At 55.9% G+C, this 57671-nt stretch carries 45 protein-coding genes (2 of these 45 cut by a window edge); 40 read left to right on the plus strand and 5 right to left on the minus strand.

Translation table 11 applies throughout. From position 1 onward, the window contains the following. Positions 1-1666 carry the 3' portion of a leucine--tRNA ligase gene (gene leuS, locus SK3146_RS31175; RefSeq protein WP_249862442.1) on the plus strand. 785 nt of this gene lie to the left of the window's left edge, so only the last 1666 of its 2451 coding nucleotides appear in the window; its start codon lies off the left edge, out of view; the stop codon is at positions 1664-1666. A 99-nt stretch (positions 1667-1765) separates the two neighbouring features. On the opposite strand, the gene comER is transcribed toward leuS, so the two are convergent. Further along, positions 1766-2599, minus strand: a complete 834-nt coding sequence (gene comER, locus SK3146_RS31180; protein WP_249862443.1) for a late competence protein ComER — start codon at positions 2597-2599, stop codon at positions 1766-1768. A 140-nt stretch (positions 2600-2739) separates the two neighbouring features. Between comER and SK3146_RS31185 the strand changes: the two genes are divergently transcribed. The 5 genes from SK3146_RS31185 (at position 2740) to SK3146_RS31205 (ending at position 8929) form a co-directional block, all read left to right on the plus strand. Then, entirely contained in the window at positions 2740-3294 is a 555-nt protein-coding gene (locus SK3146_RS31185) for a ComEA family DNA-binding protein (protein ID WP_249862444.1), read from the plus strand. Between the two features lie 90 nt (positions 3295-3384). Continuing rightward, positions 3385-4677 (plus strand): homocysteine synthase, encoded by a 1293-nt coding sequence (locus tag SK3146_RS31190; RefSeq protein ID WP_249862445.1) that lies wholly within the window; start codon positions 3385-3387, stop codon positions 4675-4677. A 19-nt stretch (positions 4678-4696) separates the two neighbouring features. Next, positions 4697-5209 carry a deoxycytidylate deaminase gene (locus tag SK3146_RS31195; protein ID WP_249862446.1) on the plus strand — a complete coding sequence of 171 codons (513 nt, stop codon included), beginning with the start codon at positions 4697-4699 and terminating at the stop codon, positions 5207-5209. 79 nt (positions 5210-5288) lie between these two features. After that, positions 5289-7907, plus strand: coding sequence for a DNA internalization-related competence protein ComEC/Rec2 (locus SK3146_RS31200; protein ID WP_249862447.1), 2619 nt, complete (start codon positions 5289-5291; stop codon positions 7905-7907). Positions 7908-7999: 92 nt separating this feature from the next. Continuing rightward, positions 8000-8929, plus strand: coding sequence for an EamA family transporter (locus tag SK3146_RS31205; RefSeq protein WP_249862448.1), 930 nt, complete (start codon positions 8000-8002; stop codon positions 8927-8929). A gap of 225 nt (positions 8930-9154) precedes the next feature. Here the strand turns inward: SK3146_RS31205 and SK3146_RS31210 are convergent, their stop codons facing one another. Beyond that, positions 9155-10297 (minus strand): DUF2264 domain-containing protein, encoded by a 1143-nt coding sequence (locus SK3146_RS31210; RefSeq protein ID WP_249862449.1) that lies wholly within the window; start codon positions 10295-10297, stop codon positions 9155-9157. A gap of 279 nt (positions 10298-10576) precedes the next feature. Between SK3146_RS31210 and SK3146_RS31215 the strand changes: the two genes are divergently transcribed. The 6 genes from SK3146_RS31215 (at position 10577) to holA (ending at position 15647) form a co-directional block, all read left to right on the plus strand. Beyond that, positions 10577-11140 (plus strand): TetR/AcrR family transcriptional regulator, encoded by a 564-nt coding sequence (locus SK3146_RS31215; RefSeq protein WP_249862450.1) that lies wholly within the window; start codon positions 10577-10579, stop codon positions 11138-11140. Positions 11141-11182: 42 nt separating this feature from the next. Beyond that, the gene (locus tag SK3146_RS31220) at positions 11183-11542 is read left to right on the plus strand and encodes a DMT family transporter (protein ID WP_249862451.1); all 360 of its coding nucleotides are present in this window, start codon (positions 11183-11185) and stop codon (positions 11540-11542) included. After that, positions 11539-11853, plus strand: a complete 315-nt coding sequence (locus SK3146_RS31225; RefSeq protein WP_249862452.1) for a DMT family transporter — start codon at positions 11539-11541, stop codon at positions 11851-11853. The genes SK3146_RS31220 and SK3146_RS31225 overlap by 4 nt, the downstream gene beginning before the upstream one ends. Before the next feature lie 414 nt (positions 11854-12267). Continuing rightward, positions 12268-12825 (plus strand): RNA polymerase sigma factor, encoded by a 558-nt coding sequence (locus SK3146_RS31230; RefSeq protein WP_249862453.1) that lies wholly within the window; start codon positions 12268-12270, stop codon positions 12823-12825. A 124-nt stretch (positions 12826-12949) separates the two neighbouring features. Continuing rightward, positions 12950-14383 (plus strand): anti-sigma factor family protein, encoded by a 1434-nt coding sequence (locus tag SK3146_RS31235; RefSeq protein ID WP_249862454.1) that lies wholly within the window; start codon positions 12950-12952, stop codon positions 14381-14383. A gap of 244 nt (positions 14384-14627) precedes the next feature. Further along, on the plus strand, positions 14628-15647 hold the full coding sequence (gene holA, locus SK3146_RS31240; RefSeq protein ID WP_249862455.1) for a DNA polymerase III subunit delta: 1020 nt from the start codon (positions 14628-14630) through the stop codon (positions 15645-15647). A gap of 54 nt (positions 15648-15701) precedes the next feature. Here the strand turns inward: holA and rpsT are convergent, their stop codons facing one another. Further along, positions 15702-15974 carry a 30S ribosomal protein S20 gene (gene rpsT / locus SK3146_RS31245; protein WP_249862456.1) on the minus strand — a complete coding sequence of 91 codons (273 nt, stop codon included), beginning with the start codon at positions 15972-15974 and terminating at the stop codon, positions 15702-15704. A gap of 192 nt (positions 15975-16166) precedes the next feature. On the opposite strand from rpsT, the gene gpr reads away from it, so the two are divergent. The 14 genes from gpr to SK3146_RS31315 all read left to right on the plus strand — a co-directional run bounded on the left by gpr (position 16167) and on the right by SK3146_RS31315 (position 30655). Further along, positions 16167-17159, plus strand: a complete 993-nt coding sequence (gpr, locus tag SK3146_RS31250) for a GPR endopeptidase (protein WP_249862457.1) — start codon at positions 16167-16169, stop codon at positions 17157-17159. 557 nt (positions 17160-17716) lie between these two features. Beyond that, positions 17717-18400, plus strand: a complete 684-nt coding sequence (locus SK3146_RS31255) for a hypothetical protein (RefSeq protein ID WP_249862458.1) — start codon at positions 17717-17719, stop codon at positions 18398-18400. After that, entirely contained in the window at positions 18310-18975 is a 666-nt protein-coding gene (spoIIP, locus tag SK3146_RS31260; protein WP_434006919.1) for a stage II sporulation protein P, read from the plus strand. Before SK3146_RS31255 ends, spoIIP begins: the two co-directional genes overlap by 91 nt. A gap of 40 nt (positions 18976-19015) precedes the next feature. After that, a complete protein-coding gene (locus tag SK3146_RS31265) occupies positions 19016-19411 on the plus strand; it encodes a hypothetical protein (protein ID WP_249862460.1) in 396 nt (131 codons plus the stop codon). Between the two features lie 95 nt (positions 19412-19506). After that, positions 19507-21318: a translation elongation factor 4 gene (gene lepA, locus SK3146_RS31270; RefSeq protein ID WP_249862461.1), complete on the plus strand. Its 1812-nt coding sequence runs from the start codon at positions 19507-19509 to the stop codon at positions 21316-21318. Between the two features lie 76 nt (positions 21319-21394). Continuing rightward, positions 21395-22549: a radical SAM family heme chaperone HemW gene (gene hemW / locus SK3146_RS31275; protein WP_249862462.1), complete on the plus strand. Its 1155-nt coding sequence runs from the start codon at positions 21395-21397 to the stop codon at positions 22547-22549. A gap of 217 nt (positions 22550-22766) precedes the next feature. Continuing rightward, positions 22767-23228, plus strand: coding sequence for an N-acetyltransferase (locus tag SK3146_RS31280; RefSeq protein ID WP_249862463.1), 462 nt, complete (start codon positions 22767-22769; stop codon positions 23226-23228). Between the two features lie 122 nt (positions 23229-23350). Further along, the gene (gene hrcA / locus SK3146_RS31285) at positions 23351-24376 is read left to right on the plus strand and encodes a heat-inducible transcriptional repressor HrcA (protein WP_249866498.1); all 1026 of its coding nucleotides are present in this window, start codon (positions 23351-23353) and stop codon (positions 24374-24376) included. Then, entirely contained in the window at positions 24373-25914 is a 1542-nt protein-coding gene (locus SK3146_RS31290; protein WP_249862464.1) for a TCP-1/cpn60 chaperonin family protein, read from the plus strand. Before hrcA ends, SK3146_RS31290 begins: the two co-directional genes overlap by 4 nt. A gap of 125 nt (positions 25915-26039) precedes the next feature. Next, positions 26040-26609, plus strand: a complete 570-nt coding sequence (grpE, locus tag SK3146_RS31295; protein ID WP_249862465.1) for a nucleotide exchange factor GrpE — start codon at positions 26040-26042, stop codon at positions 26607-26609. Positions 26610-26680: 71 nt separating this feature from the next. Then, on the plus strand, positions 26681-28525 hold the full coding sequence (gene dnaK, locus SK3146_RS31300) for a molecular chaperone DnaK (protein ID WP_249862466.1): 1845 nt from the start codon (positions 26681-26683) through the stop codon (positions 28523-28525). Positions 28526-28715: 190 nt separating this feature from the next. Further along, positions 28716-29837, plus strand: a complete 1122-nt coding sequence (dnaJ, locus tag SK3146_RS31305; RefSeq protein WP_249862467.1) for a molecular chaperone DnaJ — start codon at positions 28716-28718, stop codon at positions 29835-29837. 241 nt (positions 29838-30078) lie between these two features. Beyond that, positions 30079-30228 (plus strand): YfhD family protein, encoded by a 150-nt coding sequence (locus SK3146_RS31310; RefSeq protein ID WP_249862468.1) that lies wholly within the window; start codon positions 30079-30081, stop codon positions 30226-30228. 34 nt (positions 30229-30262) lie between these two features. After that, complete coding sequence (locus SK3146_RS31315) at positions 30263-30655, plus strand: hypothetical protein (RefSeq protein ID WP_249862469.1); 393 nt, start codon at positions 30263-30265, stop codon at positions 30653-30655. A 321-nt stretch (positions 30656-30976) separates the two neighbouring features. On the opposite strand, the gene SK3146_RS31320 is transcribed toward SK3146_RS31315, so the two are convergent. Then, complete coding sequence (locus SK3146_RS31320; protein WP_249862470.1) at positions 30977-32221, minus strand: IS110 family RNA-guided transposase; 1245 nt, start codon at positions 32219-32221, stop codon at positions 30977-30979. A 409-nt stretch (positions 32222-32630) separates the two neighbouring features. Here SK3146_RS31320 and SK3146_RS31325 point away from each other — a divergent pair, with 409 nt between their 5' ends. The 14 genes from SK3146_RS31325 (at position 32631) to SK3146_RS31390 (ending at position 56278) form a co-directional block, all read left to right on the plus strand. Continuing rightward, positions 32631-32858 carry a hypothetical protein gene (locus SK3146_RS31325; protein ID WP_249862471.1) on the plus strand — a complete coding sequence of 76 codons (228 nt, stop codon included), beginning with the start codon at positions 32631-32633 and terminating at the stop codon, positions 32856-32858. A gap of 220 nt (positions 32859-33078) precedes the next feature. Next, entirely contained in the window at positions 33079-34056 is a 978-nt protein-coding gene (gene prmA, locus SK3146_RS31330) for a 50S ribosomal protein L11 methyltransferase (protein ID WP_249862472.1), read from the plus strand. A gap of 9 nt (positions 34057-34065) precedes the next feature. Next, positions 34066-34761, plus strand: coding sequence for a site-2 protease family protein (locus SK3146_RS31335; RefSeq protein WP_249862473.1), 696 nt, complete (start codon positions 34066-34068; stop codon positions 34759-34761). Between the two features lie 135 nt (positions 34762-34896). Continuing rightward, the gene (locus SK3146_RS31340; RefSeq protein ID WP_249866499.1) at positions 34897-35703 is read left to right on the plus strand and encodes a 16S rRNA (uracil(1498)-N(3))-methyltransferase; all 807 of its coding nucleotides are present in this window, start codon (positions 34897-34899) and stop codon (positions 35701-35703) included. 5 nt (positions 35704-35708) lie between these two features. Beyond that, on the plus strand, positions 35709-37049 hold the full coding sequence (mtaB, locus tag SK3146_RS31345; RefSeq protein WP_249862474.1) for a tRNA (N(6)-L-threonylcarbamoyladenosine(37)-C(2))-methylthiotransferase MtaB: 1341 nt from the start codon (positions 35709-35711) through the stop codon (positions 37047-37049). Between the two features lie 124 nt (positions 37050-37173). Next, positions 37174-37602, plus strand: a complete 429-nt coding sequence (locus SK3146_RS31350; RefSeq protein ID WP_249862475.1) for an NUDIX hydrolase — start codon at positions 37174-37176, stop codon at positions 37600-37602. A gap of 105 nt (positions 37603-37707) precedes the next feature. Next, complete coding sequence (locus SK3146_RS31355; protein WP_434006920.1) at positions 37708-39072, plus strand: class I SAM-dependent rRNA methyltransferase; 1365 nt, start codon at positions 37708-37710, stop codon at positions 39070-39072. 201 nt (positions 39073-39273) lie between these two features. Then, positions 39274-39876 (plus strand): nitroreductase family protein, encoded by a 603-nt coding sequence (locus SK3146_RS31360; protein WP_249862477.1) that lies wholly within the window; start codon positions 39274-39276, stop codon positions 39874-39876. A gap of 34 nt (positions 39877-39910) precedes the next feature. Next, the gene (locus tag SK3146_RS31365; protein WP_249862478.1) at positions 39911-41008 is read left to right on the plus strand and encodes a rhamnogalacturonan acetylesterase; all 1098 of its coding nucleotides are present in this window, start codon (positions 39911-39913) and stop codon (positions 41006-41008) included. Positions 41009-41255: 247 nt separating this feature from the next. Beyond that, a complete protein-coding gene (addB, locus tag SK3146_RS31370; RefSeq protein ID WP_249862479.1) occupies positions 41256-44972 on the plus strand; it encodes a helicase-exonuclease AddAB subunit AddB in 3717 nt (1238 codons plus the stop codon). After that, positions 44953-49008, plus strand: coding sequence for a helicase-exonuclease AddAB subunit AddA (addA, locus tag SK3146_RS31375; RefSeq protein WP_249862480.1), 4056 nt, complete (start codon positions 44953-44955; stop codon positions 49006-49008). Before addB ends, addA begins: the two co-directional genes overlap by 20 nt. Before the next feature lie 25 nt (positions 49009-49033). Continuing rightward, positions 49034-50209 (plus strand): exonuclease SbcCD subunit D, encoded by a 1176-nt coding sequence (locus tag SK3146_RS31380; protein ID WP_249862481.1) that lies wholly within the window; start codon positions 49034-49036, stop codon positions 50207-50209. A 180-nt stretch (positions 50210-50389) separates the two neighbouring features. After that, positions 50390-53881 (plus strand): AAA family ATPase, encoded by a 3492-nt coding sequence (locus tag SK3146_RS31385; protein ID WP_249862482.1) that lies wholly within the window; start codon positions 50390-50392, stop codon positions 53879-53881. 237 nt (positions 53882-54118) lie between these two features. After that, a complete protein-coding gene (locus tag SK3146_RS31390; protein WP_249862483.1) occupies positions 54119-56278 on the plus strand; it encodes a stalk domain-containing protein in 2160 nt (719 codons plus the stop codon). Here the strand turns inward: SK3146_RS31390 and SK3146_RS31395 are convergent. Continuing rightward, positions 56268-57671 carry the 3' portion of an FAD-dependent oxidoreductase gene (locus SK3146_RS31395; protein WP_249862484.1) on the minus strand. The gene runs 552 nt beyond the window's last position, so 1404 of the gene's 1956 nt are visible here — the last part of the coding sequence; the start codon falls outside the window, past its right edge; it ends in the stop codon at positions 56268-56270. The genes SK3146_RS31390 and SK3146_RS31395 overlap by 11 nt on opposite strands.

The following is a 57671-nucleotide window of genomic DNA, read 5'->3' on the forward strand; positions in this document are numbered from 1 at the left end:
GGCGACATACTGCGTCATGGCTCCCGAGCATGAGCTGGTGGAGCGCATTACGACCGCGGAGCAAGCGAATGCGGTGAAGGAATATCAGGAGAAGGCGGCGCGCAAGAGCGATCTGGAGCGTACCGACCTGGCCAAAGAGAAGACCGGAGTATTCACGGGCGCTTATGCGATCAATCCGGTGAATGGCAAAAAAACGCCGATCTGGATCGCCGATTACGTGCTTGCAGGTTACGGTACCGGAGCGATTATGGCGGTGCCGGGTCATGACCAGCGCGACTGGGAATTCGCCAAGCAGTTCGGCCTGCCGATCATCGAGGTGGTCCAAGGCGGCGACGTGACGAAGGAAGCTTATGCCGGCGACGGCGAGCATGTCAATTCCGAGCAGCTGAACGGACTTAACAACGAGCAGGCGATTGCGGCTATGATCGAGTGGCTGGAACAAAGCGGCAAAGGACAGGGCAAAGTGACCTATCGTCTGCGCGATTGGCTGTTCAGCCGTCAGCGTTATTGGGGCGAGCCGATCCCGATTCTTCACCTGGAAGACGGAACGATGAAAACCGTGCCTGAGGATCAGCTTCCGCTGCTGCTGCCGGACGTTGAGCAAATCGCTCCTTCCGGAACGGGCGAGTCTCCGCTGGCCAACGTGACCGAATGGGTGGAGACCGTCGATCCGGAAACGGGCATGAAGGCACGCCGCGAAACGAACACGATGCCTCAGTGGGCGGGCAGCTGCTGGTATTACTTGCGCTTCATCGACCCGAAGAACGATAAGGAGCTGTGTTCGCCGGAGCTGCAGCAAAAATGGCTGCCTGTCGATCTGTACATCGGCGGCGCCGAGCATGCGGTGCTTCATCTGCTGTACGCTCGCTTCTGGCATAAGGTGCTGTACGATCTGGGCGTCGTATCGACGAAGGAGCCGTTCTATAAGCTGGTTAACCAAGGCATGATTCTAGGTGAAAACAACGAGAAAATGAGTAAATCCCGCGGCAACGTCATCAATCCGGATGAGATCGTGAACGAGTTCGGCGCCGACACGCTGCGCATGTACGAAATGTTTATGGGGCCGCTGGAGGCGACGAAACCGTGGAATGTGAACGGCGTAGAAGGCTCGTTCCGTTTCCTGAGCCGGATCTGGCGTCTGTTCATCGGAGAGAACGGACAGCTTTCGTCCAAAATCAGCGCGGATGAAACGCTGGGCAGCGACTCGTTCAAACGCACATGGCACCGTACGATCAAGAAGATTACGGAAGATTTCGATGCGCTTCGCTTCAATACGGCGATCAGCCAGCTGATGATTTTCGTCAATGAAGCTTACAAAACCGATCGTCTTCCTAAGCAAGCGATGGAGCATTTCACGCAAATGCTGTCCCCGATTGCACCTCACTTGGCTGAAGAGCTGTGGGAGAAGCTGGGCCATACCGAATCGATCACATATGCCGTTTGGCCGGAATACGACGAGGAGTGGACTGTCGATAACGAGATTGAAATCGTAGTGCAGGTGAACGGCAAAATCGTGGAACGCGTCATGGTATCCAAGGATGCGAACGAGGCGCAGATGCAGGAGCTTGCGACAGGGCTTTCCAAAGTGCAGGAAGCGATGAACGGCAAGACCATCCGTAAAGTGATTGCGGTAAAAGGTAAGCTGGTTAACATCGTCGTAGGGTAACTGGATTGGGGGACGCGGGCTTGGCGTCCAATACTAAAAAATAACCGCACTGCTTGAAAGCAGGCGGTTCATAGAGGGAAAAGCGTGAAAGCATCGCGTTTAATCGTCCTTGATATCTTTAAACAGGGCTTCCACCTTTTCCAGATCTTCTTCATATTTGGCATGAGTTGTGCGGACAAGGTTATTAAACATTCCGCACAACTCTTTTTCCATCATACGGAGTCCTTCGGCGGTGATGCCTCCGGGAACGGATACTTTTTTTTGCAGCGAAGCGGGAGTAAAGCCTCCTGTAGTCAGCAGCTTGCCTGTACCGAGCACCATCTCGCTTGCGAGCTGCGTCGCTTCGGCTTCGGAGATGCCCGTTTCTTCGACGGCGGCTTGAATAAATTTCTGTACGAAAAAGGCGAGGAAGGCCGGTCCGCAGCTCGATAGGTCCGAAGAAATCCGCGTGTGTTCCTCTGAAACCTGGATGGGGGCGCTAATATGGGACAGCAGATTTTCGAGCAGCTCCTTGTCTTCGAATTCCAGCCTGTCGCCGTAAATGCATAGAGTGGCTCCGCTGAACACATAGTTGGTTATGCTCGGAATTACTTTGGCTATTTTGCCCGGAAGCTGCTCCTCCAAATGGCGAACGAGAACGGGACTCGTAATGGAGACGATGATTTGCTCCTGCCGAATCGCCGGTTTGATATCATGGATGACGTTTTTATAATCGGTTGGCTTGACGCACAGAAATAAAATGCTGCAGTTTTGCGCTACCTCTATATTAGACCCGGCTGCCTCAAGGCCCGGGTAATCCGACGCCAAGCGCTCCACTTTGCTTATGGTTCGATTCGTCGCAATGATCCGATCCGGATTCAGAGCTCCGGACTGGATGAATGCTTCGATGAGTGTGCTTCCCATGCTGCCCGTGCCTATGAATCCAATTCTCATGACGATCCCCCCTGAAAAAGTGCAGCCTTCTTAATCCCTATTCGAGCTAACCGGAGAATATGACATGAAGAATAGGATTCCGCGGCGGATCGGGCAAGGCATGGCATAGTTAAGCCTAATGAAACGGAGGGAATTGACAATTGAATTCGGCTGCGAATAAGACGAAGACGGGAACGGTTCTTTTTCTGGTTTCGCTGACGCTTGCGCTGGCAGGATGGTTTGGGTATACGGCTTGGAAAGAGACGGCTCGCGAAGCTGCGTCTTGGCGTCTGGCTAACGAGGAGATGCGGGATTTGCTGGCGGCTCCGCAAGGCGGCGCAGACGAGCAGGCGGAGCCCGCGGCCAAGCGACCCGCAGCCTCGGCGGACTCAGGAGCACGGACGGCGGCGCCCTCCGAATCTTCGGGGACGGGCAAGCAGCCGGCTGCGCCAGCTCCGGAGACCGCAGGTTCCGCAGACGCCGCGGCGGGCGCAGCGTCCAAGCAGGCTTCGGACGGAGCGAAGATTAATTTGAACACGGCGACCGCACAGCAGCTTGATACGCTTCCCGGTATCGGCGAAAGCAAAGCCAAAGCGATCATCGCTTACCGCGATAAAATCGGCAGCTTTCGCTCGGTCGACCAGCTGCTTGAGGTCAAGGGGATCGGGGAGAAGCTTTTGGCCAAAATGCGCCCGTATGTTACCGTCGAATTTTAATCTATGAAACCTACTTTCGTTTTCTTACAATATATGAGAAAATAGTAGAGAGTACAGGTTCAAACTTCAATTGGGGAGGAATACCATCTAATGGCTAAAGAACGTAAGCTAGGCTTCGAGACATTGGCAGTGCATGCCGGACAGGAGATTGATCCGGCAACGCTGTCGCGCGCCGTACCGTTGTACCAAACGACATCCTACGGATTCCGCGATACGGAACATGCCGCCAACCTGTTTGCGCTTAAGGAATTCGGCAATATTTATACGCGTCTTATGAATCCGACAACCGACGTATTCGAGAAGAGAGTAGCCGCTTTGGAAGGCGCGCCTGCAGCGCTTGCAACCGCTTCCGGCCAGGCTGCCATTACATATTCGATTCTGAATATCGCCGGCTCCGGCGACGAGATCGTCTCGGCGGCAAGCCTCTATGGAGGCACCTACAATCTGTTCTCGACGACGCTGGCGAAGCTTGGCATCAAAGTCCATTTCGTCGATCCGTCCAATCCGGAAAATTTCCGCAAAGCCATTACGCCGAAGACGAAAGCGCTGTTCGCGGAAACGATCGGCAATCCGAAGGGCGACGTGCTGGATATTGAAGCGGTTGCGGCCATTGCCCATGAGAACGGCGTTCCGCTGATCGTCGACAATACGTTCCCGAGCCCTTACCTGTGCCGCCCGATTGAGCATGGCGCGGACATCGTCGTTCATTCGGCGACTAAATTTATCGGAGGCCACGGCACGTCCATCGGCGGGGTTATCGTCGACGGCGGCCGGTTTGACTGGAAGGCAAGCGGCAAGTTCCCGGGCTTGACCGAACCGGACCCGAGCTATCACGGCGTCGTCTACACCGATGCGGTAGGGCCGATCGCTTACGTGATTAAAGCGAGAGTACAGCTGCTGCGCGATATGGGAGCGGCCATCTCGCCGTTCAACTCCTTCCAGCTGATTCAAGGGCTGGAGACGCTGCATTTGCGTATGGAACGCCACAGCTCGAACGCGCAAGCGGTTGCGGAGTTTCTGGAAGGGCACGACGCGGTGGAGTGGGTCAGCTACGCCGGTCTGCCGAGCCATCCGTCTTACGAGCTCGCCCTGAAATATTTGCCTAAAGGCAAAGGCGCCATCATGACTTTCGGCATCAAAGGCGGCCTTGAAGCCGGCCGCAAAGTAATCGACAACGTGCAGTTGTTCTCTCACCTGGCTAACGTCGGTGACTCGAAATCGCTTATTATTCATCCTGCGAGCACGACGCACCAGCAGCTGTCCGAGCAGGAGCAGCTGGCTGCAGGGGTAACGCCGGGGATGATCCGCTTGTCGATCGGAACGGAATCGATCGAAGATATTTTATACGATCTGGGTCAGGCAATTGAAGCCAGCCAGAATTAATTAACGGAGATCAAATCACATGACGACTCGTAAAGATTGGGATACTTACTTCTTGGACATGGCGTATATGGCATCGACTCGATCCCAATGCAGCCGCAGACATGTCGGAGCGGTATTGGTGCAGGGGAAGAAGCTGCTCGGCGCCGCGTATAACGGCGCGCCCATGGGCGTACCGGATTGCTCTGAAGCCGGCTGCATGCTGGTGGAGGAATACGAGCTGGCGGAGAGCGGCGGCAAGGAGCAGGTCGTTAAGAAGCAGCGCTGCATACGTACGATCCATGCCGAGCAAAACTTGCTCTTGTTCACCGATCCGAAGGACCGGGAAGGCTCGGTCGTCTATGTGACGGATCAGCCTTGCTGGACCTGCGCCAATATGCTGGCTAACAGCGGCATTAGCGAAATCGTCTACCATCGCCCTTATCCTAAGGATTCAGATAAGGTTAAGGCGTTGATGGAGCAGAAAGGCATCATCTTCCGCAGGCTGGAAGCTTACGAGCCCCCGGCCGGGACGATGACGGAAGTTCAGCATTAAACGAAAGTTTTGAGGAAGAACCTCTATTCGCTTTAAGCGGAAGAGGTTCTTTTTTTGTCGTTTATTGGGGGGAGAGAAAATGATCAGAAACCGCCCTGTCGTGGCGATAACGCTGCTCTGGACGTTCGGATATACGATAGCCTATTCGTTGTCCGGCATATCGTGGCTTTCCTTATATACGACCTTGATAGCCGCTATTGCGGCCGTCGCTCTATGGATGCTGCCGATTCCGGGGAAGACGGCGGTATGCGGAGCGCTCGTCGTCGTTATGGCCGCCGGTTATTATGCGGATTACGACGGGCGCAACGTCAGCTCCTTGAATCCGCAGGCGATTTCGCAGGAGGCGGAAGCCTTTACGCTGGAAGGGGTCATAGCGGATCAGGTTGAGGTCGACGGGGACAAGGCGGCATTCACCGTTCAATCCGCCGATAGCCGGCGTGAGCGCTTCGCCGTATCGGTGAAGCTGCTGTCCCGGGATGAACAGGCGGCGGCCAAAACGTGGCAGCGGGCGGATCGCGTCATTTTGCAGGGAACGCTGCAAACCCCGGGCGAAGCGAGAAATTTTGACGGCTTCGACTACCGGCGATATTTGCGCTTTCAGCATATTCATTGGCAGGTAAGTGTGAAGGGGGCTGCTCAAGTTCAGACGGCATCACCCGATCATTGGAGCTGGCTGCAGCTGCTCCGCTGGATCGACTGGTTTCGTTCGATGCTGGGGGACGGAATGGAGAGATTGTTTCCGGCAGCGCAATCGGGATTTATGAAAGCGATGCTGATCGGATTGACGAACGATATCGATCCCGAGCAGTTTCAGCAATTTTCCCAGCTGGGCTTAACCCATATTATCGCTATATCGGGTTTGCATGTAGCCATATTTCTGGCATGCTTGCTCTGGACGATGCGCAAGCTTGGATTTACGCGGGAAACGTACCTGATTACGGCCATGATTGCGGTTCCGCTCTACGTTGCGGTGACCGGAGCGGCGCCGTCCATCATCCGGGCGGGCTTGATGGCTGTCATCGGCTTATATGCGACTTACCGTCAAACGTTAAAGGACGGTCTGCACACCGTCCTGCTCGTCGGACTCCTTATGCTGTTGTGGGAGCCGTATTATTTGATGAACGTCAGCTTCCAGCTCTCTTTTCTGGTTACGATCGGGCTTATCGTCGGCGTGCCGTACGCGAACAAGCTGATGCCGATCCGCTCGCGGGCATGGAGAGACGCGCTCTCGATAACGATTGTCGCCCAGATCGTTTCCTTCCCCGTCTCGATTTATTACTTCAATCAATTTTCCCTGCTGTCTCTGGCGGCGAACTTCGTGTTGGTGCCCGTCTTCAGCATGTTTACGATGCCTGGAGGGACGATCGCACTCTTCGTTAGCTTTGTCTGGATGCCGGCAGGCAAGGCGCTCGCTTGGATCGTGGCCCAAGTTAACGAATGGCTATTTTGGGTTGTGTCCGCGCTCAGCCGGTGGCAGCTCTTCCAGACGATCTGGCCCACTCCGGGCATCGTATGGATTATCGGCTACTACGCGGTATGGAGTCTGCTTGTATACAGCCTGCTTCTCCGCGGCGGGAACGGAGATTCAGGGAATAGCGCGGCAGAGAGCGGCCCGATGCTAAGCGCCAAGGGGACGCAGGCTAAAGCCGGACGGCTGTCGGCAAATCTCGCTGCCAAAGCAGGCTATTGCCGGCTTCCTCTCGCCGTATGCATGGTTTGCGGGATGCTTGCGTACGCGTACGAACCGGATCGCTGGGTGCAGGAAGGCCAGGTTCATTTCATCGACGTAGGTCAAGGTGACAGTATTTTTATCCGTTCCCCGAGAAGCCGCAGCGTCATTCTGGTCGACGGGGGAGGCACCGTGTCGTTTCACAAGCCTGGAAATGAGTGGAAGCAGCGCTCCGATCCGTATGAGGTCGGGCGCAAGCTGCTCGTACCGCTGCTTAAGCAGCGGGGAATCCATGCGATCGATTATTTGATCGTGACCCATCAGGATGCGGATCATATCGGCGGCCTGCAGGCCGTATTGGAGCAAATCCCCGTCAAGCAGCTTCTTTTTAACGGCACGATCAAACCGAATCCCGGTGTAGAGACGTTATTTCAGACCGCGCTGGCAAACGGAGTTACGCTGGTAAAGGTTTATGCTGGAGATATTCTGCAGGTTGATGAGGATACGCGGCTGCGCTTTATGTATCCGCTGCCTGCAAGTTATACGGACGGCGGGATTCGGGTAGAGAAAGAGCAGAACACGGAATCGGTCGTGTTCCTGATGGAGATGCAGGGGACGAGATGGCTGCTGACGGGGGATATGGAGAAGCCGTCGGAAACGAAGGTGCTTGAGCTGATAGAGAAGGACCGGATAAGGGGAGAAACGGCGACGGACAAGACTCCTCCGCTGTTTCCCGGGACGGGTCCCGTCGACGTGCTGAAAGTGGCCCATCACGGCAGCAAAACCTCGACGACGGATGCCTGGTTAGATGCGTGGCGGCCCCAATATGCGGTCATTTCCGTCGGTCAGTACAATACATACGGACATCCTCATCCGACGGTTATTGCCAGGCTGGGGGAGAGAGGGATTCCTGTTCTAAGGACCGATGCCGACGGAGAGGTACAGATGAGCGTCAAGGACGGAGTGATCCGCGTGCGCACGAAGCTTCGGTCGCAGATTATGAAAACCGGCGGAAATCCGCTTGATTAAATGATCGGGTTGCCGTATAGTGTTTGTTTGTGCGAGCCTTCTTTAAAGGCATACGCGGGCGGGTGAGGGACTTTAGGTAAAGAGGGAAGGCAATGGCGTCGAAACATCGTTGGAAAGCCATTTGGCTCGTCTTGTTGGGCGCAGCCTCGTACGGCGTGCTGTCCACATTCGTTAAGCTCGGCTACAAGCAAGGGTTTTCGGCTGCGGAAATTACGGGAAGCCAGGTTTTGTTCGGATTTATCATTTTATGGCTGCTCAGTTTGCCGAAGCTTTGGCAAATGAAAGGAATTTCGGGCGGGATCGTTCTGAAGCTGATAGCGGGAGGCACGTTTACCGGCTTGACCGGTTATTTTTATTACCAATCGCTGCAAGTTCTCGATGCGTCATTCGCAGTGCTGCTGCTGTTCCAGTTCACCTGGATGGGGATGCTGTTAGATTGGATTACGGAGCGGAGAGTTCCCACTTTGTTCCAATGGATCGCGATGGCGCTTACGCTGCTCGGCACGGTGCTCGCTTCCGGCATCTTGTCGGGCACGATGGACAGTCCCGGAGCAAGCGGAATCGGACTGGGACTATTGGCCGCCTGCTGCTATACTTTGTTTATTTATTTCAGCGGGAAAATCGCGACGCATCTGCCTGCTTTGTTCCGCAGCGCGTGGATGATTACGGGTGCCGCTGCGATTGTGCTTATATTGATGCCTCCGCAATTTTTGTGGAACGGCTCGCTCGGCCAAGGATTATGGCAGTGGGGATTGCTGCTCAGCGTCTTCGGCATGGTGCTGCCGCCGTTTCTGTATGCGAAAGGGGCCCCTTTGATCGAAACGGGACTTGCCGCCGTGCTCGGTTCCGTCGAGCTGCCGGTCGTCATCGTCTGCTCGGCGCTGCTGCTTCATGAAGCGACTCACGCTGTGCAGTGGATCGGCATCGTGCTTATTTTGCTGGGGGTGCTCGTTTCCGAGCGCAAGACCGCCGTCAAGGCAAAGCGGAAAAACGAATATACAGAACAAATCCCCCGAAAGTGACGTGATGCTCTGAAGCTTATTCCGTCCGCATCCGGCTTCAGCTGGATCGGCGTCTAACCATTCCGCTGGGATCGTTTTATGGTTAGACATTACTTTCGGGGGAGCCCACGGATATCCACAGGATATTGCTGCGCATCATTTCCTAAACAATGAAAAAAGCAGCGTTCGCTTTTTGCGGGCGCTGCTTTTGGTGTGCGGGGAACTAATCCGCCGGAATGAGGCGGATCAATAGAGAGCTTTATCGATAGGGAAGCTTTGACCGCTCCATGCTTTCTTGCCGGTCCAATCCGCTTCCCCTTGCCAGAACGGGTCGTCCGCCGGCAAGCCGAGCGGCAGAAATACGGCGGAGCACAGATAAAGGCTGCCGGTGGAAATGTACGTCTCGCCGATTTCCGGCTGATGTCCGCAGAAGCCGATGGTCAGCCAGCCGTTCTCGTCGAATGTGCCCGGCGCGTCGATGACGCGGCGAATGACCGCGGTTAGAGCGCAGCGCACTTGTGCGGGAACGAGAGTGGCGTCCAATTGATGCTGCAGCGCCATCTGGCTGAGCAATTGGAAAGCCCCGAACCGGTAAGCGAGCGACCGTCCTACAGCGGGGAAGGTGCCCTCCGGCGAAATGAGACGTTCCTGCTGCACGGCATGCCGTCTTGCGCGTTGAATCACGTTCTCCTGCATGGAAGCCCAGAACGGATCTTCGTTTTTAAACGTTTCAATCAAATCGACGAGCATCGGCTGGATGACGAAGGAGTTATAGTAGTCGGCATGAAAATCAGGGCCGTCTCCGTATACGCCGTCTCCCTTGTACCACTGCTCATGCTGTCTTAAGGCGTAATCGACGCGCATCCGGTCCCATTCGGCTCCGGCGCGGAACAGCGCGGCTTCGATCATGGCCGCGAACAGCAGCCAGTTGTTATAGTAGGGCTTGCGAGTCCGAGTGGACTGCAGAGCTTTAACGACATTATCCTTAACCCGGCCGTCCAGCTTGTTCCACAGCTCCTCGGGAGCCCGCAGAATGGCATGGGACAAAAAGGCGGCGTCTACGATCGGCTGATAGCCTTCGGAGAAATTCATGAAATCGGGCGATGCCGGATCGGTAGCGGCGTCAATGGCTCCGCGCGCCTGCTCGGCGTAGCGCCCGCGCAATCTTCCTTCCTCGCCCTCGCGGCTGCCGTGCTCCAGCCAAGGCGCAATCCCGGTCAGCAGTCGTCCCAGCGCTTCAAGATAGGTGTACATAGGACGGTCGTCGAGCTTTCCCTCAACGGGCATTTTTTCTTTCAGCTGGCGGTTATTCAAATGGTGCAGTACCGGTTGAGCGATTCGGCTCAAGGTATCAATCCAAAAAATGCGGTCTACATGGCCCTGCGGCATGTCGGTCCCCTCCCATAGTGTAAGACGAATCCATTTGCAGACCATTTTACAACAAAATGCGACACGGGTCATTGGTGAACCTGACAATAAAATTTGTGGAAACGTTATATGCATCTGCTGCGCCAGCCGATTCCGGACGAAGGAGAAGGGGGCTTAATCCGGCCGGGGTGGACATGTGTAAACTGACGAAGGTAAGGTGAAATTTCTTTTGATCTATTGACTGTAAGAATTTGATGGGATTATACTACCTTACGTGAGTAAGGTTGGGGGTTGGAGAGAATGAGTGCGGAAAGCATTAAGCAGGTTGCCCTGCGGAAGTTCACGGAGAACGGCTTCGAAGGCACGTCCCTTTCGGAAATTGCCGGGGAGGTCGGAATCAAGAAGCAGTCGATATACTGTCATTTCAAAAGCAAAGATGAGCTGGTCCTGACCATCAACCAGGAGGTTATTCAGGAGGACGTGCAGTTTCTGACGCAGTTTTTTGATAGACTGAAGGATTCCCCGCTGCAGCAGCTGCTGCATTCGCTGCTTCAGGAGTACCGTGATAAATATGTTCATAACAAGAAATATAAATTTATGTTTCTGATGTCCTATATTCCGCCCAAGCATCTGGAAGTGTATTTTACCCATACATATAACATCCATTTGCTGCATTTGAAATCGCTTCTCCAAGCGGCGTTTTCATCGGCTCCCGAGCTCGGGGTAACTCCCGAGGAAGGCATCGCCGCATTCCTTACGTTATTTGACGGGCTTATGGCGCAGTTGGTCTACGAGACGCCGCATTCGTTCGATAATGCGTTCGAATTGTCGTGGAAAGTATACTGGAGGGGCATTTCGTTATAGCTTTTTCGGATACGCGCCGGGGGAAAAGGAGAGGATACGGAAATGAACAAAGGATGGATTTACATTTGGATCGGAGGATTGCTTGAGGTTTGCTGGATTTCGGGAATGAAAAATGCCGATAGCGCGGTCGATTGGCTGCTGGTCGGCTTCGCCATCGCCGTTTCCTTCGTTTTGATTCTGCTTGCCTGCAAGACGCTGCCTGCGGGTACGGTGTACGCGGTGTTTACCGGAATCGGAGCCGCGGGCGCCGTCACAGCCGAAATGATATGGTGGGGAGAACCCGTACGCTTGGATAAGCTTGCTCTGATCGCCCTGCTGCTGTTTGGGGTCATTGGCCTTAAGCTGGTAACGGATAATGACAAAAGCAAGGGCGAGAACGCGAAAGCGGGGGCGAAACGATGAGCTGGATCTTTTTATTATGCGCAGGCGCTTGCGAAGTCGTCGGCTTCGTCTGCCTGCAGCAGGTGAACCGTTCGGCTAATGTAAAAACCGTCGCACAGCTGCTGGTTTGCTTTGTGTTCAGCTTCTTCTTCCTGTCGCGTTCCCTCGGGTCCATCCCGATCGGAACGGCGTATGCGGTCTGGACGGGAATCGGCACGGTGGGAAGCACGCTGCTGGGAATGTATCTGTACGGGGAATCGAAGAACGGCAAACGAATTTTTTTCATCGCTTGCGTGATCGCTGCGGTAGTCGGCTTAAAGCTGATTTCATAAAAAACGGGCCGGAGAGGTTACGTTGACATACAGGCAGGAAGAAGCCCCAAGATCGGCAGGCTTCTTCTTTGTTATGCGGGCAGGTCAGCCGTTTTTTTCGTAGTGTTAATGACTAACATATGGTACTGTACTAATAGGGTTCCGCAGCGGCTTTATAAGTCCGGTGAAAAACGAGCGGTGGGGCCATTTGAATCTGGAACAGCGATAGCGTTCGCCTTTGAAAGCGGATTTTTCCTTGAAAAAAGGAAGCAACCAGCCAATAATCCGATTTCAACAGCGACGGGAAGATCAAATGGGCAACGCAGCGGACTTTTTCATCACCCTTTTAAGCGCGGCTTGAATACAGGTTTTAAGAGAGGTGCAACATTTTGAAACGTCCTTACGTTTATATAGTTGCAAGAGAGGGGGATCCCAGTGGTAGCGCCAGAACTGATAAAGGCTGCCCAGTCGGGCGATCGCGACGCTCTAATTACCCTACTGCGTGAAATAGAAAATCATGTGTACCGAACTGCTTATTACATTCTGGGCAATGAGCAGGACGCCATGGATGCCGCACAGGAAGCGTTAATACGTATTTATACTAAAATCAACTCTTATGAGGAAAAGGCTCAGTTCAAAACGTGGGTGCAGCGGATCGTCACCAATTTGTGCATCGACAAATTCCGAAGATCCAAGCCCACCGTTTCCATCGATGAACACGAACTGACCTTTACTGCGAATAAAACGGTAGAAGACGAGGTTATGTCCGCGTATATTGCCCAAGATATTAAGGAGGCAATTGATAAGCTGCCGGAACATCATCGTTCGGTTGTTGTACTCAGATATTTGCAGGATTTTTCTTACAACGAAATAGCCGAATCTTTGGATTTGCCCATCAACACGGTGAAGTCTTACTTATTCAGGGCAAGGCAGCAGTTACAGACGTTACTGCAGGATTACAAAAAAACCAAAAGCGACGCCGTCCGCGGCTAAGTCGCAGACGGGTTTTCCGAATTCGTCCTGATCAGTTGATTCTGCTTCGTACTTGTAAAATATCAATTGTGAATTGTTCAGAAAGGTAGTGTGCGGGATGATGTGTCAAGAGGTGATCGAACTCATGCAGAGATACCTCGATCAGGATCTCGATGAATTGGAATATGAACAAATGCTCGGACATTTGAAGCAGTGCCCGGACTGCACGGAATTGTTCCAGCGCTTGGTGGCGCTGTCGGAGGAGCTTGAACAGCTGCCTAAGGTGAAGCCCGCCTACAGCCTGGTCGATGCTATTATGCCGAAGCTGCAGCGCATTGACGAGGGCGTTCCGGCCGTGCCGTTCCCTGCGGCGGACTCGGCTCGGCGGACGGAGGATTCGTCGGCTCCCCGTAACCCGGCTGCGAAGGAGACAAGCGGCTGGCGCAAGCGGCTGCGCGGCTATGTTTCACTGCCTGTCGTCGGAGGAGTCGTGGCAGCCGGCTTGGTGCTCGGATTTTTCGTATTCCAGCAGCAGGAACAGCATGCGGGCATGAAGGATGCGGGGGAAATGCTGATGCAGCGGCAGAGCGCGCCGCAAAGCGGCGGAACGGCCAGCCAGCTGAAGAGAGCGGAAGCCCCCGATTCGGCGGCCGCAGAGAGCAGCGCGACGCAGCCGTTGGCGGGAGGCGCTTCGGGAGCCGCCGATTCCGCGAGTCCTAAGCCGGATCGGATGGAAGTTTCCGCAACCGCTAGCAATGAAGCTTTGGACCCGGCCTCCGGCGGCGGAACGGAGGATAAGCCCGCCAATACGCCGCAGCCGACCGGTGCGCCGGCTGCCGATTTGAAAAAGGCAGCCCCGCTCGATTCTTCGCTCCCTCCCGAATCGGAGACGAAGGCCGCCCAAGATTCGGTGTCGGGCGATGCGTTGTCTGACGATGCGAAGAAGAACGTCGCAAGAGGCAATCCGGAAACGGAGGCAGGCGGCACGAGCAATTATAGCGCGGCGGCTGAACCGCCGGAAAACCCTGCGGTATCCGCGCGAACCGCTCCCGCCGCATCGGCGGGCAACCCGCAGCCGGCTGTGCCATCGGAGTCCGGCGGGGCAGGCGGCAATGCCGGAGCGGCCGGTCAAGCTGCGGCCGATTCGAATGCAGCGGCAGGCAGCGTCAAGGCCGGGCCTCCGGCAGCAGCCGGCATCGCCGCGGGAGGCGCGCAGTCGATTGCGGCCGATAGCGGCAGGGCGCTTGCGAAGCCGGAGGCCGGCGACGCATCCAAAGCCAAGCCCGAGCCGGAGGAGAAAAAGATCAACAGCCTGTTTTCCGTCAACGCGATAACGCAGGAGCATACATTGTCTTCCCCGGCCAACACTTTTACGGCTTCCGTCAACGAGCAGCATCAAGTGGTTGTCAAGGACGCCCAAGGCAAGGCTGTGTTTACGTCCCGGACATGGACGGACAAAGACAAGGTGGACCTGATGGAGTGGATTTCGGATAACAGCTTGACCTATCAAGTGAGCAATGATGCCGGAACGACGATCTTTGTCGTCGATCTCAAAGCCAAGACGGAAACGAAAAAATAACTTTTTTGCGGATGCCGGCTTCACCAAACCGGCGTCCGGAGAATACAATAGGATTGTAAGATAAGTTTAACGAGTCGCGTCGTATGACCACCACGGGGAAGGTTTCTAGAGCTTTCCTCCTAGTGTTTATATAGATGGGGTTTCGTGCAAAGGGATTATGTGCAAAACCTGCAGGTTTTGACGTAATCCCTTTGTTGTTGTTACAATGCTACTACGAAGCTACATAAGAGATAGGGGAACGAAGATGGATTATAAATCGGCAATGAAACAGATTCAGCAGGGAAAAATCGCCCCCGTCTACGTTTGTTACGGCTCCGAATCTTACCTGATTCATGCGCTGACCGACCGATTGACCGAACAGCTTGTCGATCCTGAGCATAAATCGTTCGCCGTAACGAAGTACGACTTGGCGGAAACGCCGCTAGATACGGTGATCGAGGAAGCGGAGACCCTTCCTTTCATGGTCCCGAAAAAGCTGGTTATCGCCGCCAACGCGCTGTTTCTGACCGGTGCGAAGGATAGCTCGAAGGTGGAGCATAAACCGGAGCGGCTGACGGAATATATGAGGACGCCGGCAGACTTCTCGGTTATCGTGTTCACTGTCAATGCGGACAAGCTCGATGAGAGAAAGAAGCTGGTCAAGTCGCTGAAGGAAGCGAATTGTCTGGTGCCTTGCGCTTCTTTGTCGGCTGATGATTTGACAGGCTGGGTCAGGCAGGAGGCGGAGAAGGCGGGATTTACATTTGCTCCGGGCGTTATCGAGCAGTTCATTTTGTATACGGGGACGAATTTGCAGGCGCTGTCCAGCGAGCTGGAGAAATGCGCTTTGTTCGTTGGACGCGGAGGCGTCTTATCGGCCGACGCGCTGGACCAGCTCGTGACGAGAAGCATCGAGCAGAACATTTTTATTTTAATTGAGCATATCGTACAGCTCCAGTTGGAGAAGGCGTTTACGATGCTGTCGGAGCTGCTGCGCCGAAAGGAAGAGCCGATCAAGATCATGTCTCTGATCGCCAGACAATTCCGCATTATGTTCCAAGTGAAGGATTTGCAGCAGCAGGGGTATTCGCAGCAGCAGATGGCTTCCCAGCTTGGACTCCATCCTTATGCGGTCAAGGTAGCTTCCGGCCAATCCAGCCGCTTCGAGCTGAAGAAGCTTGCAAGCATACTGGATCAGCTGTCCGATCTCGATTATCAGATGAAGAGCGGCAAAATTGACAAGGTGCTCGGTTTGGAAATGTTTTTGCTCAAGCTGATCGCTTAATGAATCAAAGAAAAACGGCCGATTCCCGGAGGAATCGGCCGTTTTTCTCGGTCATTAAGCCTGTGCAGAAATCGCGTTAAGCTTTTTAGCCAGACGAGATTTTTTGCGGGCAGCGGCATTTTTATGGATCAAACCTTTAGTTGCTGCTTTGTCCAGCTTTTTGCTGGCAGCAATCAAGGCTGCTTGTGCAGTTTCCACATTGTTGCTAGCTGCAGCAGTTTCAAAGCTCTTAACTGCAGTGCGAAGAGCGGATTTGTGAGATGCGTTGCGAAGACGACGCTTTTCACTTACTTTTACTCTTTTAATCGCGGATTTAATGTTCGGCATTGACGTTCACCTCCTAATACAACTTGCATCAATACATTCGGTGCTTTTTTGTTGACAACTCTTGATATTCTAACATGCCCCATATCAAAATGCAATAGAGTGATTGGGCGTGTCTGACAATTGTTTTGTATAGTGTTTTTGGCTTTGTCACACAATAAACAAGCATACTTATGCTGAAAGGAGACATAAGCCATGGATTTAAGCGCTTATTCCGTCCGAACCGACCTCGCTCTCGAGGCTCACGATATGGCTACCGCATCGGGAACGATCATGCCCGGCGTACATAGGGCCGTAGAAAATCACGAAGGAATCAGAATCAGCACGATCGATATAACATCCGAGGAAGGCGCGCGTGCGATCGGCAAGCTCCCCGGCCATTACATTACGATAGAGGTGCCCGAGCTGCGCCAGAAAGACAGCGATCTTCAGGATCGGGTCGCGACGGTGCTGGCCAAGGAGTTCGAAGGCTATTTGGCGAAGCTGAACGTTCCTCCTATGGCGAAGGTGCTCGTGATCGGGCTGGGCAACTGGAACGTCACTCCCGATGCTCTAGGTCCGATTGTGGTCGAGAATATTATGGTTACGCGCCATTATTTTGAGCTGATGCCCGGCCAAGTGAGCCCCGGATACCGTCCGGTCAGCGCCGTGGCTCCCGGGGTTCTAGGCATTACAGGCATTGAGACGGGAGAAATTGTACAGGGGATTGTGGAAAAATCGAATCCCGATCTGGTCATCGCCATCGACGCCTTGGCTTCTCTCTCGCTGGAGCGGGTCAACACGACGATTCAAATTGCCGATACCGGCATTCATCCGGGATCGGGAATCGGCAATAAACGCAAAGGGCTGACCGTCGATACGCTGGGGGTTCCGGTTATCGCTATCGGAGTTCCGACGGTCGTCTTCGCTTCCACGATCGTGAACAACGCGTTCGATATGATGCATAATCATTTCCTTAAGCAAACCGACAATACGGGCACCATTCTCGGATTGCTCGACAATATGCAGGAGAACGAACGGCTGGAGCTCGTGAAGGAAGTGCTCAATCCGCTGGGACATGACCTGCTCGTTACGCCGAAGGAAATCGACCAGTTTATCGAGGATATCGCTAACATTATCGCCAGCGGCTTGAATGCGGCGCTGCACGATGCCGTCAATGCCGACAATGTGTCAGCCTATACTCACTAGAAGTGTTGAAAAAGCGGCCGCTGAGCCGGTACAGAGTTGGAAACAGCGCAGGAAGGCAGCGATCTGATCGGAAGACGTTCCCGCACGAGCGGCCGGCGTTCTTCACCAGACTTCATGAGCTTATGCAAGGAATCCAAGCGTCCGGGGTAAGGTTATTCGTAACCGATGCCGGGGCGCTTTTTTGCGTTCCGGGCAGTTCGCCGGGAGCATGCTTCGCGAAAGGCTTGCTCCCGGCTCTATGAAGTTTTGGTTCTATCAACCGGATCAAGCTCATAGATTTGTTACTAGAGATCGGCTAACGGCCGCAGATAGGATCATAGCTTTCTATTTTTCGCAAAAAGCCCGGCGACGCTAACCAAATTCGCTTTCCTAACGGAAAGCTCAGCAACGCTTACGAAGAAAGCTTTCCTAACGGAAAGCTCAGTAACGCTTACGAAGAAAGCTTTCCTAACGGAAAGCTCAGTAACGCTTACGAAGAAAGCTTTCCTAACGGAAAGCTCAGTAACGCTTACGAAGAAAGCTTTCCTAACGGAAAGCTCTAAGGAGGTAACCACTCAATGAAATGGACTGCAGTAACCGTCAACTTAAGCAAATATCGCAAAGCGGGACAAGACCTGGGAATCTACTTTCGCATCATTAGCTATCTCGTAACCGGCTGCATCCTGTTTTTCATTATTCTCGGCATGCTGGGATATGCGCAGTCCAAATGGGCCAATACGACGCCTACTTCGTCGATGAAAGGGCTGGCCGCATCCGTTTCAAGCCATTTCTTTACAGATATGCTGGGAATGGAGCTGCCGCAAATGAAGTCGGACAAGCAATCGTTCACTTTCTCTCAATCGAACGTGGCCGGCTTCCTGTTCTCGCTCGTAACGGATCTTAATTTGAAAGATCCCAAAACGTTCATTGCCAGAGAAATGCCGGGCATGGCCGAAGATCGTTCGGTCATTCTCCGCAAAACGACGGCGACCCGCGACGACGGTCCGAGGATTACGGGCCGAAGGGAGACGCCATTCCCACCAACGGCGAAGGCGGCTCCGGTTCCATTACGGCGAATCCGACGGCTCCGGCGGAAGCGGCCGTACAAGGCCCCGCGATTCCCGCCCAAGCGGCGCAGCCGCCGCGGACGGCAGGAAGAAATGTCGTCTTCATCTATCAATCTCACAATCAGGAATCGTATTTGCCCGATCTTCCCGGCGTCAAGGACCCGGACAAAGCGTACGATCCGAAGAAAAATGTGACGCTGGTCGGACTCAGGCTTGCGCAAAAGCTGGAGCAGGACGGCATCGGAGCCGTGCATTCGGATATCAACTATCCGGCGACCGAAAAAAACTTCTATTATCCGTACTCTTATAAATATTCTCTTAAAACGCTGCAGGAGGCTTCGGCCGCGCATCCGGATCTGAAGTTTTATTTCGATATCCACCGCGATTCCCAGCGCAGGGATAAAACGACGGTAACCATCAACGGCAAAGACTACGCACAGCTTTATTTCATTATCGGCGGCAAAAATCCGGACTGGAAAGAAAACGAGCAGTTCGCGTCGCAAATTCACCAGGCGCTGGAGAACAAATATCCGGGCTTGTCCAAAGGCATTTTCGCCAAAGCGGCGGAAGGCAACGGGGTATACAACCAGAACTTTTCTGCCAACAGCGTGCTGATCGAGGTCGGCGGCGTAGACAATTCGCTCGAGGAATGCTATCGGACGGCCGATTTGCTGGCCGACGCCATTACCGAAGTCGTGCTCAACGTGCAGAAGGTGGACGGCGGCGCAGCCGAAGGCGATGCGAAGGACGGCGGCAAAAAGACGAATTAGCGGGTTCATCCGCGAGTAAAGAGTCGGGGGCGTAAGTGCGATGGGAAAAACGTATTTGAGGCTGCTGCTTGTGGTGCTCGGAATCGGCTTCAGCATTTTCTTCGGGGTAGATTTGGCGACCAGAGGCGTTGAACGGGTTCACGGTCCGATCACCGGTCAGGATGCCGCTATCGTTCGTCCGCTGCAGCCGGCGGCGCCGGTCAAACAGCCCGAAGGCCGGGAAGCCGGCGCGGCCGGCAAGACGCAAACCGCCGCCAAGCAAGCGGATAAGGAAGCTAAAGATAAGGCGGCGTCCGAAGCGGCCGAGCCCCGCAAGGAAATTACCGAGGCGTCCGGTATTAACCGGTTTGGCAATAAAGTCGGAGAGCTGCTGCAAATTATCACTTATCACGGAATACGCTGGTTTGTCGCTTTATTCGACGCCATAACGGAGTAAGTCCGAAAAGACGACGGTCATCCATTGCTGCGCACCTTCACAACTGTTATAATTAGAGGTATTGTAAATTTGTAGGTTAGTGAGGGTCCGAGCAGATGGATATTCAAGCCAGACAGAAAAAGATAAGAAACTTCTCGATTATAGCTCACATCGACCACGGTAAATCGACGTTGGCCGACCGTATTCTGGAGTATACGGGAGCTCTCTCGTCCCGCGAAATGCAGGAGCAGGTGCTCGACCAAATGGATCTGGAACGGGAACGGGGCATCACCATCAAGCTGCAAGCCGTGCGTCTGAACTATCGGGCCGATGACGGAGAAGAATATATTTTGAACTTGATAGATACGCCGGGACACGTCGACTTCACTTATGAGGTGTCGCGAAGCCTGGCCGCCTGTGAAGGGGCTTTGCTGGTCGTAGACGCGGCGCAGGGCATCGAAGCGCAGACGCTGGCCAACGTGTACTTGGCATTGGACAACAACCTGGAAATCCTTCCGGTTATTAACAAAATCGACCTGCCCAGCGCGGACCCCGAACGGGTTAAGCAGGAAGTCGAGGATGTGATCGGACTTGATGCGAGCGAAGCGGTGCTGGCTTCGGCCAAAGCCGGCATCGGCATCAAGGAAATTTTGGAGCAGGTCGTACAGAAGGTGCCTGCGCCGACCGGCAATCCGGATATGCCGCTCAAAGCGCTCATTTTCGATTCCCATTACGATCCGTATAAAGGGGTTATCGTATACGTCCGCGTCCTCGACGGAGCGATTCGGGCAGGCTCCAAAATCAAATTCATGGCGACGGACAAAGTGTTCGAGGTGATCGAGGTCGGAGCGTTCAAGCCGCGGATGACGGTCGTCGATTCCTTGGATATCGGCGATGTCGGCTTTATTGTGGCGGGAATTAAAAACGTCGGAGATACGCGGGTCGGGGATACGGTGACCGATGCCAAGAATCCCGCTCCGGAGCCGCTGCCGGGTTACCGCAAAATCAACCCGATGGTATTTTGCGGATTATATCCGATCGAGACGAGCGACTACAACGATCTGCGCGAAGCGCTGGAGAAGCTGCAGCTGAACGATGCGTCGCTAAGCTTTGAGCCTGAAACCTCCACGGCCCTAGGCTTCGGCTTCCGCTGCGGCTTCCTCGGACTGCTGCATATGGACGTCATCCAGGAGCGGATCGAGCGCGAATTCAATATTCCGCTTATTACGACGGCCCCGAGCGTTGTGTTCAAGGTTACGTTGACCAACGGCGATGTAATGAACATCGAGAATCCTTCGTTATTCCCTGAAGTCGGCAAGATCGATTTCGTTGAGGAGCCTTATGTTAAAGCGGCGGTCATCGTGCCTAACGATTATGTCGGAGCGATTATGGAGCTTTGCCAGGGCAAACGCGGCGAATTCGTCAATATGGAATATCTCGATACGACGCGCGTCACCTTGACGTATCAAATACCTCTGGCCGAGATCGTCTATGATTTCTTCGATCAATTGAAATCGAGCACAAAAGGCTACGCCTCCTTCGATTACGAGCTGTCGGGATACAGAAAATCCAATTTGGTCAAGATGGACATCATGCTGAACGGCGAGCAGGTGGATGCGCTGTCGTTTATCGTTCACCGCGACCGCGCTTATAACCGGGGACGGATCATTTGCGAAAAGCTGAAGGATTTGATTCCTCGTCAAATGTTCGAGGTACCGATTCAGGCGGCGATCGGGCAGAAGATCATTTCGCGCGAAACCGTCAAGGCGATGCGCAAAAACGTGCTCGCCAAATGTTACGGCGGCGACATTTCGCGTAAACGCAAGCTGCTGGAGAAGCAGAAGGAAGGCAAGAAGCGGATGAAGCAGGTCGGCAGCGTGGAGGTTCCTCAGGAAGCGTTCATGGCCGTGCTGCGCATCGACGAATAAATAGAGCGAGACAAGCCAGCAGGTGCGCCGAACCGGCGCATCTGCTTTTCCGTTGGGACGGAAAGGAGGGAGCTTCATGATTCAACGTCAAGAAACGCCGCAAGCGGTGTATATTCATATCCCTTTTTGCACGAACAAATGCCATTACTGCGACTTCAATTCGTATGTGCTGAAAGGCCAGCCGGTCATGGATTACCTCGACGCGCTGGAGCGGGAGATGGAGCGGACCGTCGCCGCGGTGCCGCCGCAGGAGATCGAGACGATCTTCGTCGGAGGGGGAACGCCGACCGTCCTGCTGCCGGATCAGATGGCAAGCTTCCTGCGCAGGGTCAACGCCTACTTCCCGCGGCAGTCGCCGCAAATCGAGTTTTCCATGGAAGCGAATCCGGGTACGACCGATTTGGAGAAGCTTCAGGCGATGAAGGAAGGCGGCGTAAATCGGATCAGCTTCGGCGTCCAGTCGTTCGACAACGCGCTGCTGGAGGGAATCGGCCGGATTCATAACACGGACGACGTATACCGCAGTCTGGAAAATGCGCGCAAGGCGGGCTTTACCAACATGTCGATCGATCTGATGTTCGGATTGCCGAAGCAGACGGTACAGACGATGCACGACACGCTGGATAAGGCGCTGGCGCTGGATTTGCCGCACTACTCCATCTACAGCCTGAAAGTGGAAGAAAACACGCTGTTCCATACGCTGTATCAAAAAAATCAGCTTCCGCTGCCCGAAGAAGACGAGGAGCTGGATATGTTTCTGCTCATTATGGAGCGTCTGAAGCAGGCGGGGTACACGCAGTATGAAATCAGCAATTTTGCGAAGCCGGGCTACGAAAGCCGCCACAACAGCATGTACTGGCTCAACCGCAGCTACTACGGGCTCGGCGCAGGCGCGCACGGCTATACTTACGGACGCAGACACGTCAATATCAAAGGCGTTCAGCCTTACATCGACGCTACGCGGCGGGGGCTTCCGCTGCTGGAGGAATATGAGATCAGCCGGCAGGATGCGATGGAAGACTTCATGATGGTCGGGCTGCGGCTGCTGCGCGGCGTAACGAGATCGGATTTTCGCAGACAGTTCGGCAGCGAGCTGGAATCGGTGTTCGGGGACGTGCTGAAGAAGCTGCTCGGACTTCAATTGCTGGAGGAGACGGAGGACGGCTACAAGCTGTCGGATAAAGGAGTGCTTTACGGCAACGAGGTGTTCGGAGAGTTTTTGAGCGTATAGAAATTCAGAAACGAAATTCAGAAACGTACAACTGACATAGAGACCGCCGTCCGGCATATTTTCTTTCCGCTCTGAACGGCATGAAAAGCCGTCGCTTCCGCAAGGGAACGCTTTGTAAAAAAGACTTCGAATCGAAGTTTTTTTTATATTGAAAACTTTATACGTCTTGTTGTATATTTATTCATATCGAATTTATTACATGAATGGTGGGTTTTCTATGGCAGTCACATGCAGAAAAGCAACAAAGCAGGATATCGATACTCTTTATGACATAATACAGGGCTATGCAGAGCAGGGGATCATGCTGCCGAGGTCGCGCGAAACGCTGGCCGAACAGATCGATACCTTTGTTGTGGCTGTTATAGAAGACAGGCTCGTCGGCTGCGGTTCTTTGACCCGCTTGGGCCAGGATTTGGTGGAGATTCGTTCCCTCGGCGTAACGGACGGTTACAAGGGCCAAGGCATAGGCAAGGCCGTCGTGAGCTTTCTAATAGAAGAAGCGAGAAGACAGGAAATTCCCAAAGTGATGGCTTTGACCTACGAGGTCGGATTTTTCGAAAGAAACGGTTTTACCGTCGTGCAGAAAGAGATTTTTCCGGAAAAGGTATGGACAGATTGCATTCACTGCAAAAAGCAGCATTGCTGCGACGAAATAGCCGTTCTGAAGCGGATCGATTGACTTGACACAGACCTTCGGGTCTGTTATTTTTGTATTATGATTTAGCACTCGACAGTTCGGAGTGCTAACGACGGGTGGGAAAAGCAGGTTTCGACGATTTACGATTTTCGGGAGGGTTGAATATGTTGACCGAGCGCCAGCGTCATATTTTAAGTGCCATCGTAGATGATTATATTCGTTCAGCAGAGCCGGTGGGCTCCCGCAGTATTTCCAAACGCGGCAATGTGGGATTCAGCCCTGCCACGATCCGTAATGAAATGTCGGACCTGGAAGAGATGGGCTATCTCGAACAGCCGCATACGTCCGCAGGGCGGATTCCTTCGCATAAAGGGTACCGTTATTATGTGGACCATCTGATTAAGCTCGGCAGCCTCGCCCAGCATGAGGTGGAGGCGCTGAAAGTTTTTTTTGCCGATAAAATGCAGGAGATGGAGCAAGTCGTTCAACATGTAGCGATGATGTTGTCCAACCTGACCAATTATACGTCCATCGTGATGGGACCGGAGATGTTCAGCACGACGCTGCGCCATCTGCAGATCGTGCCGCTGAACGAACGGACGGCCGTCGCCATTATCGTCACGAATACGGGGCATGTCGAGAATAAGACGGTAACGATTCCCGAAGGCATCTCGATGTCCGAGGTGGAGAAGTTCGTTAATATTTTGAATGCGCGGCTCGGCAATGTACCGCTCATTCATTTCAAGTCGAAGCTGTTCTCCGAAGCCGGAGAAGAAATGCGCAGCTATGTGACGGGCTATCAGGAATTGATGGCGATGCTGAACGGCGTTGTGGATCAGGGAGAAGAGGACCGCATCTTCTTGAGCGGGACGACCAATATGCTGACGCAGCCCGAGTTTCAGGACATGGAAAAAGTAAAAAGCATTCTGGATTTGCTGGCCGAGACGCCGGTGCTCGCCAAACTGATTACAGGCACGCCGGCCGGCATCCAGGTTCGAATAGGCAGTGAAAATTCGGTTGAAGCCATAAATGATTGCAGCTTAATTACGGCGTCGTACTCGTTTGACGGCAAGCATCTCGGAACGATCGGCATTCTCGGCCCGACGCGGATGGATTACGGTAAAGTGATTAATCTGCTCGATTACTTGTCCAAGGATATGACGCTGATGCTGGAGCGGTGGTACAGATGAGTCAAACAAAGCCTGTTTCGCACGAGAGCGACGATACGTATGCAACGCTGCTAAATAATGCCGGGGCTATCCGGGCGATTTGTTCGGCTGTCGAAGGTACGCTCGGGCCCAAGGGGCTCGATACGATGCTTGTCGGCGGACAGGGCGAGGTCATTATTACGAATGACGGCGTCACGATTCTCGAGAAGATGGATGTTACCCATCCTGCGGCGCGTCTGTTGATTCAGGTCGCGCGCTCGCAGCAGCAGCAGGTCGGAGACGGGACGACGACCGCTACCGTCTTGGCCGGCGCGCTGGTAGCCGAAGGGGTCGCGCAGGTGACCCGGGGTGTGCCGGTAGCCAAGGTCGTGAAGGGGATTCAGGAAGGCGTGGCGGCCGCTTTGCAGTCGCTTGCCGCCCGGAGCCGGCGCATCGAAGGCTTGAAGGACCCGCTGCTGTACAGGATCGGCTATATTGCGGGACGCGAACACGGCGACCTGGCGGAGCTGATCCTGGAGGGAGCGAGAAAGCTTGGCGTGCATAAGCTGCAGGAGGAAAGCTTCCGCTACGCGGATGTCGTTATTTCCCACAGCCGGGCTGTCAGCGAGGTATGGCCGGGGCTGCTGATTCAGAAGAAGCCGATTAACGCGCAGCTCGATTTCCCTCCGGATGCCGCGTCGGTGCTGGTATTCCAGGATGCCTTCGAGCCGGAGACGATCGACGAGGAAGCGCTGATGACCGAGGCGGGCTTCCAAAAGCAGATGCAGCTTAAGGAGCAATTCCGGCTGTCGCTGGAGAAGCTCGTCGAGCTGCAGGTCGGGCTGATTATCGCCGACCGGGGCGTCAACGCCGAGGCGGAGCAGTTCTGCACCGACCACGGCATCATGGTCGTGCAGCGGGTGCCGCGCCACGATATCCGGCTCGTGTGCGAATATACGGGCGCGCGGCCGATCCGCCGCAGCGGGCTGCGCAAGCCTGCCTCCGAGCTGGCAGGCTATCTCGGCTTCGCCGGGCGCGTCTCGTACGACGATCGCCTCGAATGCGTCCGCATGGCCGAAGGCAAAGGGCGGACGCAGGTGACGATCGTCGTCGGCGCCAGCACGAGCGAGGTCGTCGGCGAGCGGCTGCGAATCGCCAAAGACGCCGCATCCGCCGTGCAGGCTGCGCTGCGCGGCGGATGCTTGCCGGGCGGCGGCGCGGCCGAGATGGCCGCCGCCTATGATCTGGATCGTCTGCGCGAGACGATCCAGGGGATGGAGGGCTTCGGCGTCGCCGCCGTAGCCCAGGCGCTGCGCAAGCCGCTCGCCCAGATCGTCGTCAACGCCGGTTACAATCCGCTGGAGAAGGTGGAGGAAGTGAAGGCGGCGCAGATTAACGCAGGCTCCGACGCGCTGGGCATCGATTGCGATACCGGAGCCGTTGTCGACATGATCGGGCGCGGTGTCGTGGACCCTGCGCAGGTGAAGCTTCATGCTTTGCAGGCTGCGGGCGAGGTTGCCGCGGCGGTGCTGCGGATTCATACGGTAATTAAGATGAAACAGCCTCGCTCGGAGGAATGAAGCGCAAGCGCTAGTTATTATCCAGTCAACCTGCGGTGAACAGATCTTGAAAGGCTACTCCCGGCAGGGGATGGTTACAATAGACCTATTGATAGGTGGAGTCCAAATAAGGAGGTGACATAAGATTGAGTACTGAAACAAACAAACCATTGGATGATCAAGCGGACAGCGAGCAACAGGTTGACGCTACATATACAGAAGCAAGCGAAGCTGCCGAAGCCGCGCAAGAAGCGGTTTCCGAACAATCCGGCGAGCTGGATAAGCTTCGGCAGCAAGCGGATGAGCACTATCAGCGTTTTCTGCGCACGCAAGCGGATTTCGATAATTTCCGCAGACGGACGCGTCAAGAAAAGGAAGAGTTTGCGAAGTATGCTTCCTTGAAGCTGATTGAGCAGCTTCTGCCTGTGGTGGATAACTTCGAGCGCGCTCTGGTCGCGGGAAAAGACAACAACGATTACGATGCGCTGCTTAAGGGCGTTGATATGATATTCCGTCAATTCGAACAGGTTCTGGCAGGCGAAGGGCTGCAAGCTATGGAAGCCGTAGGGCAGCCGTTCAATCCTGAATTCCATCAGGCTATCATGCAGGTAGATTCCGACGAGCATGAGGAAGGAATCGTTGTCGAGGAAGTACAGAAAGGCTACATGCTTAAAGACAAGGTGCTTCGCCCGGCTATGGTTAAGGTCAGCTCCTAGAGGCGGATCGGCGGCTAAAGAGGCACTCGAGGCATTATATCGCTTGAACATTTAAAGGAGGTTCTATCAACATGAGTAAAGTTATCGGTATTGACTTGGGAACGACAAACTCTTGTGTTGCCGTAATGGAAGGCGGCGAAGCCGTTGTTATTCCTAACCCGGAAGGCAACCGTACGACTCCTTCCGTAGTAGGCTTCAAAAAGGACGGAGAGCGCGTCATCGGCGAAACGGCCAAACGCCAAGCGATCACGAATCCGGACCGCACCGTCATTTCGATTAAGCGTCATATGGGGACCAATCATAAAGAAGTGATCGACGGCGCCGAATATACGCCGCAAGAAATTTCCGCTATGATTTTGCAAAAGCTGAAAGCCGATGCGGAAGCGTATCTGGGCACGACCGTAACGCAAGCGGTTATTACGGTTCCGGCATATTTCAACGACAGCCAGCGCCAAGCGACGAAGGACGCCGGTAAAATCGCCGGTCTGGAAGTGCTGCGGATCGTCAACGAACCTACGGCGGCGGCTTTGGCTTACGGCATGGAGAAATCCGAAGACCAAACGATCCTTGTTTACGACTTGGGCGGCGGTACTTTCGACGTATCTATCCTTGAGCTGGGCGACGGCTTCTTCGAAGTTAAAGCGACCAGCGGCGACAACCGTTTGGGCGGCGACGACTTCGACCAAGTGATCATCGACTATTTGGTAGCCGAGTTCAAAAAAGAGCAAGGTATCGACCTGAGCAAAGACAAAGCGGCTGTACAGCGTTTGAAAGACGCCGCCGAAAAAGCGAAAAAAGAGCTTTCCGGCGTGCTTACGACGACGATTTCCTTGCCGTTTATTACGGTTGTGGACGGGGTGCCTCAGCACTTGGAGCTTAACCTGACCCGCGCCAAATTCGAAGAGCTGTCCGCTGGCCTCGTAGAAAGAACGATGGGACCGGCTCGTCAGGCGCTGAGCGATGCCGGCTTGTCTCCAAGCCAAATCGATAAAGTCGTGCTTGTCGGCGGTTCCACACGGATTCCGGCCGTACAAGAAGCGGTGAAGCGTTTGATCGGCAAAGAGCCGCACAAAGGCGTGAACCCGGATGAAGTCGTTGCCCTGGGCGCTGCCGTGCAAGCGGGCGTATTGACAGGCGACGTGAAAGACGTCGTACTGCTCGACGTAACTCCTTTGTCCCTCGGGATCGAAACGGCCGGCGGCGTATTCACGAAAATGATCGACCGCAATACGACGATTCCTACGACCAAATCGCAGGTGTTTACGACTTATGCGGACAATCAGCCTAGCGTAGAAATTCACGTGCTTCAAGGCGAGCGCGCGATGGCTAACGATAACAAAACATTGGGCCGCTTTATTCTGGGCGACATTCCTCCGGCTCCGCGCGGCATTCCGCAAATCGAAGTTACCTTCGATATCGACGCGAACGGGATCGTAAATGTCAACGCTACGGATAAAGGCACAGGCAAAAGCCAAAAAATTACGATTACTTCTTCCAGCGGTTTGTCCGAAGATGAAATCGACCGCATGATGAAGGATGCCGAATCCCATGCGGAAGAAGACCGTAAGCGTAAAGATTTGGTAGAGGCTCGCAACAATGCGGATCAACTGGTATACTCTGTAGATAAAACTATTAAAGATCTCGGAGATAAAGTGGATCAAGCCGAAATCGACAAAGCGAACGCCGCTAAAGAAAAATTGAAAAAAGCTTTGGAAGGCGACAGCCTGGACGAAATCAAAGCGGCGAGCGACGAGCTGACGGAAGTCGTGCAGCAGCTTTCCGTGAAACTGTATGAGCAAGCTTCCCAACAAGCGCAAGCGGGAGAAGCCGGCGCAGCGGGCGGAGAAGGCGCACCGAAAAAAGACAACGTCGTAGACGCTGACTTTGAGGTTGTCGACGACAAGAAGCAAGGCTAATATCCGCTGCAATCTATACGGGATCGAAGGTCAAAGCCGCTTGCCGGCTTTGACTTTCCCTATGTTGTGCACCAATTATGCGCATGCGGCCCTTTTACTGGCGCAGCGCGCGTAACACGGGGGTTCTTCGAACTTGGAATAGCTTCCTGGTCCGGGGACTTTTCATGGCTTTAAGAATGGGAGTGGAACTATGAGCAAACGCGATTATTACGAGGTACTTGGGGTAGGCAAAGACGCTTCGCAGGATGAAATTAAAAAGGCTTACCGTCAAATGGCCCGTCAATTCCATCCTGACGTAAACAAAGCTTCCGACGCTGAACAGAAGTTCAAGGAAGCCAAAGAAGCGTACGACGTTCTTAGCGACGACCAGAAAAAGGCGCAATATGACCGTTTCGGCCATGTGGACCCGAATCAGGGGATGGGCGGCTTTGGCGGCGGCAATGCGGATTTCGGCGGATTCGGCGACTTGTTCGACATGTTCTTCGGCGGAAACGGGCAGCGGCGCAATCCAAACGCCCCTCAGCGCGGGAACGATCTGCAATATACTTTGACCATCGAGTTCAAGGAAGCGGTATTCGGCAAAGAAACGGATATTCACATCCCGCGTACCGAAACTTGCGACACCTGCCACGGAAACGGAGCCAAACCGGGAACGAAGCCGGATACTTGTTCCGTTTGTCATGGCAGTGGCCAGCAGGAAGTTGTGCAAAATACGGCTTTCGGACGCATCGTAAACCGCCGGGTCTGCTCGGCTTGTAACGGCCAGGGCGTCATTATTAAGGACAAATGCTCCACTTGTCACGGCGCGGGGAAAGTGAAGAAGCAGCGGACGATCCACCTGAATATTCCTGCCGGCGTGGACGACGGAGCCCAGCTGCGCGTATCCGGGGAAGGGGAATCGGGTACTCGCGGCGGTCCTGCGGGTGACTTGTACGTCGTTATTCGCGTGAAGGCGCACGATTTCTTCGAACGCGAAGGCGACGACATTTACTGCGAAATCCCGCTGACCTTCACTCAGGCTGCGCTCGGCGATGAGATTGAAATCCCGACGCTGACCGAAAAGGTCAAGCTGAAAATCCCTGCCGGCACACAGACGGATACGTACTTCCGCCTGAAAGGCAAAGGAGTGCCGCGGCTGCGCGGCTACGGTCAAGGGGATCAGCATGTGAAGGTGGTCGTCGTAACGCCGACCAATATGAATGAGGAACAGAGGGAGCTGCTGCGCGAATTCGCCCGCCAAAGCGGAGAACATACGCATGAGCAGCAGCAAACGATTTTTGAACGAATGAAAAAAGCGTTTCTTGGCGATTAACGTCGTCGCAAGCCGGCGGTAATTCGGTTGAGCGGCTGCGGAACGCTGCTCGCTCCATCGGCGCACCCGGAGGCCTATACCTCTCGGTGCGCTTTTTTGCGCTTTGATGAACGATGTCCCTTTTCCTTGCCGGGGGTGATATGAAGCCGTCGCTTGCTTGGCCGCAGTGCCTGCATATTCTTCATGCTTTTGCGGACAATAGGAGAAGCATTCTATAACATAACGCGAGGAGAGAGCCGCTATGCCAAAATCGAACGAAGGCCATAAGCAAAATCAGAAGCTGCCGATCGCCAAAGAGGAAGATGTAGAATATAACGCCGAATTTGCCGACGAGGAAGATATGGAAGCGGGACAACGCGCCGAACAAGCGGATGCGCGTCAACAATCTTAGCTGACCCTCGTATGGGCAGAGAGGGGATCAAATCGTGGCTGAAAAAAACATATTGGCCTTTTTTCATACATCCGAGCAAGCGGAGCGCATCGTACCGAAGCTGAAGGCGCTCAGAGCGATCGACGTTTCCGTAGACCGCATCCATCAGATTAACGGAACGGGCGTAAGCGAATCGATGAATCCTTTGACCGGAAGCTTTCCGGGACTCTCCTTTTTAACGTTGGGTCAGGAAGGAGAAGGGATCGACGAAGGCATTTTGTCGGCGGCGAGCGTAGACGCCAGCGGAATGAGCGCTCCGATGGAGGAAGTGTTTTCGGGGGATTTCGGCGGCACGGACCGGATGGACACGCTGCTCACCGTCGTCATTGACGAACAGTACTATGACAAGGCGATGAGGGTCATTGAAGAAGCCGGCGGTAAAATCTAAGGCTGCCGCGCCAGAAACCGAGAGTTTCCCGCTGGGGGAGCTCTTTTTTTGATAAAATGGGTCTTCAACAGGCTGGAACCCCGGCCTCGAAACGGCCTTCCATAGGCTTAGGTTTACCTTTTCCTCAAAATTCGTTATCATTAGTTTGTAAAGTCCAGCGGTATGATGTCAAGTCCCCGAATCGGTCGAATTGGAAATTTTCTTGGCTGTAACAGCTGGGAGTGCCGAAAAAAGGACAGCTCAAACTAAACCCAGCGAAAAATCGAGATAATATCCAGATTTTAACTGGGAATTATGCCAGGGACTTTAGCAAAGGAGGCGTTAATCCTTCGCAGGCGTCGCCTTCTTCCGTGGCGTATAGAGTTGGCCGTTGCGTAGCAGCACATCGACCAGACGCACAAGCTTTCTTGCGGTTAAGACGAGGGCGCGTTTATGTTGGTGCTTGGGCACTTCCTTGTATTTCTTCCGGTAGTACTCGCCGAATTCTTCATCGCGGTTCTTTACCGAGTTGGCAGCTTCAACGAGGTAATAGCGAAGGAATCGGTTGCCGGATTTAATCCGTTTGGTGTCTTCGGCTTCAAAGGCGCCAGACTGGCTCTTGCGCCAGGTGAGGCCAGCATACTTGGCGACAGCGGCTTGGTCGCTAAAGCGCTCGATGTCACCGATCTCGGCAAGGATGCCAGCGGCATAGACGCGATCAATGCCGGGAACAGAACGCAGGCACAGGGAGCCAGGGATCGTCTCGAGAATTTGCTCAATCGCCTTGTCCAAATCCTTGAGCTGAGCCTGGATGCTCCGGATTGCTTGAATGGATGTACCCAGCACAAGATCAATGGAATCCTCGACGACTTTGGACAGCCGGTAAGAGGCTCTGGCCGCTTTCTGAATGCAGCGCGCGACGTTCTCGGGATCCGGGAAGCGATTGCGCCCCTTGTCCCGCAAGTAGTCGGCCAGATCGCCGACATCCATCGTCGCGATGTCGTCCAGACTGTACTTTTCGGAGAGCATCTCAAGGATGGCATGGCCGAACACCGAGCTCTCGACTTCGGTCGTGAAGGCATTGCACTTGTAGAACAGGTTTTGCAAGAAGTACTGTTTCTCGCGCGTCAGGTTATGGATCAAGTGAAACCGCATGCGCGTTAAACGCTGGAGCGCAACATACTGCTCCTGCATGACAATGGTGGTTGTCAGCCGCCCGAAGCGCAGACGGTCCGCAATCACCCAGGCATCAAGCCGGTCGGTTTTATTCAGGTCGGGATAGGTTTCTCGGAACTTGCTGACCAACTTTGGATTCATGGTAAAGACCTTGGTATGGCGCTCCTGGAGTGTAGGGTCACTATGCAGGTACATGGCGGGATGCCAGCTGTAGACCGAGGTCGATTCAAGCCCAATGTGAATCTCGGAGACCGCGTGCTTGTCCGCTAGGGCAACGATGCGATCTCGCAGATGAGCAGCCCCCTCCAGATTGTTTTTCACTGTGAGGGTCTCGAGCTTATCCCCGTCTGTGTTCATGAAACACGTTTCCAGTTCTTTCGAACTGACGTCAATACCGACAAAAAGCGTCAAATGGAATTTCCTCCTTTCGATGAGGGATGCAGGGAATAGACTCTCCGGGATGCCTCCGGCGCACGCGCAGATCAATCACCCTCGCCTATAAGAACACGCTTCGGTCCATGAGCTGCCCTGGCTTGCTAGGCCAGGCACGGGGTGCCGAAGGGAACGGCCAGCGGGTCAGAAGCTCAGACGCGTACCGGAGAAACAGACTTAGAAATGTAGACGTGCTACAGGAGGAGAAAGAATTTCCCCGATAGATCCCTATGATCTATTGTCCAGAGGCATGCGGGAAAGTCCAGTCCCTTTTGCAATTTTCAAGGTGCGATTTACTGGAAATCGAAAAGTTTGCGGCCAGTTCCCATGGGAACTGGAAATCGGCTTAAAACTTGGTTCTAGAAATACTATACGAGGAGGAGTCAAATTGCAGGCTGGATATGTATTAGTGGATGATCATGATTTTGAAACGGCTCAAAAGATGGGGTGCCCCGTGAAGGCGACTCAAGGCGGAATGGACATTTATCCGCCCGGGAAAGTAACCGGATTTTCTTCCGACCATGTTACGATTAGCGGCAAGAACGGGAGCAAACGGTTATTCCGCTCCGTCAACCGGTTCGAAGTGGTTGAGGCGGCAGCTGCGGCTCAGGAATAGCACTGAAAATAGAGCACTCTCTTTCATTGGAGGGTGCTTTTTCTCATTCCATCATCGACAATCTTGCAAGCGTTAACGCGGCGGCAGGGGGATGTCCGCTTGCGGATAGGCCTGCTGCGGCAGGCTGCGCAGGAGAGACGGACTATGTTCTTGGCCCGAATTATTGTATACTGGGAATTATGTGCATTGCTTTAGTCGAACGTTTAGGGAGGATTCAGACATGCGTTGGCATGAAATTACGGTAAATACGACAGAAGAAGCGATCGAAATGATCACCAACTTTATTCATGAATTAGGAGCGGGCGGAGTATCCATAGAGGAGTCCGGCACATTGAACAAACAGAGGGACACCTCTCTCGGGCAATGGTATGAGCTGCCCTTGAACGATATTCCGGAAGGCCGCGCCGTCATTAAGGGCTATTTCTCCGAAGGCACGGATATGGATGCCATTATGGATTCGCTGCAGCGCTCCGTCGAGCAGCTCGCCGAATTCGATATCGATACGGGCAGTCCGACCTATGAGCTTAAGGAAGTCGACGACGAAGATTGGGCTACCGCCTGGAAGCAGTATTTCAAGCCTCTGCGCATTTCCGAGCGGCTGACGATCAAACCGACGTGGGAAGAATATACGCCGGGACCGGAGGAAATCATTTTGGAGCTGGACCCGGGGATGGCATTCGGCACAGGGACGCATGCGACGACCTCGCTATGCTTGAAGACGCTGGAGAAGGTCATTCAAGGCGGCGAGGATGTCATCGACGTAGGCACGGGCTCCGGCGTGCTCGCCATCGCGGCGGCCAAGCTGGGTGCCAAGCATGTGCTGGCTTTGGATCTCGATCCGGTGGCCGTATCCAGCGCTTCGGAGAATTCGCGGCTGAACGGACTGGAATCGCAAATTACCGTCAAGCTGAGCGACCTCTTGGGCGTGCTTCGCGAGAGTGCGGCCGGCGATGCGGGAAGCGCGCTCGGCGTGAAGCTGCCGGTCCGGATTGTCGTCGCCAACATTTTAGCCGAAATTATTTTGCTGTTTGTGAAGGACGTCTACGATGTTTTGGAAACCGGCGGGACTTACGTCGTGTCGGGGATTATCAAAAGTAAACAGGACGATGTGGAAAAAGGACTCGCCGAGGTTGGCTTCACCGTAACCGAATGCCATGAAGACCAGGATTGGGTCGTTATCATCGCCCGGAAGCTGTAGGTGCCGCCGATGAATTGGAGCTCCTTTCTGGCTTATCCCGTCGAGCAGCTGCCGTTCGTTTTTATCGTGCTGCTGATCGGCTTCACGATTCACGAATTTGCACATGCTTTTTTCGCCGACCGGTTCGGGGACCCGACTCCCCGTTCCATGGGCCGGCTCACGTTAAACCCGAGAGTGCATATGGATTGGCTCGGCATGATTTTTTTCCTCATTATCGGGGTAGGCTGGGCGCGGCCTGTGCTTGTCAATCGTTCCAGGTTTAAGTACCCGCGCTTGATGGGCATTATCGTCTCTTTGGCAGGACCGGTCAGCAATCTGATTCTCGGCTTCATCAGCTTAATTGTTTTTTATTTGCTGCTGTTAAAGTTTCATGCTCTTGACCATACGTCGACCGGCGTTACCGAGGCGGTTCATATCTTTTTCAGCTTAATGGTGATGCAAAATATTTTTCTGTTCATCTTAAACCTGCTGCCGCTGCCTCCGCTAGACGGATACCGGATTTTGGAAGACCTGCTTCCGACGTCGATCATGATGAGAATTAAAGCTTACGAGCAGTGGCTGTTCTATGCGATTTTGCTGATGTTTTTCATTCCGCCGATTCGTGCGATAACGATCGGTCCGGTATTTGCCCTTCAGGGCAATATTTTGATGGTGTTTCAGCAAATAGCGGAATGGATTTTTGGCCGGGGAGCGCTATGGGGCTGACGGCGTCCCGCCGCTTGCGGAATACGCTGGGGAATGCTGTAAGCAGTGGCTTTTTTACAAAAAAAGTTGTATGATGAAAGTTGACGTTTTTTATTTTTGCAGCATATTGACCATAGAAAGAAAGTAGAGAAAACGATGCAGCGTTACTTTATTGCACCTGAGCTGTTTGCCGATACGTTCGTGACGATAACCGGCGACGATGCTCATCATATCGTTCGCGTCATGCGAGGCAAGGCGGGCGACCAACTGATCGTCAGCGACGGCGTTAGCCGGGAAGCCTTGGTGAAGCTGCGCGAGCCCGAGAAGGACCGCGTTATTGCCGATATCGTCGAGCGGCTTGCGATGAACAACGAGCCTTCCGTCGAAGTATGGATTGCGCAAAGCTTGCCTAAAGGCGATAAGATGGAGCTCGTCATTCAAAAAGGGACGGAAATCGGCGCAGACCGGTTTATTCCGTTCGTTTCGGAACGCACCGTCGTGCAGCTCGACGCCAAAAAAGAAGGCAAGCGGATCGAGCGCTGGCAAAAGATCGCCAAGGAAGCGGCCGAGCAGGCCCACCGCAACCGGATTCCTGCCGTCGAAGCGCCGCTTGCCTGGAAGCAGCTGCTGAAGCTGGCGGGAGAAGCGGATGCCGCATGGATATGCTATGAGAAGCAGGAAGGGCTGCAGTTCAGAACGCAGATTCAAGAAGCTTTGTCCAAAGGCAAAGCGTTTCGTATAGATTCAGATTCCGGGCTTGGCGGCGATTCAGGCGGAACGAAGCGGGTGAAGCTGCTGCTGATTATCGGGCCTGAGGGCGGCTTCACCGAGCAGGAAGTGGAGGCGGCGGAAGCGGCAGGCTGCCGCTCCGTCAGCTTGGGACGGCGCATTTTGCGCACGGAGACGGCCGCGATGGTCGGTCTTACTTGCATATTGTACGAAACCGGAGAGATGGGAGGATAACGAAGATGCCTACAGTTGCGTTTCATACGTTAGGCTGTAAAGTCAACTTTTACGATACGGAAGCGATTTGGCAGTTGTTCAAGCACGAAGGCTATGAACAGGCAGACTTTGAGTCGACCGCCGACGTATACGTTATTAACACTTGTACCGTTACCAATACGGGCGATAAGAAGAGCCGGCAGATGATTCGTCGCGCCGTGCGCCGCAATCCGGAGGCGATCGTTGCCGTAACCGGATGTTACGCGCAAACTTCTCCTGCCGAGATTATGGCCATACCCGGCGTGGACCTTGTCATCGGGACGCAGGACCGGGACAAGATTATTCCTTATGTGAAGCAGCTTCAGCAGGAGCGTCAGCCGATCAATGCGGTGCGCAACATTATGAAGACCCGTCAATTCGAAGAATTGGACGTGCCTGATTTTGCCGACCGGACGCGGGCGTTTCTGAAAATTCAGGAGGGCTGCAACAACTTCTGTACGTTCTGTATTATTCCGTGGTCGCGCGGGCTGATGAGAAGCCGGGAGCCGCAAAGCGTGCTGAAGCAGGCGCGCATGCTCGTCGATGCGGGCTATCAGGAAATTGTCCTGACAGGTATTCATACCGGCGGCTATGGAGAAGATATGGAGAACTACAGCTTGGCGAAGCTGTTGTGGGATTTGGATAAAGTCGACGGGCTGAAGCGTATTCGGATCAGCTCGATCGAAGCGAGCCAGATCAACGAAGGGGTGCTGGAGGCGCTGAAGGGCTCCGATAAAATGTGCCGCCATCTTCATATTCCGCTGCAGGCCGGAGACGATTCGGTGCTTGCAAGAATGCGCCGTAAATATACGACCGCCGAGTTCGGCCGCAAAATTGAACAAATTCACCGCATTATGCCGGGCGTAGCGATTACGACCGACGTCATCGTAGGCTTCCCTGGAGAAACCGAGGAAATGTTCCGTGCGGGCTACCGCTTCATGGAGCAGATGCAGTTTTCGGAAATGCACGTATTCCCGTACTCCAAACGCACGGGCACTCCGGCGGCCAGAATGGAAGATCAGATCGACGAGGAAGTGAAGAACGCCCGCGTTCATGAGCTGATCGATTTGTCCGAGCGCATGCAGCTCGCTTACGCGAAGCAGCAGATCGGCCAGGTGCTCGAAGTTATCCCGGAGCGCGCTCATAAAGGCGAAGAAAACAGCGGCTTAATCATGGGGTACTCCGATAATTATGTGCAGCTTGTATTCGAAGGCAGCGAAGATATGATCGGCAGCGTATGCCAAGTGAAGCTGACGGAAGCGGGCGTCAACGAATCCCGCGGCCAGCTGGTGCGAGCGCCCGAGCTGTCCCGGGCGATGATCGTCTGAGACGGTGCCGTAGAGCATGCTGCCGTTAATGTTTTGAAGCGACTCGTACAGAATCAAGGATTTCATTCCTTATGAAGGATGAAATCCTTATTCTTTCTCAACTAACCGGAAAGGGTGAATCCGCATGAAGGAAATTTCAGCAGGAGGGGTTGTATTCCGCAAACACGGAAATGAAATTCACGTACAGATGATTCAGGATCGCTATGGCAAGATCACGCTTCCCAAAGGGAAAATGGAGCCGGGAGAAACGGTGGAACAGACGGCGCTGAGAGAAATCTTGGAGGAAACGGGCATTGTCGGAGCGATTGTGGAGCCCATCGAAACGATTACATATCAATTTACGATGTCGGGGGTAGGGCTGGTCGACAAGGAAGTGCATTATTTCCTGGTGGAGGCGACCGGCGGATCATTGCAGGCCCAGGTCGAGGAAATCCGCGGCGTAGAATGGCTTCATCCGCTGGAAGCGTGGCATCAGCAGACGCATTCGGGCTATGGCAATAACGATTCGGTTTTGAAAAAAGCTTTGCATACATTGGGGTACGAGGTAACCTAATTGCCGTAAAGCCCGGTAAAGCCCCGGTTACGCGGAAGCTTTGCCGGGTTTCATAGCAATTCCTCAACTTATATACAAAGAGAGTGGGCAAATACGTTGGCTTCTATATTTTTGCATAAAAAAAGAAAAAAACGGCTGGAGGGCGGCCACCCGTGGGTATTTAAAACCGAAGTAGAGCGGATGGAAGGGGAGACCGAACCCGGAAGCGTGGTTCATATTTATAATCATGCCGGGCAGTATGCGGCAACGGGGTATTGGAACCCCGCTTCGCAAATCGTCGTGCGGGTTGTCTCCTATGAACCGATCGAAGAGATGACTCAGACATTCTTTGCGGAGCGGTTCCGCCGCTGTCTCGACCAGCGGGAGCGGTTCCTGCCCGGAGCGCGTTCGTACCGGCTCGTCTACGGGGAAGCGGATTTTCTGCCCGGACTCATTGTCGACCGGTTTGAAGACGTGCTGGTCGTGCAAATTTTGACGCTGGGCATGGACCGCGTTCGGGATGACATTATTTCCGCCTTGGCAGAAGTGGTGAAGCCGGCGGGGATTTATGAGCGCAGCGATGTCTCGGTGCGCGAACTGGAAGGGATGCAGCAAAGAACGGGGCTGCTGTACGGGGAATGTCCGCAGCATGTCCGGATTACCGAAAACGGGCTATTGCTCGATATCGATATTATGCAGGGCCAGAAGACGGGTTATTTCTTCGACCAGCGTGAAAATCGCGCGGCTATCGCCCCTCTCATGCAGGGATGGGGCAAGCGGAGCGGGATTGCGCTTCAAGACATGCCTGCCGAGGACGGCTCCGGCGGGATGGTGCGGATACCGGTCAACGCGAGCGGCAAGCCGGTTACGTTCCCTTGGTGGGACGGAGCGACCGTGCTGGAATGCTTCTCGCATACCGGCAGCTTCACGCTGAACGCGTGCAAATACGGCGCCAAGAAGGTAACATGCCTCGACATCTCCGAGCATGCCGTCGAGAGCGCGCGCAACAATGTCGCCTTGAACGGTTTCGACGACCGGGTCGAGTTCGTAGTTGCCGATGCTTTCGAATATTTGCGCGAGCAGGTCAGAGCCCTCGATCAGCGCAGCGAACGGGCGCAAGCGGGCAAGAAGAAGGTCGATACGTCCCAGCCTCTGACGGCAAAAAGCCAGACTTGGGATGTGGTCATTCTCGACCCGCCCGCGTTTGCCAAGACGAGGAGCGCCGTGGAAGGAGCTTGCCGGGGATATAAAGATATTAATCTGCACGGGATGAAGCTGGTAAATGAAGGCGGTTATCTCGTGACGGCAAGCTGCTCGTACCATATGAAGCCTGAGCTGTTTCTGGAGACGATTCATGCGGCTGCGGCCGATGCCAAGAAAATATTGCGCTTGATCGAATTCCGCGGCGCCGGCAAGGATCATCCCCGCATTTTGGGCGTGGACGAAGGCCATTATTTGAAATTCGCGATATTTGAAGTGCGCAGCAAATAAGCTTACGCGCATGGACGGATGCCGTCGCTAAGACGTTCGCTGAACGGGTCTTGGCGGCGGCTTTTTACCGTTTCAGACAAAAGCGGGCTATTGAATTTGTGAAGCGCAGCACTTATAATGTAAATGATAACTATTCTCAATGTTGTTAATTGAAAGCGTATAGGATGTTCTTCCCAGTCTCAAGAAAAGGTGGTACTTAGGATGGCAGAACCGTTGACCATATCTTTATCCATGTCTCTCGGAGAAGCTCTGCGCAGCCGCCGCAGCGTCGGCAGAGTGAAGCAGGAGCCTGTCGACAGACAATGGATCGAAACTTTGCTCGAAGCGGCCAATTGGGCGCCGAGCCATCATGCGACCGAACCTTGGCGTTTCTTCGTCATGACCGGCGCGGGCAGGCAAACATTGGCCGACGCTTACGCCGATATCGCCGCCGAGACCTTGCAAGCGGGAACGGAGGAGGAAGTGCAGACGCTGCGCCGCAAGGCGGGAGACAAGGCGTTTCGCGCCCCTGTCGTCATCGCCGTCGCCGTCTCTCCGTCCAGCTCGCAGGCGGTCAATCGGATGGAGGAATTCGCCGCCGCGCACTCCGCCGTGCAGAACATGCTGCTTGCCGCTCACGCTCTTGGGCTCGGCGCCATCTGGCGTTCCGGGGAACCCGCTTACCATCCGCGGATGAAGCAGGCGTTCGGCCTCGGCGAATCGGAGGCAATAGTGGGGCTGGTTTATGTCGGTTATCCCGATATGCAGCAGCTGCCCGGAAAAAGAGAGCCGTACACCGGCAAAACCGTGTGGCTGGAGCAATAATTCCGCGCCGCGCTTGGCATAGTAGGAGGATTCCATGAACGTTCATTACCGATTCTCACTGGATCAAGAGCATGCGACGGACGATGCCATTAAGCTGGCCCCGTTCACGCCGTACAGCCCGTTAACCGGGTACGGTTTCGCGCGTTCGGTGCAGCCGTCCAAAAACGAGGATTTACGCGATTCCTGGCCCGGAGATTATTTTCCGGAAGCGGTGCCCACCTTGCTCATCGACGTGCCTTACGGAAATTATCGGGTGTCCGTAGCCTTGGGCCGCGCCGGCGGGGAGAGCGTAACGACCGTGAAGGCGGGGCTCGGCAGCCTGATGCTGGACCGTATCCGGACGGGGCTCGGCGAGTTTGTCACGAAAAGCTTTGCCGCGCATGTCGCCGACGGGCAGCTGAAGCTTGCGTTCTCTGGGGAAGCGTCGGGCGTGCGTTCGGTCGAGGTGGAGCGCGTCCAGCTGCCGACGATGTACTTGGCGGGCGATTCTACGGTGACGGACCAGCCTTCCGGCCAGTATCCTTATGCGGGCTGGGGACAAATGATTACCGCCCTGCTTAACGGCAATATCGCCGTATCGAATCATGCGCGCTCGGGCAGAAGCTCCAAAAGCTTTATTACGGAAAACAGGCTGAACAACATCTGGAATAAAATCGTTCCGGGGGACTATCTGTTCGTTCAGTTTGCCCATAACGACGAGAAGGACAATGAAGGAGGCACGAAGCCGGAGTCGACCTATCCGCGATATTTGCGCGAATATATTGACGGCGCGAGGCGGCGAGGGGCTTATCCGGTGTTGGTGGCTCCGATGCATAGACGGTTTTTCGACAGCAGGGGCCGCATCGAAAACACGCACGGCGAATATATCGGCGCGATGAGGCGGCTGGCGGAAGCGGAGCAGGTCCCTTTCCTGGACTTGGCAGCCCATAGCCAAGCGTTATTCGAGCAAATGGGCGAAGAGGCAACGAAACGGATTTTCATGTGGGCCGAGCCCGGCCAATATCCGAACCTGCCGGAAGGCGCTCAGGATAATACGCATTTTTGCGAAGCCGGAGGCGTGGAGATTGCCAGGCTGGTCGTCCGATGCATCCGCGAAGCGGGAATGGAACCGCTTGTCTCTTATTTGCGGTAAACGTACCGAAGCATGGTTTAAAACAAGCAAGATCGTCCGGAGCCGTCCGGGCGATTTTTTTTGCAAAAAAAGGGAACGTATGTTTTAGCTCGGCCGGTTATGCTATACTAAACCAAAACATCCCTTTCCCTTTAAAAGACTTTTTTTGATAGAATAGTAGAGTTAGGGAAATGGCGAATACGTGCTCCTAATCGCGAGCACTCGAGTTTTTATATATGAAATCGGCATACATAAGGAGGTTGCAGGCATGGCAATCCGGTTTGTGCTGGGAAGAGCCGGCAGCGGAAAAAGCGAATACTGTTTGCGCAGCGTCAAAGACAGGCTAATCGAGTCGCCGAGCGGGCGGCCGCTCATTTTGCTGGTGCCGGAGCAGGCTACCTTTCAAGCGGAGTATGCGTTGGCATCCGCTCCGGAGCTCGGAGGAACGCTGCGCGCTCAAGTGCTCAGCTTCCGCAGGCTGGCGTGGCGGGTCATGCAGGAAGTGGGAGGCACGGCGCGGCTGCCGATCGACGATACGGGGAAAAAGCTGCTCATTTATAAAATTTTACATAAACATCGCGACAGCCTGAAGCTGTTCTCCGCGACGGCGGAGCAGATGGGGTTCATTGAAAAGGTAAGCGATTTGTTCAAGGAGTTTAAGCGGTATTGCATCACGACGGACGGCTTGTCGGCGTTTATGGACAGCTCGGCCGTGAAGGAACAGCCCGCATCGATGCTGGACAAGCTCCATGATTTACGGCTGATTTACGGGGAATTCGAGCAGGAGCTGTCCAAAGCTTATTTGGACGGAGAGGATTATTTGACGCTGCTCGCCGCGCAGCTTCCGCAGTCCGAGTATATCCGCGGGGCCGAATGCTGGATCGACGGCTTCCACGGCTTCACGCCGCAGGAGTTTGCCGTCATTGAGCAGCTCGCCTCCAGCTGCCGGGAAGTCGCCTTGACGCTTTGTCTCGACCGGGAGTACCGGCTTGGGGAAAAGCCGCATGAGCTGGATTTGTTTCATCCTACGGCGAGAACGATGCTTCAACTGCTGGAACGGCTGGAGGCGCTGCATGTGCCGATCCGCGAGACGCTGATTCTCGGGAGCTCTCCGCCGGCGCGATTTGCGGCAAGCCCGATGCTGGCCTATATGGAAGGCGCCTTCGAGCAGCGGGTCAAACGGCCTTATCCGGGGATGACGGGGGCGAATGCGGCTTCCGCAATCGATGGCGTACGCCTGACGGCGGCCGTCAACCGGAGGGCGGAGGTAGAGGGAGCGGCCCGCGAGATGATCCGTCTCGTCCGCGAGGAAGGGTTGCGCTTTCGGGACATGACGGTCACGGTGCGCAACGTCGAGGCATACGGCGAGCTGATTGCAGAGACGTTCACGGACTACGGCATCCCCCACTTCTTTGACAATAAGAGGACGATGATGCATCATCCGCTGGTTGAACTTATCCGCTCGTCGATGGAAGTCATCCTGCATTATTGGAAATACGACGCCGTATTCCGCTGTGTGAAGACGGATTTTTTTCTCCCGCTGCAGCATGATGAGAAGGCGGAGGAGAATGCGCCGGACCGTCATGCGATGGATCAGCTGGAAAACTATGTTCTCGCCTTCGGCATTCGCGGGGCGAAATGGTTCGACGGGAAGCCGTGGACGTATTCTATGCGCTCGAGCCTGGAGCAGCCCGAGGGGGCGGGAACCGATTCGGAAGCGGCCTTCCTGCGTAAAATGAACGCCTGCCGGAAAAGAATCGCCGATCCGCTCCACGCGTTTCAGGAACGGATGAAGCGGGCGAAGACGATAGCCGAGAAGGTTAAAGCGTTGTACGGTCTCCTGACGGAGCTGCAGGTACCTGAACGGCTGGAGAGCTGGAGCCAGAAGGCCGTGCGCGAAGGCAAGCCGGAGAAAGCGCGCGAGCATTCGCAGGTATGGGACCGCATCATCGACATGCTGGATCAGCTGGTCGAGCTTCTGGGAGACGAGACGGCGTCGGCGGAAACGTTCGCAGGCTTGCTCGAAACCGGGATGGAGAGCATTAAGCTGGGGCTGGTGCCGCCGTCTCTGGATCAGGTATTGGTCGGAAGCATGGACCGGACGAGAACGGGCCGTATGAAGCATGTATTTGTGCTCGGCGTCAACGAGGGCGTCATCCCGGCCAAAATGAAAGAAGACAGCGTGCTGAGCGAACCGGAGCGGGAGAACTTGACCGCGCTCGGATTGCCGATGGCGGAAGGAAGCCGCAGGAAGCTGCTTGACGAGCAGTTTCTCATCTATTGCGCTTTCTGCACGCCTTCGCACTGCCTGTGGCTCAGTTATCCGCTGGCCGACGAGGAAGGAAAGTCGCTGCTGGCTTCCGATGTCATCCGGCATATGAAGCGAATGTTCCCGTCGGTCAAGGAGCGGCTCGTTATGGCCGAGCCGGCTTCATCCATGACGATGACGGAGCAGCTCGATTATGTGTCGCATCCGCACAAGGCGATGTCCTACCTGATAGTGCAGCTGAAGCAATGGATGAAAGGCGAGCCGATGTCGCCGGTATGGTGGTCGGTTTACAACTGGTTCGTCCGGCAGCCGGGCTGGAGCGCCCGATTGCGGCTTATGCTGCAGGCGCTTCTGTATACGAACGAAGCGAAGGGGCTGCGCCCGCTGACAAGCAAGCTGCTGTACGGGGATCATGTGTTGACGAGCGTGTCGCGGATGGAGCGCTATGTAGCCTGTCCGTTCTCGCAGTTCGCTTCTCACGGGCTTCGTCTGCAGGAACGCCGAATATTCCGGCTGGAGGCGCCCGATATCGGGCAACTGTTCCATGCGGCGCTGAGCTTGTTCGCCGAGCAGGTGACCAAGGACGGGAACGAATGGGGCAAGCTGACGGCCGAAGATTGTCTGGTCACGGCGGGCAGCGTCGTCGACACGCTCGCCCCGAGGCTGCAGAGCGAAATTCTGCTCAGCTCCCGCCGTTATCATTATATTGCGCGCAAGCTGAAGCAGGTGATCGGTCGTACGGCGCTCATGCTGGGCCAGCACGCCAAATTCGGGCAGTTCGAGCCGATCGGGCTGGAGATCGGGTTCGGGGCGGGACAGCCGATTCCTCCGTTATCTTATGAGCTGGAGAACGGCATTCGGATGGATGTGCGCGGACGGATAGACCGGGTCGATCGGGCTGACACCGATCAGGGAACGCTGCTGCGAGTCATCGATTACAAATCGAGTCCGACGGCGCTTCAATTGGCCGAGGTGTACTACGGCTTATCGCTGCAGATGCTGACTTATCTCGACGTCATTATGACTCATGCCAAGACGTGGCTGGGTACGGAAGCGAAGCCCGCGGGAGTGCTGTATTTCCATGTACATAATCCGCTGCTGCAGACGAAAAACCGGATTTCGGCGGAGAAAGCGGACGATGAGCTGCGCAAAAAATTCAAGACGAGAGGGCTTGTCCGGGCGGATGCGGAAACGGCGCGAATGATGGACAGCACGTTAAGCGGAGCGAGCGGCCATTCGCAGCTTATTCCGGTGGCGCTCAAAAACGACGGCAGCTTCTATAAATCTTCGTCGGTCGCCGACGATGCCGAGTGGAAGCTGCTGCGGGATTATGTACGGCAAACGATGAAAGGTATCGGAGAGGCGATGACGGGCGGAGACGTCGCGATACAGCCGTACCGGATGGGCGCCGAGACGGCTTGCGCCCACTGCTCGTTTAAGCCTGTATGTCAATTCGATACGCAATTCGAAGCGAACGGCTATAGGGTGCTGCAGCCTATGGGCAAGGAGCGCGCTATGGAGATGATGAAAGAACGGGTGGAGGCGGAGCCTGCTCCGCGTATCGTGCCGTTCCGGCCGGCCCGAGCGGGCGCCAAAAAAGCGAAAGCCGCTGCGGCGGAAGCAAGCGGGGAGAAGACGCTGGATATGGAGCAATTGGAATGGTTCGAAAATCTGGATATGACGGGAGGCGAGCCGGATGATGAACAGGATACCTAAACCGGAAGGGGCCGTCTGGACGGACGATCAATGGGATGCCATCGCGATTCACGGCCATGATATGCTGGTGGCTGCGGCCGCAGGCTCGGGGAAGACCGCCGTGCTCGTCGAGCGGATCATACGCCGCATCTCCGACGAGCGGGAACCGGTGGATGTGGACAGGCTGCTTGTGGCTACGTTCACCAATGCGGCTGCGGCCGAGATGCGGCATCGCATCAGCGAGGCGCTGGAAAAAGCGCTGGAGCGTAATCCGGGCTCGGATCATCTGCGCAGACAGCTTGCTTTGATCGGCAGGGCTTCGATTACTACGCTGCATTCCTTCTGCTTGGAAGTCATTCATACCCACTATCAGAAAATCGCGCTGGACCCCGGCTTTCGCATTGCGAACGAAACGGAAAGCGAGCTGATGCGGCAGGATCTCATCGAGGAGCTGTTCGAGGAGCAGTACGGCTTGGCTGAAGAGGGCGGAGATTTTTGGCGTTTGGTGGAATGGTTTGGCGGAGAGAAGAGCGACGACGCTGTTTACAGGCTCGTACAGCGATTGTATGACGAATCGCGCAGCCATCCGAGACCCGCAGAGTGGCTGAGGGAGATGGCGGAGCTGTTCGTGCGGGCCGGCGGCAAGCCGAATCCGTGGCTGCCTAGTCTGCTGGCCTCGGTAAAGCTGGAGCTGGAAGGGGTGGCTTCGACGCTGCGCGAGGCGATGCGGCTGGCGGAGCAGCCCGGGGGTCCGGAGCCTTATATGGTCAATCTCCGCGAGGATCTCGAGGCGGTCCGGTATTTACAGGATGTGGCGGGCTACTCTTGGGAGCATCTGTACGACTCGTTTCAGGGAACTTCCTTCGGCAAGCTGAAGCCGTGCAGAGGCGACGGGTACGATAAGGCGCTGCAGGAACAAGTGAAAGAGCTGCGAAATCAGGCGAAAGAACAGCTGACGGAGCTGGGCGAAGAACTGTTTCAGCGCACGCCCGAGCAGTATGACGAGGAATTATCCGTTCTGGCTCCGCTCATGAAGGCGCTGGTCGAGCTGGTCATCGAGTTCGGGCGGCGTTATCAGGAGGCGAAGAAGGCCAAAGGGCTCGTCGATTTCGGCGATTTGGAGCATTATTGCCTGGATATTTTGGCCGAGGACGGAGAAGCGGCAGGAGAGCTGAAGCCCTCCCAGGCGGCGCTACATTACCGGGAGCATTTCGCCGAGGTGCTTCTTGACGAGTACCAGGACACGAACCGGGTACAGGAAGCGATCGTTGCTTTAATCTCGAGAACAGGGCCGGGGAACCGGTTTATGGTCGGGGATGTGAAACAGAGCATTTACCGGTTTCGTCTGGCCGAGCCCGGCTTGTTTCTGGAGAAATATAAGCATTATCAAAAAGACGGAACCGATCCCGGACAGCGCATCGATCTGGCGCAAAACTTCCGCAGCCGGCTGTCGGTCGTTCACGGAGTCAACTATATTTTCAAGCAGCTGATGGGCGAGACCGTCGGCGAAATCGCCTATGACGAGCGCGCCGAACTGAAATACGGGGCGTCGTATTATCCCGAATGGCCCGGCTTGTCCAACGGTCCGGAAGCCGCCGAGTTTATCATTATCGATCGCTCTGAAGCCGAAGGCGCCGATGCCGGAGACCGCGACGGCGGTTATGCGCCAACGGCGGAGCAGGCGGATGAGAACGGGGAAGCTTCTGAAGGCTTGGACCCGGCGAGCGAAGCGAAGGAATTGGAGACCGTCCAGCTGGAGGCGCGCGCGATAGCGGCGCAAATTCATCAATTGCTCGGAACCGGCGGCGGTCCGGCATTTCAAGTGTTCGACAAGTCGACGGGCGGCAGACGGGACATTACGTTCCGCGATATGGTGATTTTGCTGAGGGCTACCCAGCAATGGTCGCCGGTGCTGATTGAGGAGCTGCGCCTGCAGGGAATACCCGCGTATGCAGAGCTGAGTACGGGGTATTTCTCGGCGACGGAGGTTGAGGCGGTGCTGTCGCTGCTGAAAGTGATCGACAATCCGTATCAGGATATTCCGCTTGCGGCCGTGCTTCGTTCGCCAATCGTCCAGTTGGATACGGAGCAGCTGGCGCGCATCCGAATCGAGGGCAAGTACGGCTCCTTCTATGACGCCGTACGAGCTTTTATAAAGGACCCCGAAGCGTCGTCATCGGCTGCGGATCTGTCCGAAGGGAATTCTCTGTTGTCCGCGATCCCGGAGGAGGAAGCCGGCGAGAACAATTCCGGTCTGCAGGTAGCCTGGATGGAAACGGCTGCGGCGAGCGAGAGCGCAGGAAATGCATACCGGACGGCGAGCCGTCCGGACGATGCCGTTCAGGCGGATGCCAGAGCCAAGCTGGTGCGGTTCGCAAACCGGCTGCGAGGATGGCGGGAGGCGGCGAAGCAGGGACCGCTGTCAGAGCTGATTTGGAACATATACCGCCAAACGGGCTATTACGATTTCGTCGGAGGGCTCCCCGGCGGCGCGCAGCGGCAGGCGAATCTGCGCGCGCTATACGACCGGGCCCGCCAGTATGAAGCGACCTCTTTCCGGGGGCTGTTCCGTTTTCTTCGCTTCGTTGAGCGGATGAAGGATAGCGGCGGAGATTTAGGAACCGCCCGCGCACTCGGCGAGCAGGAGGATGTCGTGCGCATCATGTCGATCCATAAGAGCAAGGGGCTGGAATTTCCGGTCGTTTTCGTAGCCGGGGCCGCCAAGCGCTTTAACCAGCGCGATTTGAGCGATCCCTTTATGGTGCACAAAGACCTTGGCTTCGGCCCTAAATATATGGATGCGCAGACGCGGATCAGCTATCCGACGCTGCCTTGGCTGGCTATACGCCGAAAGATGAAGATGGAGATGCTGGCGGAGGAGATGCGGGTGCTGTATGTCGCCTTGACCCGGGCCAGGGAAAAGCTCTATTTGCTGGCTACGGTCAAAGGAACGGACAAGCTGCTGCACAGCTGGGCCAGGGTGCTGGAGCATGACGGAATGCTGCTGCCCGATGATCTGACCGTCAAGGCGAAAAGTTATCTCGACTGGATCGGCCCGGCTTTGATGCGGCATCCCGACGGTGAAAGGCTGAGGGAAAGAGCCGGAGTAACGTATCGCTGTCCGGCGTGGCTGACGGAGGATCGTTCTCAGTGGCTCGTTCACTTCCTGCGTCCTGAATCGTATGCGGGGCTCGCCGAGGCTGCGGCCGTTCAGGAGGTATCGGAGGAACGCAGGCAGGCGGTGCTTCGATTGGAGCCTGTAGAGGACGGTCCCGAAGGAGAAGCGGACCGGTTTGAAGCTCAGGTCTGGTCCAAGCTCTCATGGGCTTATTCCCATGAAAAGGCGTCGTCGCTGCTGTCCAAAACATCGGTGACGGAGCTGAAGCGGCTGTCCGAGCATCATAAGCTGCTTGAGATGATGTCGGGCGAACCGGAAGCGCCGATGCTCGCGGGGCTGCAGAAGGAAACGCCGCAGGAGTACCGGCCGGCCATTGTCCGCAGACCGCGGTTTATGGAGAAGAGCAAGCTGACCGCCGCCGAGCGGGGCACGGTATTCCATTCGGTTATGCAATATATCCGGTTGGACGAGGAGCCGACGGCCAATCAAATTCGTGAGACCTTAGCCGAGATGCTGCGTAAACAATTATTGACGGAAGCGCAGCGGGAGGCGGTGGACCCGGATGTCGTCGTCTCCTTTTTCCGAAGCCCGTTAGGACAACGAATGCTGAAATCGCCTTCGGTCCATCGCGAGGTGCCGTTCAGCTACGGGCTTCCGGCCGGCGAGATTTATGCCGGAGCGGATCAGGCGACGGCAGGAGAGACGATTTTGCTGCAGGGGGTTATCGACTGCGTGTTCGAGGAGCAGGACGGATTGGTGCTGCTGGATTACAAAACCGACCATCTGAAAGGCGGCGGGGAAGCCGCTCTTCAAGCCGTGCGCGAACGCTATCGGCTGCAGCTGGACTTATACGGGCAAGCAATTGAGAGAATATGGAAGAAGCCGGTCACAGGAGCGTATATCTTTTTATTCGACGGACCGCATTTGCTGGAAATGTAAACGTACGTTAGAAAGGAGAGAGGTTATGCGGGTTTTACATACGGCGGATTGGCATTTCGGCAGGACGCTGGAAGGCCGGAGCCGGTTGGCCGAGCAGGAGGCGTTCGTGGACGAGCTGGCCCATTTGGCGAAGGACCAGCGGATCGATCTGGTGCTGCTTGCGGGGGACGTATACGATTCGGTCAATCCTCCGGCAGCGGCCGAGCAGTTGTTCTACGACGCGCTGGCGAGGCTGGCGGATAACGGCAGCAGGCCCGTCGCCGTCATCGCGGGCAATCACGATCATCCCGATCGTCTGGCTGCCGCCGCTCCTTTGGCGCAAAAGCTGGGCGTTCGTCTGGCCGGGCTTCCGGAGGACCGGATCGAACGGATACAAATCGAACGGACGGGGGAACTGGCTTGCCTGTTCTCGCTGCCGTATCCTTCGGAATCGCGGCTGAAAGAGCTTTTGTCCGACGATGCGCAGGAAGAGATGCTGCGGGCGGCCTACTCCGACCGCGTCAAGTATATCGCTTCGCAGCAGGCGAAGCATTTCCGACCCGATACGGTCAATCTGCTGATGAGTCATATTTATGTGCTAGGCGGCGCCGAAAGCGAGTCCGAGCGGCCGATTCAAGTGGGCGGAGCTTACACGGTCGACACGGCGGCGCTCGACGTCGGAGCTCAGTACGTCGCGCTCGGCCATTTGCACCGGCCGCAAAATATAAAGGCTCCTTCGCTTATGCGCTACAGCGGCTCGCCGCTCGCTTACAGCTTTTCGGAAGCGGGCCAAGCCAAATCCGTTACCGTATTCGACGTGGAGCCGGGAGGCCTTCCGTCTATGGAGGAGCTGTATTTGTCCAGCGGCAGGCCGCTCGTGAGGTGGAAGGCGGCGCAGGGCCTCTCCGAGGTGCACGGCTGGCTCGCGGAAGGACGCGACGCGCAGGCGTGGATCGATTTGGAAATTCATATGACGGAAGCGATGTCGATGGAACAAATCCACGCCTTGCGCAAAGCGCATGAGGGGATCGTTAACATTCGGCCGATTTATCCGGAGATGGAGGCCGCCGCGGCTTCCGCCGTCTCGATCCGCAGCATGCCGATGGACGAGCTGTTCCGCCGCTATTATGCGCGGCAGACCGGAGGAGCGGAGCCGGAGGAGGAGCTTGTCCGGCTGTTTCTTGAGCTTTTGGAGGTGCCGCAAGCGGAGGAGGCGCAATAACCGACCCGGATGGCATCCTATGAGTGCCGCGCAGCGGTTCGGGAGCAAAAACGGATGAACCGCAATCGCGGCCGGGCAAACGTCTTGGCGGCATAGAAGAGCCGCACGGACAATAGCGGGCGGCCGTTCCCGGCCTGTTGCCCGGAAGCAAAGCGGTTTGGAGAGGAGGAACAAGGGGACATGAGACCTATACATATGCAAATGGCGGGGCTGCAAAGCTATCGCGAACCGCAGGAGATCGATTTTACCGCCTTGTGCGACGCGGGGGTGTTCGGCATCTTCGGGCCGACGGGCAGCGGCAAATCGACGATTCTCGATGCGATGACCTTGGCGCTGTTCGGCAAGGTGGAGCGGGCGGCAGGGGGGACGCAGGGCATTATGAATCATGCGGAGCAGACGCTGTCGGTTTCGTTTACGTTCGAGCTGGGTCACGCCCCGAAAACGCAGCGGTTCCGTGTGGATCGCCAGTTCAAGCGGAGCGGGGACGTATCGGTGAACAGCACGGTAAGCCGGCTCATCCGCTATCAGGACGAGGAGACGGTTGTGCTGGCCGATAAAGCGGGCGAGGTCAATCAGCGGATTCAGGACATATTGGGCTTGTCGATGCAGGATTTTACGAGGGCGGTCGTTCTTCCGCAAGGAAAGTTCGCGGAATTTCTCGCGCTGAAGGGCAGCGAGCGGAGGCAGATGCTGCAGCGCTTGTTCCATCTGGAGCCGTACGGCGACCAGCTGAGCGCCAAGACGTCCGTCCGTTTCAAGGAAACGGACATCGCGATCAAGGAGCTGCAGGCCGAGCAGCTCGGGCTCGGCGACGCCTCGCAGCAGGCGCTGGACGCCGCCGCCGCCGCGCTGGAGGCTGCGGCGGCGGCCGCGCAGGAAGCGCGTGCGCAGCTGGCCGCCTGCGAGGCTCGCGCAGCCGAGCAGCGCCAAGTGCGCGAGCTGCAGCTGGCGCTCGCCGCGGCGCAGGCGAGGTGCGCCGAGCACGCCGCCCGCGCGCCGCAGATGCAGGCGCTGCAGGCGCAGCTCGCCCGCGCCGCGCAGGCCGAGCTCGCGCAGCCGTACGCGCGTCAGCGCGAGCTGACTCTGGCGCGGCTCGCGCGCGAGCGCGAGGCCGCCGCGGCCGCGGAAGCGGCGCAGCGCCGCGCGCAGGAGGCGCTCGCCGTGGCGGAAGCCGCACACGCCGCCGCCCGCGAGGCGCTGGCCGCGCAGGAGGCGCCGCTGCTGCTGCGCCTCGACAAGCTGCAGCAGGCGCAGGCGCTGGCTGCCGAGCTGGCGCGGCAGCGCGAGGCGCTTGGCGCGCTGAGCGCGCGGGAGGCCCAGGCGGCGGCTTCGCTCGCCGCGGCGCAGGAGCAGCTGAAGCGCGAGCAGGAGCTGCGCGATAAGGCCGTGAAGCGTCAGGCGGAGCTGAAGGCCGAGCTGAAGCAGGCGGAAGTGCCCGACGCGGAGCGGGAGCGGCTTGCCGAAGCGCTCCAGGAGAAGCGCGCTCTGGAGCAGTGGCGACGCCAGCTGGACGAGCAGCGGGCGGAGCTGGCGAAGCACGAGCGCGAGCTTGCGCAGCTGCGCGAAGAGCAGGGCGCCGCAGGCGAGCGGGAGCGGCAATGGGGGATGCAGCTCGCCGAATGGCTGCAGGAAGTGTCCGCCGCGTACGCAGCGGCCAAGGAACAGGAGCAGCAGCTGAGGCGCGCGGAGAACGCGATTCCGCTGCTGCTGGCCGAGCGCAAAGCGAAGGGGCGCGAGGCGGAGCTGCAGGCGATGGCCGCCGCTCTGACGGCGCAGCTTGTACCTGGCGATCCGTGCCCCGTGTGCGGTTCGGAGCATCATCCCGGGACGTTGGCGCTGCATGAAGCGGCAGCGGGGGAAGCATCGGCTGCATCTGTGGCCGAGCTGGAGCGGCTGCAGGCCGAAGCAAGGCAGCGACAGCTATCGGTAAGCCAGCTGCTGCTGGGCTTGAGCGGCATCGTGCAGCAGTGGAAGCCGCTTGCTTCGCAGCTGCAATCCCGCGAATGGCTGGCAGAGGCAGCCGCCGCGATTCTCTCTTGGGATGAGGCGCCGGAAGCGGAGACGGAGGCTGCGAGCGGCGCGGACGTGCTTGAGCTCCGGTCGTTTGAGGCTTCCGAAGCATCCGAAGTATCCGAAGAGCATGTTGCCTCTGCGATCGATCGGGCTCAGAGCCGCATCAGGGCGATGAATACGGATTATCAAAGCATGCAGCGGAAGCTGCAGGAGCTGCTTCGGCTGCGGGCGGACATCGATCGCAGCGCAGGCGAGCAGCAGTCGCGGCAGCAAGCTTTACATACATTACTGGCGGGGGTACAGCACAAAACGGCGAGCCTCCAGGAAACGGTCTCCGAGCTGACGGAGCAGTGGAACCGCAAGTTTGCCGGCATCGCTTACGCCGAGGTAGAGACGGCGGCCGGTCAGCTCAAGCTGCAGCTGGCCAAAGCGGAGGATGTACGGCAAAGGCTGGAGAAGAGCGTCGGCTTTATCGATGAGAAGCTGACTCTGATCGGACAAATTCAGGAGCAGTTAAGCGGCTTCGACCGGCAGGCGGTGCAGCTGCGGACGGAACTGAAAAATATGACCCAGCAGGTCGATGAAAAATCGGCGAAACTGCGCGAATGGGCCGGCGGCGAAGATGTCGGGCAGCAGCTGGCCGCTGCTGCGGGACAACTGGAGCGGCTGCGCGCGGCGCATGACCAAACGAAGCGCAGTTTTGAAGAGGCGCAGGCTTCCGGGCAGCGGACGGGGCAAGTCTATGCGGCTGCGGCTCAGGCGGTTCAGACTGCGACCGAGCAGGCCGCATATGCCGAAGAAGAGTGGAGCCGTCAAGCCGAAGCGCACGGCTTTGCGTCCGTGGAGCAGGTGCAGTCCGCGCTGCTGGACGACGAGGTGAAGCGGAAATGGGCCTCGGAAGTCGAGGATTACGGCAAGCAGGAGCATCAGCTGGAGGCGCGGCGGCGCCAGCTGACGGAGGAGCTGGGCGGCCGGAGCATTACGGACGAGCAGTGGAACCTCCTTGAAGAGGAGCTGGCCGGGCGCAAACGGCAGGACGAAGCCTCTCTGCAGGCGAGGGCGAAGGCGGAACGCGATCTCGAGTCGCTGAAGGCGAAGCATGAGCGCTGGAACGAGCTGGAGAGCAAGCGGGCGGCGAGACAAAGCGAGCTTGAGCTGCTCGGCAAGCTGCAATCGGTGCTGCGGGGCAACGCCTTCGTCGAGTTTTTGGCGGAAGAGCAGCTGATGCAGGTAAGCCGGGCCGCTTCCGAGCGGCTCGGGCAGCTGACACGCCAAAAATATGCGATAGAGGTGGACTCATCGGGAGGATTTATTATCCGCGACGATGCCAACGGCGGCGTCAGAAGACCGGTTTCTACTCTTTCCGGGGGAGAAACCTTCCTTACGTCGTTATCGCTGGCATTGGCCTTGTCGGCGCAAATTCAGCTCAAAGGGCAGTATCCGCTCGAATTTTTCTTCCTGGACGAAGGCTTCGGCACGCTGGACCAGGATTTGCTCGAGACGGTGATCGTTGCGCTGGAGAAGCTGCATATGGACAAGCTGACCGTCGGAGTCATCAGCCACGTTCCGGAGCTGCGCGCCCGGCTGCCGCGACGTTTGGTCGTACAGCCGGCGGAGCCCGGCGGCAAGGGCAGCAGCGTGTTCCTGGAGACGCTGTAGAGTAGACGATGCGGATGAGTCCGCCTAGGCCTTGTGCCGCGTAGAAGCGCTCTGCCGCCTGTTAGACGGATGCTTGCTGCGCCTGCCGCATGTTCGGCCTGCAGCGGCATTCCGCCTCTCTTGCGGCTTTTCCGCCCATAAACCGCTGCGCAGGAGAAGGCGCGCATAAGGCGAAACAAGGAAGGACGGCGCAAGCCGGCAATGCCTGCTCCTTCCGCAGGCAAGAGAGGAGACAGCATGATGATTACTCGATTTCATCGGTTTGCGGCCCGCGGCTTGAAGGCTTTGACCGCAGCCGCCGTGGCCGCCGGTTTATGGCTCGGAGCAGGGACCGCACAGGCTGATCCCATTTGGGACCGGTGGCAGGCCGCCGACGCCGCGGTTCAGCGCGGCAACCCCGCGGAGGCCGTGCCTCATTGGGAGTTTCTGGTCGAGCATTACGCTTCGATCGAAGACTGGCAGAGCGCGGCTTTATTTTGCGGCAAGCTGGACGAATATTTCGACAGCGTTCGCGATTACGGGCAAGCCGTTCATTATTATGAACTGGAGGATAAATATTGGCGGCTGTTCGGCAAAGATTGGGGCGCCGTCGATTTGCAGCGGGCCGAACAAATACGCACCGTCCTGGACGTTTATATGACGACGGCGGATGAGGAAGCTTTGAAGCGCCAGGGCGCTCCGGCTGACGGCAAGCTGGCCAAATTCGAGCCTGAATACGGGATGTATATCGGCATGTATTCCGAGCAGGACCCGCAGATGCAAAACCATTTCACCAAATCGGAATCGATCTACGGCAAGAAGCATGCCTTATATTTGGCCTATTCGCAGGTCGGCAAGCCGTTTCCGGCACAGTATGCGGCCAGGGCGAAGGAAGCGGGCGCTGCGCTGCAGATCGCTTGGGAGCCGAGCGCGGGCCTCGACTCGGTGCAGGATAACGACTACTTACGGCAGTGGGCGAAAGCGGCCAAGGCTTCCGGAATTCCGATCTTTCTCCGGTACGCGAGCGAAATGAACGGAGATTGGGTCGTATGGCACGGAGATCCGCAGAAATACATCGAGAAATTCCGGCTCGTTCACGACGTGATGGCCGCGGAAGCGCCTAATGTCGCCATGGTATGGAGCCCGGGCGATGTGCCGGCTTATTCCATGGACGTCTATTATCCGGGCGACGATTATGTAGACTGGGTCGGCGTGAGCATGTACACCGAGCCGTATGAGAACGGCGATCCGCAGCAGGCGAACATGCAGGCCACAAGTCCAATCGAACGGCTGGACTACCTGTACAAGACGTACTCCGACCGCAAGCCGCTGATGATCAGCGAAACGGCCGTATCGCATTATGCGTATATTCCCGGCGAATCGTTCACCGACTACGGACTGCTCAATTTGCACCGTCTGTATGAGATTATGCCGCTCAAGTATCCGCGCCTCAAGTCGATTACCTATTTTAACGTCGATTTGAAGGACCGGGAATCGCGGAACAATTATTTGCTTGGCGCCAACGAGGCCATGAAGCAGCTGTACAGCAAGATGATCTCCGCGCCGTTTTATTTGACGAAGGTCGAGCAGGGGGCTAAGCCGGCGGACGGCGTCGGCCATGTTCAGCTTGGCACAGGCGGCAATACGTTTCAGGGAAAAACACGGATTACGCCATGGGTAAAAATACCGGATATTTACATCGGACGCATCGATTATGCCGTCAACGGGCAGCAGATCGCTTCGCAGACGGAACCTCCGTTCGGCATCGATATAAATGCCGGGCAAGTGCCCGAAGGCTCCAGACTGGAGCTGACGGTTTACAACCGCAGCGGGGAGAAGGCGGCGTCCAAGTCGCTGCCGTTCTCGTCGCAGGTGTCCGTCATGCTGAACGGGAAGCTGCAATCTTATGAGCGGCCTCCGGTTGTCCGCGACGGCAGCACCTTGACGCCGCTGCGGGCCATCTTCGAAGCGATGGGAGCTTCCGTCACCTGGGATGCGGCCACGCAGACCGCCACGGGGCGCAAAGGGGAGACGACCGTTTCCATCAAAATCGGAGACCGTCAGGCAATCCGAAACGGCCAGCCCGTAGAACTGGAGGTGCCGGCTCAGCTGATTGACGGTTTCACGATGGCTCCGGCCCGCTTTGTAGGCGAAGCGTTCGGGGGCGCCGTACAGTGGGACGGTACGACCCGAACCGTTACGATCCAAAGCTCCGGCGGCAAGGCTGCCGCTACAAGCAGCGGCAGCGCCCCGATTTCCTCCGCGGCCCCGCCGTCCGCATCTCACCACGATAAACAACCCGATTCGTCAGAATCGGGTTGGCTTGTTCAAGCGGCCGCAGGCTTGTTGCGGCATATTCATGAGTGGCTTCAAGCCGCTGTCGCTTATATTATGAACTTCTTCGGATTTACACTCTAGCAGGCACTTTCAATTCCTCGATAATCGCTTTCGCCGCTTGGCGTGCACTGGAGAACGCCCTTTCCGCCAGCTCGCCCTTTCCTTCACAGCCGTCGCCGCAGAAGAAAAACGGAACATGATCCAGACGCGTAGGCAGCAGCTGGTTAGTAGCGATATTTTTGACGCTGGAGACCATCGCTTTTTTCGATACCCTTTTTACAGCCGTTTCGTCGCGCCAGCCGGGATAGTAGTGATCGAACAAAGCTTCCATTTGCTTCGTTTTGCTGTCCAAATACGCTTTGCGCTCCTCCTCGTCGGCAAACCGGTCGCTGAGGTAGGCGATGCCTTGCAGCAGCTGCCCTCCGTCGGGAACGAGCGTATGATCCGTCGCGGACACGTCGCTGATAAACAGTTTGTTATCCATATCGCTAATGTAAGAGAACGGACGGGTCACGACCCGCTTCAAACCGATATCGTAGACCATGACCTCCGTCGGTGTGCTTCCTTCGAACGGAGCGAGGAACGGCTCCCAAGGAGTCCCCTTCATCAGCTTGCAAATTTGCTGCACCGGCATGGCAAAAATAACGCGGTCAAAGCCTTCTTCGCGGGTTTTCGTTTTCAAATAAAACTTCCGGTCCTCGTAGCGAATCGCTTCCACGCCTTCCTGCAGAGCAAGCTCCCAGCGTCCGGAAATTTCGATTTTTTGACGAAGCTGGTTTGTAATGACGGCCCAACTGCCGAGGATATAGTTTACCGGACGGTTGGAGAGAAACAGATTATGATAATATTCGCTGATGACCGGACCCGGCACTTTGCGCGCTTCCTCCGGAGTGATGAAGAAGTTGGAGCAGACCAGATGCTCCCACAGCTCTTTCACGTCTTCGTCCGCGTCGGATTGAGCCAAGTAATCGCCGAGCGTTTCGTAATTTTTCACATTATGAATATGGGCGATAATCGCGGCGATCTCGCCGACGAAGCGGACTTTTTGTCTTGAGGTGAGCAGCTCGGTTTTCATCAGATTGACGAAATCGAGCGGAGCCGGGGTCAATTGATCGTGTTTGGCATACATGACCTTGCGTTTATCCACCTGTTTGGAGCTGAACGATAACCCGAGCTCGCGCTCCATCGCCGATATTTCGTGGCGGTCGATGCCGTAGATGGCATGGGCTCCGTAATTCAGCGTAAACCCGGCTTTTTCGTACGTAAAAGCCCGGCCGCCCAACTGCGGGCTTCGTTCAAACAAAATTCCTTCCACGCCGTACTGCTCCGACAAATAAGCGGCTGCCGTCAAACCGGCCAATCCGCCTCCAATAATTGCGACTTTCATTTTCTTTTCCTCCTTAGCGCTGTGCGCAAGCCATAATGGATGAACTGCGGCTTGCCCCGTTTCTACCGAGATGGATAGTTCCTGTTG

Source organism: Paenibacillus konkukensis, from assembly GCF_023523925.1.
Taxonomy (GTDB): Bacteria; Bacillota; Bacilli; order Paenibacillales; family NBRC-103111; genus Paenibacillus_S; species Paenibacillus_S doosanensis.

Excerpts from the sequence above, each read along its gene's own strand:
- comER (WP_249862443.1), bottom strand. The coding sequence starts at position 2,599 with ATGAGAATTGGATTCATAGGCACGGGCAGCATGGGAAGCACACTCATC.
- SK3146_RS31190 (WP_249862445.1), top strand. The coding sequence starts at position 3,385 with ATGGCTAAAGAACGTAAGCTAGGCTTCGAGACATTGGCAGTGCATGCC.
- SK3146_RS31195 (WP_249862446.1), top strand. The coding sequence starts at position 4,697 with ATGACGACTCGTAAAGATTGGGATACTTACTTCTTGGACATGGCGTAT.
- SK3146_RS31200 (WP_249862447.1), top strand. The coding sequence starts at position 5,289 with ATGATCAGAAACCGCCCTGTCGTGGCGATAACGCTGCTCTGGACGTTC.
- SK3146_RS31205 (WP_249862448.1), top strand. The coding sequence starts at position 8,000 with ATGGCGTCGAAACATCGTTGGAAAGCCATTTGGCTCGTCTTGTTGGGC.
- SK3146_RS31210 (WP_249862449.1), bottom strand. The coding sequence starts at position 10,297 with ATGCCGCAGGGCCATGTAGACCGCATTTTTTGGATTGATACCTTGAGC.
- SK3146_RS31215 (WP_249862450.1), top strand. The coding sequence starts at position 10,577 with ATGAGTGCGGAAAGCATTAAGCAGGTTGCCCTGCGGAAGTTCACGGAG.
- SK3146_RS31220 (WP_249862451.1), top strand. The coding sequence starts at position 11,183 with ATGAACAAAGGATGGATTTACATTTGGATCGGAGGATTGCTTGAGGTT.
- SK3146_RS31225 (WP_249862452.1), top strand. The coding sequence starts at position 11,539 with ATGAGCTGGATCTTTTTATTATGCGCAGGCGCTTGCGAAGTCGTCGGC.
- SK3146_RS31235 (WP_249862454.1), top strand. The coding sequence starts at position 12,950 with ATGCAGAGATACCTCGATCAGGATCTCGATGAATTGGAATATGAACAA.
- holA (WP_249862455.1), top strand. The coding sequence starts at position 14,628 with ATGGATTATAAATCGGCAATGAAACAGATTCAGCAGGGAAAAATCGCC.
- rpsT (WP_249862456.1), bottom strand. The coding sequence starts at position 15,974 with ATGCCGAACATTAAATCCGCGATTAAAAGAGTAAAAGTAAGTGAAAAG.
- gpr (WP_249862457.1), top strand. The coding sequence starts at position 16,167 with ATGGATTTAAGCGCTTATTCCGTCCGAACCGACCTCGCTCTCGAGGCT.
- SK3146_RS31255 (WP_249862458.1), top strand. The coding sequence starts at position 17,717 with ATGAAATGGACTGCAGTAACCGTCAACTTAAGCAAATATCGCAAAGCG.
- SK3146_RS31265 (WP_249862460.1), top strand. The coding sequence starts at position 19,016 with ATGGGAAAAACGTATTTGAGGCTGCTGCTTGTGGTGCTCGGAATCGGC.
- lepA (WP_249862461.1), top strand. The coding sequence starts at position 19,507 with ATGGATATTCAAGCCAGACAGAAAAAGATAAGAAACTTCTCGATTATA.
- hemW (WP_249862462.1), top strand. The coding sequence starts at position 21,395 with ATGATTCAACGTCAAGAAACGCCGCAAGCGGTGTATATTCATATCCCT.
- SK3146_RS31280 (WP_249862463.1), top strand. The coding sequence starts at position 22,767 with ATGGCAGTCACATGCAGAAAAGCAACAAAGCAGGATATCGATACTCTT.
- hrcA (WP_249866498.1), top strand. The coding sequence starts at position 23,351 with ATGTTGACCGAGCGCCAGCGTCATATTTTAAGTGCCATCGTAGATGAT.
- SK3146_RS31290 (WP_249862464.1), top strand. The coding sequence starts at position 24,373 with ATGAGTCAAACAAAGCCTGTTTCGCACGAGAGCGACGATACGTATGCA.
- dnaK (WP_249862466.1), top strand. The coding sequence starts at position 26,681 with ATGAGTAAAGTTATCGGTATTGACTTGGGAACGACAAACTCTTGTGTT.
- dnaJ (WP_249862467.1), top strand. The coding sequence starts at position 28,716 with ATGAGCAAACGCGATTATTACGAGGTACTTGGGGTAGGCAAAGACGCT.
- SK3146_RS31310 (WP_249862468.1), top strand. The coding sequence starts at position 30,079 with ATGCCAAAATCGAACGAAGGCCATAAGCAAAATCAGAAGCTGCCGATC.
- prmA (WP_249862472.1), top strand. The coding sequence starts at position 33,079 with ATGCGTTGGCATGAAATTACGGTAAATACGACAGAAGAAGCGATCGAA.
- SK3146_RS31335 (WP_249862473.1), top strand. The coding sequence starts at position 34,066 with ATGAATTGGAGCTCCTTTCTGGCTTATCCCGTCGAGCAGCTGCCGTTC.
- SK3146_RS31340 (WP_249866499.1), top strand. The coding sequence starts at position 34,897 with ATGCAGCGTTACTTTATTGCACCTGAGCTGTTTGCCGATACGTTCGTG.
- mtaB (WP_249862474.1), top strand. The coding sequence starts at position 35,709 with ATGCCTACAGTTGCGTTTCATACGTTAGGCTGTAAAGTCAACTTTTAC.
- SK3146_RS31350 (WP_249862475.1), top strand. The coding sequence starts at position 37,174 with ATGAAGGAAATTTCAGCAGGAGGGGTTGTATTCCGCAAACACGGAAAT.
- SK3146_RS31360 (WP_249862477.1), top strand. The coding sequence starts at position 39,274 with ATGGCAGAACCGTTGACCATATCTTTATCCATGTCTCTCGGAGAAGCT.
- SK3146_RS31365 (WP_249862478.1), top strand. The coding sequence starts at position 39,911 with ATGAACGTTCATTACCGATTCTCACTGGATCAAGAGCATGCGACGGAC.
- addB (WP_249862479.1), top strand. The coding sequence starts at position 41,256 with ATGGCAATCCGGTTTGTGCTGGGAAGAGCCGGCAGCGGAAAAAGCGAA.
- addA (WP_249862480.1), top strand. The coding sequence starts at position 44,953 with ATGATGAACAGGATACCTAAACCGGAAGGGGCCGTCTGGACGGACGAT.
- SK3146_RS31380 (WP_249862481.1), top strand. The coding sequence starts at position 49,034 with ATGCGGGTTTTACATACGGCGGATTGGCATTTCGGCAGGACGCTGGAA.
- SK3146_RS31385 (WP_249862482.1), top strand. The coding sequence starts at position 50,390 with ATGAGACCTATACATATGCAAATGGCGGGGCTGCAAAGCTATCGCGAA.
- SK3146_RS31390 (WP_249862483.1), top strand. The coding sequence starts at position 54,119 with ATGATGATTACTCGATTTCATCGGTTTGCGGCCCGCGGCTTGAAGGCT.